This window comes from Nonomuraea sp. B19D2, assembly GCF_040137845.1.
Lineage (GTDB): Bacteria > Actinomycetota > Actinomycetes > Streptosporangiales > Streptosporangiaceae > Nonomuraea.
In genome coordinates this window covers 1-54,928 of record NZ_JBEFAK010000059.1, presented here as the reverse complement: position 1 = coordinate 54,928, position 54,928 = coordinate 1, and the positions used below count along the sequence as shown (strand labels likewise).

Below are 54,928 nucleotides of genomic sequence, written 5' to 3'. Positions count from 1 at the left end.
ACTTGGAAAGTGCCTTCTGATCTGGTGTGGACAGGACTCTCGACAAGCCCCATCCTTCCAGCTCAAAGGCACTTTTCTTATGTGAACGATCAAGCCTCGCGAAATTCACCGTGAAAGGCCGAGGCTAGCTACCCCGTGGCAAGGCTGGACGGAGGGAGGCCGCGGTGATCGCCCCCGACAGTGTCCACGCCGCCGTCTTACAGGCCTGCCAGCCGGCAGCCATAGCTCGACAGCACCTGATCCCATCGACCGCCCCGCCGACAAGCAAGCCAACGGCTCCCAAGAGCACAAGCATCACGGCATTAGCGTCCAAGTCCTGGCCGATCGCGTGGACGGTTGGTATGGATGCACATCAGGTAAACGACGTTGTTGGCCGCATGACCACCAGGCCGAGCACTCGAGTGACGGGGGCAATGTCACAGAGCACACGCTGTAGGAGAGTGGGGTCTCTCCGCCCGTTCAGGCGCCTTGAGCTGGTCAAACAGCCGATGTAGCGCTTGGATCGAGCAAGATCATCCCGCCATATCCCCGGAGAGCAATCACCCCTGACGGCCTCAAGGCGATTCACCTTGCCAGTTCGAGGCGATCGCGGACGCACTCAGCCAAGACGAGGCGTGGGGACGACGGCAGCCTTTAAAATGTTGATCTTACCCCCCTACAACTGAAGACCAAGGAATCCCCTATGTCCTTCACCGAGCACATCGCGCCCATCTTCCGTGCGGCCCTGGAGATCCTTCGGGATGCGGGCCGTCCGATGCAGCCCGCCGAAGTGCGAGAAGCGGTGGCCAAGCGGGTCTCGATCGACCCTGGGCAGGAGGCAGTCAACGCGCACGGCCAGATGCGATGGCATGCCCAGTTGGGGTTCCGTACCGGCGAGGCTGCATCGCTGGGCTGGATGACCAAGCGCAACGGGTGGGCGATCACTCCGGCCGGGGCTCAGGCGCTGGAGGACTTTCCGGAAACGGAGCTCTATCGGGAACTCGGGCGTCAGTACCGTGCCCGCCGCCAGTCCGCCCAGACGCGGACGTATGCCGATCCGCGCTGGAAAGTGGTGCTGGAAGCGCTCGCTCGGCTGGCCCCCGGTTCCTGGACGACCTATGGGGACATCGCCGAAGTGGTCGGCATGTCTGCTCAATCGGTGGGCGGGTTCATGGCCGAGGCGGGCGAGACGGCGGGTGCGCACCGTGTTCTCCAGTCCGGCGGCAAGATCTCGCCAGGGTTCCGTTGGCTCGACCCGGAGCGGACCGATGACCCGCGCGAGGTGCTGGAACAGGAGGGCGTGACATTCGACCAGTTCGGTCGGGCGGCTTCCAGTCAACGGGTGACCGCGGACAAGCTCCGGGCGGTGCTATCCGACGCCGGCGTGCTACTGGCGCCTGAGCCCGAGCGGGAGCTCGAATGGGGAATTTCGGCACCGTTCGAGCAGTTCCAGCAAAACCTTAGCTACGCGCGGCAACTCCTCGATGGTGGCCGGAACCTGGAACGGCTCGGCGTTGGCGCATTCGATGTCACCGACCTCTACCGCGCCGCCTGGACTCAGTCCGTCGCAGCGCTCGACCACTGGATCACGCGGGAGATCATCGAGCGGGGTGTCACGCTCGCGCTGCAGCCGGGCGCGCCTCGACCGGCCAAGTTCGACAAGCTGACCTTGCCGGTCGCGCTGTTTGAGAAGATCCACCATCACGACGCTCCGCTCGCTGAGGTCTTTCGTGCGCACCTTGAGCAGGAGTTCGAGTTCAAGACATTCCAGAACCCAGAGAAGATCCAGGAAGGGTTCGCGCACGTCAGCTCCGTCAAGCTCTGGGTGAAGGCGGCCGAGATCCTCACTGAGCAGGATCCGACGTCACCGGTGACCTCTGACGGCGTGCGGGCCAGAATGCGGGAGATCGCTCGACGTCGCAACAACATTGCCCACACGGCCGACCACGACCCCGATAACCCTGGCCAGAAGCTCGCTATCACGGCGCAAGCGGCCGAGGAGACCATCGACTGGCTTGAATCGATAGCGATCGCGATCCAGCTCGCGCTCGGCGACCCGCTGCCAACAGCGGATTACGATGCCGCCCCTGCGGAGGCGGGCGGTCTGGGGGCTGTGCCGATGTCTGCCGGCGAGGGCCGAGCGGCGACTTCTCGTGCCCGACGCAAGTGGGATGAGGAGAGCCTTCTCCAAGCCATCGAACACTACTGTCCCGATGACGTGGCGCGGACACTTCTGGAGGTGTATCGGCACGCCGAGCGTCACCCGGCATTCCGGGGCTACTACTACGGCGAGGGCGCATACCCCTCCGCCACGGCACGGTTCAGCGTCGGTACGGACGAAGCCGCTGTCTGGAGCATCTACCCCGGGGCAAGCGAGTCTGTGCTCTCGATCAACTTCGAGTGGATGCGTAACCGTGGAGTTGCCCATGAGGTCCTATCAGAGCTGGCAGAGACCTTGTCAGGGCTGCCTGGCTGGGCCGGTGTGCCCAGGCAACTGGTCGCGGCGAACTATGCCAAGCGTCCGTCCCTCACGCCGATCGCGTTGGCCCGGCCCGACGCGGCTGACATCATCACCAGCTCCGTTGGCGCGCTGCTGGCCGCAGGCGGTGAAGAGGCATGACCTTGCAGGTTTCCAGACGACCTCGTCCTCGATCACAGCGGGCGGACATCGCGAAAGCACATCGATGTGCTGGTAAGTAGGCCGACACCTGAAGTATGGTCTCAAGTATGGCGACGAAGAAGGTAACGGTGACGATCCCCGAGGAACTCCTTGACGAGATCCGGGCGGATGCGGCCGAGCGAGGCCTGTCGGCGTACGTCGCCGAGGCGTTGCGCTTCAAGCGCGACCGAGACCGGTTGCTGGAACTAGTGAACTGGCTGGAGGAAGAATACGGCCCGGTCACCGAAGACGAGCGCGCGGCAGCACGCGAGGAGCTGGAAGATCTCGACGCCGAGCACCAGCGCCGCCGCGCCGGCGGAAAGTGCGACGCAGGCGAGGCTGCGTGAGCAAGCGAAGCGGTGACCGTGGGCAGCCGCCGCTACGGATCTTCGTGCTCGACTGCCAAGCCTTGTCCCTGGCCGTGCGCGGCGACAGAAAGATGATCGCCTGGCTCGACTTCGCAGTACGGAGTCAGGCGGAGGTGGTGACGTCTCCGATGACGGTGGTTGAGGCCTACGACGGCAGAATCACCGAGCAACGCTGGGACTGGGTGCTCTCCCGGCTCAACGTTCCCCATATCGGGAAGGACGAGGCCCGCCAGGCCCGCCGGCTCCTGGCCGACGCCAAGCTGCACGGGCACAAGTACGCGATCGACGCGGTCCTCGCCGTCATCGCACGACAGCAGAAGGGACAGGTCACCGTCTTCACCTCGGACGTAGACGACCTGCAAAAGCTCGTCCCGAACAGGATCGTCGTCAAAAAGGTATGACCCTCTACGCTCGTCACCGGGTGTGCGCTCGTCTTTAGGAGAGCGATCACTGAGGGGAGGCTGCACGTAGCCTGACCTGAAACGACACGACGTTAGATGATTACCGCCATCAAGATCATCCCGCAAATGCCCCGCAGCGTGGATCGGTCAACTGTCGCTCCCATCTCCGGTGACCTTGTGCTCGCTCCGTGGCGGCCACCGACGCTTACGGCGGCCCTGTCCAACAACGTTGGGCGTCGATGGTCGCTACGGCTCGCAGGAGTCTGGGGCGGTGGAGTCCCAAGGGGGCGGCAGGCCACTCCTGGGGCTGTGTGAGCAACGGGCGCGGGTCGGCTGTCGACACGTCCAACAGCCACTCAGCCAAGCAGCATTCAGAAGCCCCTGCGCGCAACGGAGAGTGAGATCTCAAGTGCGGACAGGCGATGACAAGGATACTGCCGGAGATTATGTGGCCTTATAGTGGCAGATCGGCCACTTGCGGTCATATCGTGCAAGTTCTTACCAATTCGACCCGATTAAGTAAAATCGAGTCTGCAACGCCTACTTACACCCACCCGCGAAGGCGCTATGCTGCCGCATGGCCGTATACCATGACATGTACCAGTCTGAGTCAGTACATCAACGACTTTTGGGTGGATATGCCGGAAATACTTGACAACATCGACGCGGAGATGCTGACAAAGCTTCGCAACGACCTGCCTCTGGCTACCGCCTTAGACATCTCAGTTGGCTATTTCAGCCTTACTGGTTGGGGTCGTATTGCAGACCTTGTCGAGAATCTTCAGCCCCAAGGGCGACGGCCCGCAGTGCGCTTGCTTATCGGCATGCTTGGGCGCAATCAAAATTCCGGGGCCACGCGTGGGGATGGCATCGATGTGGACCCGGAGGCCAGTGGTGGTACGGCATATCGCGAACGCAAAGACCGAGCCCTTCGGGAGTTTAAGAGGCAACTTGCTCGGGGAATCCCCAGTCAGCGCGATCATCATGCACTGCGAGCGCTCAAGCGTCACATCAAGGATGGGCATCTCGAAGTAAAGCTATTCCTTAGGCACTCGCTACATGCCAAACTCTATCTATGTCATTTGCGACAGCCGGCAACGGTGGAGCGTTCCGCTTATGTCGGGAGCAGCAACCTATCTGATTCAGGGCTGAGGGCGCAGGGCGAACTCAACGTCACCTTCGCGGACAACATGCCAACGAAACGACTAGAAGACTGGTTCGAGGATCGTTGGGACGATGTTCTTGCTGTAAGAGTCGACGAATCACTGCTGGATGTGATTGAGGACTCCTGGGCACGCGAAAGGCCCTATTCGCCGCATCATGTTTACCTGAAAATGGCTTACCATCTTGCGTCGGAGGCCATAGCAGGATCGCGGGAAATCACTCTTCCTGAGGCTGTGCGCGACGTACTATTGGATTTCCAAGCTGACGCCATAAAAATCGCCGATCGTCACCTCAGGCTTCGAGGCGGAGTCCTAATCGGAGACGTCGTAGGATTGGGTAAGACCTTGGTCGGCATCAGTTTGGCCCTGAGTCGCCAAGAACGAGAGGGGGATCGCGTACTCGTTATATGTCCTAAAAACCTCGTCGGCATGTGGGAGACCGCGACGAGGAGTTATGGCCTCCGGGCGAAGGTGCTTTCACTGTCGCGCGTCTTATCGGAACTCGACAATCTGTCTCCGATTGACTTGGTCGTCATCGACGAGAGTCACAATCTTCGAAATCGGGACGGCAAGATTTATGCGAAGGTTCAGGCCTATATTAAGGACAGTGGCGCACGCGCAATTCTGCTCTCAGCGACACCTTACAACAAATCTGTTGCCGATCTGGCTGGCCAGCTTGGCCTTTTCCTTGATGACGACACTGATCTAGGAATTCGTCCGGAAGCCTTTCGAAGGCGGCTAGGCAATGAAGCGATCTTCCTCGCTCGATGCGGTGGTCAACCTACGACACTTAAAGCTTTCCGCCTGTCGGATGAACCTGAAGACTGGCAAGAACTTATGCGCTTGTTCTTGGTTCGCAGAACAAGGTCCTTCATCCGTCAGACATACGCAGCTACGGCAGAAAACGGGCGGCAATTCCTCGAATTTAAGGATGGCCACCGGTTCTTTTTTCCTGAGAGAGTCCCTAGAACTATACATCACCGACTCAGGGGCGAAGACGATCCGGCTGCAGTACTTATGAGCGAGGAAACCGTAGATGCAATAAACCAGCTGAAGCTTCCTCGATACGGGCTGCAAAAGTATGTAGATCCAGATGTGCCAGTGAGCGAGTCGGAACGGGCTGACATTGAAGCACTTTCCCGCGCAGGCGACCAACTTAGAGGCCTTACGCGGTCAGGCCTGTTTAAGCGGCTCGAGAGTAGTGGACATGCCTTTGTGTTGTCGGCTAATCGACACATCGCAAAAAACCTGGCAGTGCTCTACGCTCTACAGAGCGGACTTCCCGTGCCCGTCGCCGGCGCTGGGTCAACAAACATAAGTGATCAGGACATCGAAGACTCTGGGCAGGAAACACTTGATATCAGTGTCCAGAATGATGTGCTAGCTACTGAAGGTGAGAGTGCATATGCGGCTGTGATTGCAGCTGGTGGCCGCCGCTTGCGACTCATCCCCTCAACCGTATTTGTCCCAGAGCTAGCAGAAGATCTCGCAGCTGATGTTGCTATCCTTCGCGAAATCTTGGCGCAAATAGGCCCATGGAACACAGCTAGAGACTCTAAGGTCGCAATTCTTCATGATTTGATCACGCAGCGTCATCCACACGATCGAGTTTTAATCTTCACCGAATTTGCCGATACGGCTGAGTACATAGGCAGGTATCTTGAGGAGCGTGGGATCGAGAAGGCCGCTGTTGTCACGGGGGAAATGCCTGATCCGTCCTCCACTATCCGTCGATTCAGCCCGACTACCGTCCCAGGAATGGTTCCTGTACCACCGGGTCAACAACTACGCATCCTTGTCGCAACAGACGTGATTAGTGAGGGACAAAACCTTCAAGACGCGTCAATAGTTGTGAACTACGACCTTCCGTGGGCCATCATCCGGCTGGTACAGAGAGCTGGACGTGTTGACAGGATCGGCCAGCAAGATAGCGAGATTCTAGTTTACTCCTTCGTGCCGCACGAGGGGATAGAGCAGGTCCTTCGGTTGCATGCCCGTATTTACCGTCGCCTCCGCGAAAATAACGAAGTCATCGGAGGTGACGAAAGGTTCTTCGACCTCCAGGGTGAGAGTGACGGTATATCGGCTCGACGTTCAATCATAGAGCTGCTGGCAGAAGACGCCCGAGCGCTTGATGACGTGGATGATAGCAACGATGTAGACCTAGGATCGTACGCGTATATGGTATGGGAGCGAGCTAAGGAGGCAGACCCATCTCTCGAGTCGCTCATTCCCGCATTACCATCTGTGATCGGAGCGACTAAATCAACGACCCTCGACCCCGGGGCAGACGAGGGTGCCTTAGCATACATAAGAACACGCTCAGGACTAGACGTCCTAGTGAAGGTAGACCTGGACGGTACCCCAACTAGCTTCAATCAGATGGAAATCTTGCGTGCAGCTTATGCACCTCCTGAGGCGCCGTCCATTGCCTTGGATAGACGGCATCACGAACTAGTTGCCGCAGCCACGCAAGCCGCTGAAGATCAAACACGTAGCATCACGACCGCCGGCGTGCTGAGCGGCGTAGCGAAGAGGGTCCACCAACGTCTGCTTCAGCACCTCGAAGGCCGTGCTGGCACTCTTTTCAGTGATGAGCAGACTGAAGAGATAATTAACGTAATGTATACGCGGCCGCTCACCGAGGAGGCCATACGCGTTATCCGGAACCGTCTTCGGGAAAATATTTCCACTGCTGAGCTCGTTGAGCTGGTGAGCGGCCTTCACGAAGATGGGAGGCTCGTGCGTTCGGAAACCCAACAACGTGCCCAAAGCGAGACTCAAATCATTTGCTCGATGGGCCTGTTTTCCGACCCAGTGCCGGAGGAGACGCCATAACTATGAAGACCCTAGATCAGCGCATTCTAGCACGGCTGGACAAGGGAGATTTTCAAGGTCTCTTCCTCGAAGAATTATTATGGGATCCTCCTCATGGTATCGGTGATATTCCGGAAGAGATCGATGGCACGGTCTACGTTCTGCGGGCGGTGAGCGTCAAGCATAACTTCATCGTTTTCGCTTGTGATAACGTCGCTGACGCTGACACGCGCAACCGATTGGCCCGGGTGGCTGCGAGGCGGGCTCTCGAACACCTATTGGTGTTCACAAGTCCTGACGGGCAGCAAGAGTGGCGGGTCGCAGATCCCCAGCCGGGAAACCCTCATAGGTACCTTAAGCAAACCTATCAAGTGGGAAGCGGACATCCGGATCTCGCCCAGCGGCTAGCTGCCTTCCACTTTCCGCTAGATGAGCAACCTCGCATGACTATGCTTACTGTTCGGGCGCGAGTACAGTCCTCGCTCAGAGCGGAACAGGTTTCCCGCAAGTTTTTCGAAAGCTTCAAGGTTCAACACAAAGCACTCGCAGACGTGCTTGAGAATCTACCGGGCGATGGAGATAGAAGTTGGTATGCGTCTATTCTCCTCGACCGGATGATGTTCTTGTATTTCATCCAGAAAAAGGGCTTCCTCGACAGGAACGTGGACTATCTACGGGATCGCTTGGAGAAGGTTCGTGAACAACACGGCCCTGATCAGTTCTACGGCTTCTACCGCAACTTTTTGCTACCGCTTTTTCATGTGGGTCTCGGAGACGAAGACCGCGCCTCTATGAGCAGTTCCACTCGTCGTCTTATAGGTGACGTGCCATATCTTAACGGTGGGATATTTTCTGAACACAGTCTTGAAGGTCAGCATCACATCGACGTTCCGGACGCCGCGTTCGAAAAAATATTTGACTTCTTTGATTCGTGGCGTTGGCATCTGGACGAGAGGCCAGGCGCATCCGGCAACGAGATCAATCCCGAAATTCTGGGCTATATCTTCGAGCGCTACATCAACCAAAAACAAATGGGTGCATACTATACGCGAGAGGATGTCACGTCATTCATCACGCAGAATAGTATAGGCGCAGCTCTGCTCGACTGGTGGAAGGCCCAAGGCCAGAGTGTCTCGCCGTCACCATGGAGCATTGTCGCCTCAGATCCACAGCGCTACATGGCCCCCGAGCTCTTGCACGGGCTGGGGCTCGAACTTCCGCCCCAGGTGGCTGAGGGCATTGACGACCCAAGCAGTCGCGAGAGTTGGGACAGTGTCGCTGATTCGCGCTGGGGCTTGGAGGAAGAAACCTGGCGCGAGGTTGTCCGCCGTAGATCCGTTGTGTCTGGCCGGCTCGAAGCTCTCGCACGCGGGGAAGTCACCGACGGTTATACCGCGGTGCGGATGCAAGTAAATACGGTTCAACTTTTGAGCGATAGTGTATTCAGCCTAGAAGATCCAGCACTAGCCCTAGACTTTTACAAGAAGCTCACACGTCTTAAGGTGCTAGATCCCACATGTGGGTCCGGGGCGTTCTTGTTTGCTGCTTTGACACCGCTCAAGAGGCTCTACGATGAATGCCTCGACCTTTTCTCGCGGCTCACAGCAAATTCCGAAGAAAGCGCATCCTGCCGCAACATGCGAGCCGAGCTTGACTATGTAGCTAGTAGCCCTAATCGTGACTACTTCATCTACAAGCAGATTATCCTGAACAACTTGCACGGCGTCGACATCATGGTCGAAGCTGTCGAAGTGTGCAAGCTACGGCTTTTTCTCAAGTTGGTTGCGCAATTGCACGATCCACGGCGCATAGAGCCGCTGCCTGACATCGACTTCAACATTCGAGCCGGAAATACTTTGGTTGGTTACACCAACTTAAGTGACTTGCGTGCCCAAGTCGGCTCTCGCCTAGACTTCGGCGACATCGATAGCATCGAGTCTGCATTGCATGACTTAGACAATCTTACCGGCGAGTTTCGGGCGCAGCAGGCCGCTGGCACGCATCACAGCCATCGGTCCGACAAACAGAGGATTCAGGCCGAATTAGAGGCGATTCGTGACGTCCTCGATAGAAGTCTGGTGATCGACTATGGCCGTAGCCCGAAAAATATCGATCTGTGGCGATCTGCGCATAACCCCTTCCACTGGTGCGTTGAGTTTCACGAAGTGATGGCAAGTGGAGGCTTCGACGTCATCGTCGGAAATCCACCATACAAGCGGTTGGCTGAGGTCAAGGATTACCAGGTTCGGGGCTACGAAACAATTGTCTGCAAGGATCTATACCCCCTGGTTATGGAGCGCGCAGAAGCACTGTGTGCCAAGCTGGCACGTATTGGCTGGATCGTACCTATCTCGTCGATCTCGACTGGCGAATTTGTTCCCCTCCAACGACTGTTGAGTAAGCATCGTGTACTCACAAGTTGTTACGATGATCGTCCTGACAAGCTATTCAAAGACTTGGAGCATATCAGGCTAGCGATTCATCTGATTGAGGTCGGGGCCGAGAGGAGGGGATTCGCCACAACCCGCTATCAGCGCTGGCGGGCATCCGAGCGCGAGTCCCTATTCCCGAGAACCCTCTACACCGATGCTCCGGTTAGCGGTCGGGTCCTGGGGTGCATCCCCAAGCTTGGGGACTCCATAGAGCACGATATTCTAGGCAAGCTTTGGAGGCGGCCTCAAACAGTAACCTCACTCACTGTAAAAGGCGCCTCCCATCGCGTTTTTTATACACGAAAGATGAGCAATTTCGTCTTTTTTCTGAAACAACCGCCGATTGTGCTAGAAAATGACGGCAATCGTAGAGATCCGAGTGAGTTAAAGTTTCTGGCGTATGGAAACGCCGCGCATGCAACTGTGGCTCAAGCTGTCCTTAATTCGAATCTATTCTTTTGGTTCCTGAGGGTTCATTCGGACTGCAGAAACCTAAACAGGCGGGAGATTGAGGCTTTCCCTTGCAATCTTGATGAGATCCTATCGAGCGAGTGGGGTGACGCGTTTCTAGAGCTTTCGGAAGAATTGGACGCAGACCTTATTCGCCACTCAGAAATGCGCAAGATGGGGAAGTTGACCATCCAATGCTTTCTCCCTGTCCGAAGTAAGTCCATCATAGACCATGTGGACAGATTGCTAGCTAGTCACTATGGCCTTTCGGATGAAGAGTTGGACTGGGTTGTGAATTTCGATCTAAAGTATCGCATAGGCTCTGGCGACGGAGACGTTTAGCTGGTACACGGTTACTTGGTTCTCCTCTCGGTGTAGCTCATGGCTGTGCTAGATGTTGTCGGAGATAATGCTGTAGAGAGTTGTAGCGATACCGTAGCCGCAACAATCCTGGCGTGGCCGACATCTCCTAGTCGGCATTTTGGGTCGTTCGGTTGAGGTGAGATCCCGGCTGATGCAGGCTTCGCGGGCTATGATTGCGATTGACGAGACTTCGGCTTGAGGAGAGGTGGCGAGGATGTTTGTGACGGTGCAGATCCCGATCATTGATGTCCGGCCACTGCTGGCTCAGCAAACGTGTCGTGACGTACTGCCGTCTTGGCCTCGTCCGGATCGTGTCTTCGCAGGAAGCTCCCCTAAGCACCACAGATCGAACTATGTGCGTGGCTTAGGGGCAGTGCGACCTCGTCTGAAGGGTGGCGTCGCGCCTTGGCTTAGTGAATCGTTCTATGTAGACGTGCAAGGCCTGGTTCGAGTTGGTCGTCAAGTGAATCGGGGGGATCGCTCTGAGTCGGTTTCCGCTCAACCGGTTTACCGGAATTTCTACACGGATGGCGTGACGGGGCGGCTTGAAGTATGCTTCCGATTTCTGGGATGGAATTATCGAAATAATTCGAAGCGAAATGAAGATCGAGTTAAGATGCTTGCGATTCAAGCGCCCGTACGGCTTCGAGCCCTTGGGGATAAAGCGGGTCCGCTTATAGAGGTGGGTGAACGGTTTGCGAAGCATCTCCTTTCGAGCACAACTATATCCCCTGGTGCTTCCGTGCAAGAGTGGTGGGTTCAACCAGGTACGCCGGCTGTGATTACTGAGATTCCTCCCCCGTGGAGCCTAAACTTTCAACTTCGTCAGCGCTGGCTGGTGTACTCTGGTATGCGTATTTCCTCGTGGGATCTGGCGCAAGGAGACGAATCGGACGACGCTGCTCGACGTCTACGAGTTCATGTTTCACGCCTGCATGCTGACTTGGTTGCGATCGAAACAGTGCTTGGGCTCTGCGAGAACCGGCGTCTCGATGTCGCTTTTCGTCCCGTCGAAAGCCACATCTTGCGTCTCTTGGATTTGCTCCTGCGTCCGAGTAGGCATGGTTTCGCGAGCATAAGTCTGCTGGCACGCGTACTGGGGCATGCGCGAGATGTCTACGATGATATTATTGGTACGACAACGTCCATCGCCGGGTCAATCGATAACCCTAAGATTGTGGAGCGCGTGGACCGTTTGTCGGAGATGATAAAAGATGCATCCCAGCCGAGTAGCCGTGGTATTTTGGTGCGAATCGAGGAGCTCATCATGGCGAGGAACGAGAACACTATCTCCGGCGGTAACTTCCACGGTCCAGTAAATCAGGGTGAGGGAGGTGCACATATGCAGGTAGGGGGCGTAGCCCCCGCTCAACTGCGTGAACTCATCGAGCAGATGACCGCTGCAGCGGGCGAACTCGCGAAAGATCTCCCCGACGAACAGGCCGTGGCAGTTGAAGACGCCGCGGCGGGAGTAAGTAGGGAGCTCGAACAAGAGGCGTCAGAGCGTAACGAAAGAGGCGTACGCGCGAGACTGAAGACGTTGTTCGAGATTGCATCGGAAGCTGGCACGGCAGGCGCCTCTCTCGCAGGTGCCGTGTCTGCGATCCAGGCAATCCTAGGGATGTAACAAAGGAAAGGCCCGGAACGCTCGCGATCCGGGCGGGCCATGACGGCTGAAAGAGCGCTTATACATGGACTTGAGCCGAACTCCTTGGCGGCGCTTGCCCCAAGGCGACCCTCTTGAGTCTAGCTCCTCAGCTTGGTCACTGCGAGCGGATCGGGGACGTTAGGTGGCGTACGCGGACACCGGGAACTCCTGGTGAGCGGACATGCCGACCCTGGTACACGGCCACATGGCTCCACGCGGCGGCCACGAAGATCGTGGGCAGGCGATCTCACCACGCAGAGTTCTGCCCGGGATGATCCTTTTGTAGTTCTCCCAGACCGGCCCACCGTCTAGCGCCCACCTTGAGGCTCACCAGACGGTGCTTCGATGCCGTGGGGCCGACGAAGGAGGCCCTGCGGCGCCGATCGCCCCCAACCACGCCCCTGCGCCAGCCACAGCATGGCGATCGTGAGGCAGATCCTTCCTCAACCTGATCCCGGAAGGATACTTCGAGTTGGCCACCCATCGGGGGTCCTGGTGACCATCCACCGGGAGAAAATTACGCCCGTCTACCTGGAAAGAGCCGTGTCCGTCCACAGGTGGGGGCTCATAAGCCGTTCAATCGTAGGCATCGCAGCCGGGCTTACATGGGCGACACCGCCTGGCTAGACTGACGGACGTATCTCGGCAAGATACGCGCGTCGGGCGGTGCTGGGCGCGACCGGCCGAAGAGCCGCAGCGCGGCCAGCGACCGCCCGACGCTTGGCAGGCCGCCGCAGGCGGACTGCCCTTGAAAAGACGTGGAGAAAAGTCTCATCCGGTTGGACCATTGCGCCTCTGAACTGCGGCTTTGCTGTGGCTGCCATCCCGGTTGATGCTTCACGCTGTTGGCTGTACCCAGGTCAGCCGATGTGCGGGCCGTCGCCTTGGAGGTAGTGGCTGATCCTCAGCCGCATGGAGCGGTGCATGCTGTACTTGTCGAGCTCGTGCCGCGGTACCGAGCGCACTTCCCGGGATTCCGCACTCGGAGTCGGCTGACCGCTGACGGGTCGGGCCGTGAGGACAAGGGAGAACTCCTGCCGGACCTCGTCGTTGCTGGTGTAATGGATGACGTGGCGGGGGTCGCTGTAGGTGCCAACCAGCCCCGTTATCTCGCAAATGATCCCGGTCTCTTCAAGGGTCTCGCGGATGGCTGCCTGCGGGATGGACTCGCCGAGGTCGATGGCTCCGCCGGGTAGAGCCCAGTTGCCGTTGTCGGAGCGGCGGATCAGTAGTACCTCGTCGGCGTCGTTGGTCACCACGACGTTCACGGACGGGGCGAGACTGTTGGCCGCGGGCGCGTTCGGGTTGTTGTGGTAGTCGATCCGTTGGCTCACGGGCCGGAGCCTACTCCGCCGAGGGCTCGTTGGTCTCTTTGCTTCTGCGTACCTCGCCGTCGGCATTCACGAAGCTGCCCAGGTTCGGGACGGTGTAGACCTTGCCGGCAGCTCTGAGGCGTTCCATGGCCTTACGTATGGTGGGGCGGGCGACTCCGAACTCTTCCATGAGCTTGACCTCGGAAATCTTGAACTTGGGTCCCCACTCACCGGAGTCGATCCGCACAACGAGGACTTCGAGGATCTGCTCCCAGCGGGAACGGTCCTCGTCGAACTCCCAGGTGCGTGTGTGCTCGACATATCTGGCCACTGTATGAGAGTAGGAGGGCGTTTCACGGCCCTTCACACCAGATCATGAAGCTCCATGGAGCTGCATGGTCTAGACAGGCATTTACAGGCTTGCTAGCTTGGAGGTATGGCGTTGGTGAGCGTTGGTCCAGAGCCCCTCCGGGTGGGGCTCCGCTTGTGCGGTTCAACTGGGCGCCTCACGAGAGCGCACATTGTGACCAGAGCTGGCCGCTGGCTCACCAACGCCTATCCAAGCCCCCTCGCCCTTGTCGGCGTCGCCGAACAGGCATGGGTGCTCGTGCGCGACGGAGGACGGTGAGCCTGTGGCTGAGTTCGACGGCTTTCACAGCATGCACCCTGCGTCGCCACGCCCTGATGCGGCTCCGGTCAGATGGTCACCTAGCCACCGACGCGTGGATCGCGTTCGAGTCCGGGCCTACACCTGCGAATGCTCGCCCATCGTGTTCGAACAGTGTGTTGCCGCTGGGCTGGGATTCGTACGGCGGTATGACCGATCCGTCTCCCCGGTGACCGTCGTCGAAAGCCCGTGGGTGAAGGTCCCTGACGCTGAAGTGCTCTGGTGGCAGATCATGAACGGCCAAGCGAGGTGAGGACACGCCGAACTGACAGCCCGCACACGTAGCGTCACGTTATGCAATTGCTGCGTGACGACGTGTTTCCGCAGGTCGAAGGCCGACCTGCGGTTTCGCGTGCCTGCCGACTGGCAGTTTTTCTGCCAGTGACGCAGGTCGCCCGCCTTATCGTCGAAGCAAGCGACGACGAGAAGGAGGGGCGGCGACGTGGCAACAGAGTACGTGACGCAAGGTCAGCGGATCGCGCGGGCTCGTCACCGCAAGGGCTGGGACCAAGCAACCCTCGCCGAGAAGATCGGCCGTTCTGTCTCCTGGCTGTCGAAGGTGGAGAACGGTCGGATGCCGCTCGATCGGATGAGCGTCGTCGGGCAGCTCGCCGAGGTCCTCGGGGTTGAGGTCGCCGAGCTGACCGGCCAGCCGTACCGGCACGAGACAGTGGAGCTCGACTCTGGGCATGCCGCTGTTCCCGGGCTCCGGCTCGCACTTCAGCAGGCATCCTTGCCCAGTGGGGTAGTGCGGCTGGCCCCCGGGGAACCACGGACGCTTCAGGAACTGGAGGCGAATGTTCGTCTTGCAGAGCAGCTTCGACAGGACGCCAAGTTCACCGCGCTGGGCGAGGTGTTGCCCAGCATCATCACCGATCTGATCGCGATCACCAGCGACTCGTCGGCCGATCGGGATCGAGCCGAAGCGCTGATGCTGCGGGCCTGCCATATGGCGCGGGTGTCCTCCAACCTGCTCGGACATCACGACCTGGGCTGGACCGCCGTACAGCGGGAACTCGTCGCAGGGCAACGGGTCGGCTCGCCCGACCTGATCGCGGCGGCGAGCTGGGATCTGTGTGGGGTGTGGCTGCACGAAGCACAGCTCGACCCGGCCAAGGACGCGGCCCTGTCGGCGCTCGATCAGATCGAACCGCATGTGGGGGCGGACGACGCGATCAAGGCGATGTGGGGTGCGCTGCACCTGCGGGCCGCCGTGGCCTACTCCCGGCTGTGGGACCAGAGAGAGGCTGAGAGCCATCTTGAAGAGGCTCGCCGCGTCGCCGAGGTCCTGCCGCGGGATGGCAACGTCTTCCAGACGCAGTTCAACCGGGTGAACACCACCATCCACGCCGTCGAGGTCAGCATGGAGCTGGGCCGGCCGCGCGAGGTCATCACCCGGGCCGAGTATGTCGAGATCGCTCAGATCGCCTCGTCGGAACGCCAGGCTCACTACTGGACCTGCACCGCGGCGGGCTATCACATGAACAGAAGGGACAACGAAGCGGCAGACGCTCTGCTCCGTGCGGACCGGATCGCTCCACAGCACGTCCGGAACCGTCCGTTGGTCCGCAACATCGTGCGCGACCTGCGAGACAGCGGCAAGCTGCATCGTCAGCGCGAGATCCTCAACCTCGCAAAGGTGATGCGGCTGCTCTAAGCACGACAACGGAGGGCTATCCGCGCAATGGCTCCCCATCCGTCAGGTAACCCGGGGGCGCTTCGGCGTCCTGCCTACACAATGGGGTGGTACGTGGGTCTCAGTGAGATCGAACGACAGGTCCTGCTACGCGAGCTGGCGGAGATCACGGTCGACTTGGCCGAACTCCAACGACGCGCGATAAGGATCACTTCTCGGCTTGATCAGGACGAGTCCGAGCGTCTAGCTCGTCCAGCCTGACCGTCAGCTTCTGCATATGCTGACGGATCTCGCGTAGCTGCTCGGAGATGATGCGGAACTCTTCGCTGTGCTCGCCGGGGGTCGGGGCGGCGGTTTCGTCGTCGGGTGTACGGCTGACGAAGCTGCCCGACCCCTGGCGGGTCTCGATGAGTCCCTCGTCGCGGAGGACGGCTAGAGCGTTGCCGATGGTCATCATGGCAACGCCGTACTGTTCCGCCAGCTCGCGGGCCACGGGGAGACGCTCCCCGACCGCATATCGGCCCGATGAGATGTCGCGCCGGATGTCCTCGGCAATCCTCAGGTACGGCCGGCGCCGGTCAGTGGATGCCATGACTCCACAGTAGCGGCTCTAGATGCCTAGGTCTCTGGGCAACCTGTAAGCAATTTCGAAGCAACTTAGCTATCTGGGTTTACAGCGCTAGATACCTAGGTATCTTTATATCTAGGAACATAACCTCGAAGGAGACCAGCTCTCATGCGCACCATCCCCATCCCTGTCGACACCACCAAGCTCGTGATCACCTGCGTCAAGGCGCCCAAGCCGCGCCTGCTCAACAAGGACACCGGCGAGATCAAGACCGACAAGAACGGCAACACCGTCTACGAGGTCACCGTGTCGGTGGAAGACGAGTTCGGCCGGATCGAGCTCGTCAAGATCGGCACCTCGGGAGAGCCCCCGATCAGTGCCGGTCAGCAGGTCAACCCCACGGGCCTGGTCGGTTACGTGTGGGAGATCGCTGGCCGGTGGGGCATCTCCTACCGCGCCGCGGCGCTCCTACCGGTTGACGCGGAGCCGCTCCGTGTCTGACACAACCCTGCTGCTGCTCGGAGTCCTGGCCGCTTCGGCGGCCGGGCTCTGGGCCTGGCACCGCTGGCACTACCCGTCGTTCTGGCTCGTGGTCGCCTTCCCGCTGACCGCGATCAGCGTACGGGCCACCTGGCGCAAGGTCGCCCTCGGCTGCAACCTCACCAAGAAACGGCACCGCTTCTGGTTCACCACCGTCCCCGGCCTGGTCGCCTCGACCGGCGTCGTCCGCGTCAAGCGCAAGTGGCAGCGCATCGCCGTGGACACCAAGCCGTTCATGTGGCTGCCCAAGCCCACCCGCTACGGCTGGCGGGTCACCCTGCACACACTTGAGGGCCAGATCCCCGCCGACTACGCCAACGTCGCCGAACGGCTCGCCCACTCCTGGGGCGTCCACGCCGTCAGGGTCTCGTCCCCTCGTCCCGGACGAGTCGTCCTGTCCGCCACCGTCCGCGATCCACTCGTCCGGGTCGAGACCCTGCCCACCTCACCCGAACTGCTCAAGGTCAACGTGGGCCGCCTGGAAACCGGCGGCCCGTGGATCATCGACTTCAAGACCGTCCCGCACTGGCTCAACGCCGGAGCAACCCAGTCCGGCAAATCCAACCTCGCCAACGCCCTGGTCCAAGGGCTCGCCCCGCAACCGGTCGCCCTGGTCGGCTTCGACCTCAAGGGCGGCGTGGAGTTCACCCCGTACAGCCCCCGGCTGTCGGCGCTGGGCACCACGCGCTCCGAATGCGTCGCCCTGCTCGATGACCTCGTTGCCCTGATGACCAGCCGCATGGCCCTGTGCCGTGAGGCCGGTGCCCGCAACATCTGGCAACTGCCGGACGACCAGCGGCCCGTGCCCGTCGTCGTCCTGGTCGACGAACTGGCCGAGCTGTATCTGATGGCCGACAAGAGCGAGAAAGACGAGATCGCCAAGACCTCGACAGCGCTCCTGCGGGTCGCCCAGCTCGGCCGGGCCTTCGGCATCTACCTGTTCTGCTGCGGCCAGCGCATCGGCTCCGACCTCGGACCCGGCGTAACCGCCCTCCGGGCTCAGTGCTCCGGCCGGATCTGCCACCGAGTGAACGATCCGGAGACCGCCACCATGACCCTTGGCGACCTCGACCCCGCCGCGCTCGCCTCGGCCCGCGCCATCCCCTCCGAGACACCAGGCGTCGCGATCGTCGCGTCGCAGGACGGCCAGTGGTACCGCGCCCGCTCCTTCTACGTCAGCGAACAAGCCGCCGAACACGCCGCTACCGCCTACGCCGCCCAAACCCCGGCCTGGCCGGATGTCATCTCCGGCCACGTCGCGCAGATGAGCGACGCCGACCTCGCCGAGTTCCTCGACTCCATCCCGGACCCGCGAAAGGCCTGAACCGATGCGACGCCTCGCCCACTGGCTGCTCGACACCGGCCCCGTCCTCGTCCTGTCGCTCATCGCCGGAGCTGGGTCCTTCACCCACATCCGCGAAACCGCCAGCGAACACGGACAGTCCGGCTGGATGGCCTGGGCCGTGGCCGTCTGCATCGACCTCACCTGCGTCATGGCCGCCCGCGAACGCCAACGCGACAAGAAGACCGGCCGCCAGCGGCACGGCCTGATCTCCTGGCCCGTCCTCGTCCTGACCGGCGGCATCGTCCTGTCCCTGGCCGCCAACCTGCAACAAGCCGACCCAACCGTGTGGGGCTGGATCACCGCGGCGACCCCGGCAGCCGCCTTCCTCGTCGCGGTCTCGATGCTCGAACGCCGGACGTCCGGCCCTCGTCCCATCCCGTCCCCGGACGTCTCCGAGACGTCCTCAGCAGACGTCTCACCGTCCCGTCCCCGTCCTGACGAACCCGCAGTCGTCCCTGCCCCCGATCGTCCTGCTCTCGTCCCAGCCCGGGACGGCCAGGACGAACAACCAGGACCGTCCCCGGCACTGGTCGACTACGCCCGCCGCGTAGCCGACGAACACCACGCCAGACACGGCAAGCCCATCAGCCGCGACATTCTCCGCGCCCGCCTGGGCGTGTCCAACCAACTCGCCTCCGACCTGCTCCGCACCCTGCGGACCACCTCGGAAGCCACCTGAAAGGCCAAACCATGAACAACGAACGAGACGCCCTCATCGCCGGACTCATCGCCCTGGCCGGCTTCCTCAAGGCCAAACCGGAAGTGCCGGTCTCGGTGGCGCCCGTCATCATCCGCGCCTTCCCCGCCAACGGCCCCGATCATCAGATGCGCGCCGAGGTCGACAAGGTCGCCGCCCTGCTGGGCACCGAGATCGACCCCGACCACCTGCCCTACGACCACTACATGACCGCCATCGACTTCGGACCGGTCCGCTACGAGTACATCGCCATCCTCGCCGCCGCCCGCGCCCGTCACGCCGCCGAAGACAGCTACCGCGACTGCATCCAGATCGACAACACCTAGGAGGTAACCAGCATGCGCATCCGCCTCGAAGGCAACCGCGCCGAGATCACCCTCGGCATGATCCACCTTCGTCAGCTCTTCACCGTCACCTCTATGTCGCGAGCCTTCCCCGACCGGAACCGGCCGCGGCGCTACCGCCTCTACCTCACGATCACCCCGCGCAAGAGCTCCTGATCATGACGCCCGAAGAGCCCTGGGCCGACTGTCTCGACGTATCGCTCATCCACTGCCGCTGCTGCACCTGCAACGGCACTGGCCTCGACGCAGACCGCGACACCTGCCGCGACTGCGACGGCACCGGCATCGACAACCACGGCGCCTAGCCGAGATCCCCTCACCTGGCCACACAACCGCCAAGTTCCGCGCCAGGTGAGGGGCCATCCCACCGCAGATCACATCCGGATAGGACGGATCCCATCTTGCACCACCCACACGCCATAGCCGGGATCATCTCCCGACTCCACGACCCGAACTACGACCGCTGGGCCTGCCAGATCAAGCGGACCGGCGGCTGCCGCCAGCCCATCCACCTGCGCGGCAAGGTCGAACACTACGACCAGGCCACCGGCCAACTCCTGCACCGCTACACCACCCGCAACGAACCAGACGGCGTCTTGCGCGTGCCCTGCAAGACCCGTCGCGCCTCCCGCTGCCCGGCCTGCGCCGAGGTCTACCGCGCCGACACGTACCAGCTCATCCGCGCCGGACTGGTCGGAGGCAAGGGTGTGCCCGAGACGGTCAGCGCGCACCCGTGCCTGTTCGTCACCCTCACCGCCCCGTCGTTCGGGGCCGTCCACGTCCGGCGCGAGAAGAACGGCAAGGTTCTGCCCTGCCACGCTCGCCGCGACGCCCAGACCTGCCCACACGGGCACGTGATGTCCTGCACCGACCGGCACAGCACCGACGATCCACGGCTCGGCGAGCCGCTGTGCCCGGACTGCTACGACTACGAGGGCTCCGTCCTGTTCAACGCCATCAGCACCGAACTATGGCGCCGCTTCACCCTCGCCCTGCGCCGCCGCTTCGCCAAACTCTCCGGCCTGACTGTCAAGGCGCTTCGGGAGCAGGCCAGCATCAGCTTCGCCAAGGTCGCCGAATACCAGCGCCGAGGCGTCGTCCACTTCCACGCCGTCATCCGCCTCGACGGGCCCGACGGCCCCAACTCGCTGCCGCCGGCCTGGGCAACCGCGGATGCACTGGCCCAAGCCGTCCAACATGCGGTGGCCGTCGTGACAGCGGAGGTGAAGCCCTTGGGCCGTACCTTCCGCTGGGGCACCCAGCTCGACGTTCGTCGCATCACCATGGACGGTGAGCTCACCGAACAGGCCGTCGCCGCGTATATCGCGAAGTACGCCACCAAGGCTGCCGAATGCGTCGGCACCCTCGACCGGCGCATCCAACTCCTCGAAAACGTTGAGGCCCTACCGGTCCGCGAGCACGCCCGCCAGCTGATCGCCGCCTGCATGCGCCTGGGCAGCCACCCCGGCCTGGCTGACCTCCGGCTTACCCACTGGGCCCACATGCTCGGCTTCCCCGGACACTTTTCCACCAAGAGCCGCCACTACTCCACCACTCTCGGCGCCCTCCGCGCCGCCCGCGAAGAACACATGCGCGCCGAAGAAGTAACCACCGGACGGCTTCCGCTCTTCGACGAGGACACGGTCCTCGTCATAGCCCACTGGCAGTACGTCGGGCGGGGGCTCTCCGCAGGCGAACAGGTCCTCGCGGCGGCGATCACCGGAGCCCACCGCTCAAGCGCGGACGGTGATCCTCGATGAGCAGAAGCGACGAGTTGCTGACCGTTCCGCAGGTGCTCGCCGAGTTGGGCGGGGTCTCCCGGCGCACCTTCTACCGCTGGCGCGAGCTCGGGCGTGCGCCGGTCTGCGTTCAGTTGCCCAACCTCGAACTCCGCGTCTGGCGGAGCGACCTCATGACCTGGTTGGAATCGCGACGGGAGACGGTGTGAACACCACGTACGACGTGAAGCTCGGCGCGATCCAGCACCGTACGGACCGCGACACGCCTTTGTTCATCGCCCGCTGGCGCGTCGCAGGCAAGCCGAAGTCCAAGAGCTTCCGGACCAAGGGCCTGGCCAACGCCTTCATGTCCGACCTGCGACAGGCGGCGAAGGCGGGGGAGGAGTTCGACCTCGCCACCGGGTTGCCGGTGTCGATGCTGGCGCGTGCGTCCTGCGGCCCGACGTTCTTCGAGTTCGCTCAGGCGTACGTGCTCCGCCGTTGGAGCACCTCGGCGCCCCGCACCCGGGAGACGGACGCCTACGCGCTCCTGTCGCTGGTCCCTGCCTTGGTGGCCGACGTGCCGCGGCGTCCCACGGCCGAGGAACTGCGGGAAGTCCTGAGGACCTACGCGTTCATTCCGGAGAAGAGGCGCCCCGCCCTGACCGCGGCCCAAACCGCGGCATTGGGCTGGCTGGAGCGGGCGTCTCTTCCGCTGTCCGAGCTGAAGGAGTCGCATGTCCTCCGTACGGGGCTCGCCGCCATCTCGGTCACCTTCGCGGGAACGCCAGCCGGAGCGAACACGGTACGGCGCAAGCGCGCCATCCTCCATCACCTGCTGGAGCACGCGGTGGAGGAAAAGGTGTTCGGCAGTAATCCGCTGGACGAGATCAAATGGACGGCTCCGAAGGCCGTCACGGTCGTCGATCCGCGCACCGTGGTCAACCCGGTCCAAGCCCGGCAACTGCTCGACGCCGTGCCCAAGGTGGGCCGCAAGCGCGGTCCTCGCCTCAAGGCGCTGTTCGCCTGCATCTATTACGCGGCGTTGCGCCCGGAAGAGGCGGCGGACCTGCGGCTGACCAACTGCACGCTGCCTGAGAAAGGCTGGGGCCTGATCGTCCTGGAGAAGGCGCGACCGCAGGCAACGAAGCGCTGGACCGACTCCGGCCAGACTCACGAGTCGCGCAGTCTGAAGCACCGCGCGGACAAGGAGACCCGTGAGATCCCGATCCCGCCCGTCCTGGTGGCCATGCTCCGCGAACACATCGCCGAGTTCGGCACCGCCAAGGACGGGAGAATCTTCAGCACGAGAACCGGTGGCACCTACTCCAGTTCGGCGCACTCGTACGTCTGGCAGGAAGCCCGCAAGCTCGCGCTCACTCCGGCTCAGGTCGCCTCGTCGCTGGCCGGACGGCCGTACGACCTCCGTCATGCGGCGGTGTCGCTCTGGCTGAACGCCGGCGTCCCGGCTCCGGAAGTCGCCAAGAGGGCTGGACACAGTGTTGACGTCCTGCTGAGGGTCTATGCCAAGTGCATGGACGGCCAGCAGGAGCAGATCAACGGCAAGATCCACGATGCCCTGGACACATAGCCCGCATTCATCCGCTTCCGGCCCCGCTCGTCCCGGGGCCGGTTCGTCTTGCACCGCTGACTTTGCCGAGTCATTCCCGCTGGATGTGGGTGCCCTGCGGCACGCTGGCAGGCACGGGCGGCCAATAGGGAGGATCATGCACGAAGACCAGAACCACCCCACCCCCTCGGCCGAAGCACTCCGCCCGCTGCGGCGCCCGCCGTACGGCATGCCGCTCAGGGACCGGCTTCGGCCTGGCGCCGACCCCGACTCCTTCGGCTGGCGAAGGTACTCGACCCCCACCCCACCAGAGCGATCACCGCTGCGAGATCGGCGTCGGCTGGCTCGGCCGGCGTTTGTCGCCGGTCTCCTGGGCTGCGTAGCCTTTGGTATCTGGTTGAGTTCCTGGGGAACGGACAGCGCCGCGTCACGATCGAGCGCCGCTTCGACGCCCGCACCGGTCCCGAGCATCGCCGGGAGCTCGGTCGCGTCCATTCCGTCGCCGACGCCTTCGCCACGAGCGCTGCCCTCGACGACGCCCAGGCCAACCCCCAACGCGTCGAAGAGCAAGGTGAAATCGCCAAGGCCCCATCGTCGATCAGCGCTCCCGGCTGTGCCGCGTCAGCGTCATCGAAATGAGCCGCTGGCTCCGCCAACGCAGACCGCGGTTCCCGCGGACCGTGCGAGGAAGAGCGGAAACAACGACCCACGAGCCAGAGACAGGAAGCCAGCGGCGCCGTGGATCGGCGCGAAGTGTGACGAACGGTTCCCGCCTTCTCGTCCCGAGTTTCGAATTCGTAACTGGGCTTGTCACTCCATCCTCGGATAGCGCTCAACAGCAAGGGGGAGCGCAACGGGCCTTACTGCGATGTCCGCCCCGAAATCCGGTAATTTCTACCACAGTGCGTGTAATTCCGGTTGCTTATAGAGATGTGTGAGGCATTTACCGGGATTGGCTATTGTGCTTGACTCCTCCCTTGTAGCCACACCCTCTGGGAGGGTCCATGGGGGAGTTCGTCGGGATCGACCCCAACCGGGCGGAACAGCTCATGCGCGAGATGGAGGGCGGCAAGGACGTCCTGGGCCGCACGCGGCATGGGTTGGAGGCGGCCATCGCCGAGGCGGGCCCGGCATGGACCGGCCCCGCGGGGGTGGCGGCCATGCACCGATCCTGGGCGTTCTTCGACGAGACGCAGCGTGATCTCAAATGGCGGATGGACACGCTCAAGCAGATGGTTCCGAGTTCCGGAAATGGCCTGCTGAGCGTGTTCCTGCCTTTCGACAGCGAAGCCGAGGCCGCCCGTCAGGGGAAAGGCGACGCGAAACCCATCGCGGATGCGCTCAAGCAGCATGAGATCGAGAGCTCCATAGAGACCTGGCGGAAGGTCACGGCAGCTACGGCGGCCACGAAGGAGAAGCTGAACGACCCCGCGTACGCCGCCGCCTTGCTGAACGCCCTTGGGCCGGACAAGTTCCGCGCGCTGTTCATGCACTGGATGAAGGACAAAGGTCCGGCCATGGACAAAGGGCTTCCGCCCGCCGTGCTCCAACAGGGCCGGGAGAGTCTGGGACCACTGGCCGAGGCATACGCCAACGCAGAACGCGCCGGGCGGCTGGGGGAGGAGTGGCGCGGCAAGTTCATGGAATCTACTCAGCCGGGCGTGCTGACCGCGATGATCGCGATGGCCAAGCCGTCGAGCAGACTCCTCAACCAGGTGGCGCTGCGCGTGCTGGGCCGTCCACTGGGGGCAGACCTCCCGACGAGCCCCAACTGGAACCTGAACGCTCTGGTGGAGGCGTACAACGCAGACCCGCAGGCGCTGCAAACGCTGCTGGCTGACAACAAGGACGCCGCAGGCTGGCTCCTGCATCCCCAGCGCGCCCGGATGAGCGGCGTCGCCGGCCTCGAAGCGAAGCTCGCGGGCGCGCTGGACAAGGCGTTGAACCCAAACGCTGGAACAGCCAGTGTTCGCGATCGAGCATGGTTCAACATCATCCGGGGGATGGGCGCCGAAAACAGCCCGTGGATCGGCGGTTCGTGGGGCACGATCAAGGATTCCCCGATCAGCGAGACCTTGGCCAAGAACGTGGCCCCCTATCTCGACCAGCTTGCCCGTGGACAATCCAAGCGCGACTCCCCCGAGCTGAAGTCGGCCTTCCCCACATCGCCATGGGACACCCTCGCCCCCGATGACGCTTCCCGGTTCATGGGCGGCTTGATGCAGGACAAGGACGCGGCGAACATCCTGATGAAGGCGTCACAGGACTACACGCTGGGCTTGGACATCGGCAGATTCCGGCCCTTCGGAGATGAGGCCACCCAGGATCAGTACACCTCCCGCGCGGCACTCGCTGGAGGCGCGGCGAATCTGATGCTGAGCGGCTCAACGCACGCCGAGTGGACCGACGACGAATACGCCGACTGGCTCGCAGGCGTCGCGCTGCTGCCCGTGTCGTGGCTTTCCAACAGGTATTGGCCCATCCAGGACGCCAATGTGGCCACCGCCCGAGATGTCGGGCTGGATGAGGCCAAGGACGGACTCAAGGGCATGATCACGGATTACTTCGATAAGAAGACCCCGGCCACGGCGGAGTCCGTTGCGGAGAGCATCGTGCAACGACAGACACAGTGGGTGAATGAATCGCTGAACGAGCACGGTCAGAAGCCGTTGACCAACGCCCAGCGAAATGAAGTGCGGATGGCGTTCCGAGGACGGATCTACGACGCACTAGTCAAAGCACTGAAGCAGCGAGGAGGGTAGCAGTGACCATCCCCAGCCAGGGCCAACTGCTTCGGCAAGCCGCCGATAAGGAGCAGCTTGCCGCCACCTTCATGCGATACGCCGAGGAACTGGACGAAGTCTTCTCCGCCACGCTAGCGCAGCCCCAGACTGTCGACGCGTTCTGGAAGGGGCCGGCTGCGGGTCGATTCATCACGGAGACCATGCGACTTGCCCGCGAGATTCGCTTGCTGCGGGAAAGCTGTACGTCCACAGCTGATCGCCTACGAAAGCAAGCCGAGCTCACACGGGCCGAGGCGGCCCAGATGCCAACCTGAGTTCGAGGTCATCCCTCACGTTCGTAGCAGCTGGTCTTCCCGACGATCAGGATGTTAGGTTTCTGCCCGTTACGGACGGTTATGAAGAACGTGATTCCTGTGGTCGGGTGCTGTAGTACGGCCGCACCTAGATTCTCGTCATGAAGATCTAGATCATCTATAGTTGTGTTGTAGCCGCGCAGCCGTAGCCAACTCCCCATCAGCCCTGCCACGTTGCCTGGTGATTGCTTATATGGCGGGCCTGTGAGGTTGCCCTGAGCGCGGAAGAAGCGCTGGACTTGACCTTTCAGGCATCCTGCTTCGCTGTCTTGATCTGCTCGTTCGGTCGCGGTGGCGGAGCCTATGGCGGCAATGTCCTGAGAGGCCAGTAGTTTGTCGCCGTCCGCGACGAGCAGTCTCGCGGCTTCATCCAAGTTGGGCTTGTCGGCGTTCCCCGTGCAACCAGTCACAACCGCGAGAGAGACGAGCACCGCGGCAACGACGGACAGTTGGCGAGCATCTGGGCGCACGCCCCGGACACTACCTAACCTCTTCTCCCACGTACACCTCGTATGCTTGCTGGGCACTGAATACGTTCATGGAGCAGGAGCGCTGAAGGCGGTCGATGGGTCACTCGGACGGTGTAGGACTTACGCCAGCAGCACGGGCCCCTGTTGTCACGAGTGATCTGGGCAAGTTCGGCGCGATGCTGACGCGCGTTATGCCTATCTCCTACCTATAACACTTATACTGTTAGCGGTCATCAGTGTCGGCTCGGTGGTCTACTACACGAATACTCCCAGGCCGCATGAGGTGACACGATATTCGGCACTCACAGGCAGCCTTCGCCAATCTGGTGCGCGCTGCTGGCCGACGTGCCGCCCAAGAACTCCTGGCGACTGGCCAACCACATCGGGCACGCCACCGCCTACCGGTTCGAGTACTTGGAGTCTAGGAGCCTAGACTCCACACCCGAATCGTCTTGTCGAGGCCGCCGGAGACCACGACAGGGGTGCCGTCACTGCGCCTGCCTGTCGCTAGGGCGGAGACGGCGCCGTCGTGTCCAGTGAAGGGAGCACCCACAGGATCTCCGGTGTCCAGATCCCACACCGACACCTTGCCGTCATCGTCCGCGGAGGCGATGATGGGAGAGCCATTGGCGCGCCGACCGACCGCCACCTTCACGTGACCCTTGGTCTGGAGGGGGATGGATGCGCCGATGGGCATGCCCGTGTCCAGGTTCCAGATCCGGAGCGCGCTATCGGCCCTGTCCTCCGCGTCGGTATCACCGTTGATGTCGCCGGAAACCATGACCGGAGTGCCGTCGCTGCGCTTGCCGGTCGCCAACCCCTCTACCAAGCAGCTCCCGCCGCATCGGATAAGGGTCTTGCTGATGGGTTTGCCCGAGTTGAGATTCCAGATGCGCGCTCTACCGTCAGTGGCACCTGTGATGAATACAGGGGTGCCGTCGCTGCGCCTGTCGGTTACCAGTTGGCTGACGGTTAGGGGATAGCCGACGGGTGACTTGCCGATGAGTTTCCCTGTGTCCAGGTTCCAGATCTCCACAGCCCTGGTCAGGCCGTCACCTGTGGAGACGACAACGGGGGTGCCGTCACTGCGCTTGCCCGTCGCCAGTGCATAGATCAGCCCTTTTCGACCCTTGAGAGGCTTGCCAAGCTGCTTGCCGGTGTTCATGTTCCAGATCCGGATGTCATCGGCGGCACCGGAGACGATAACCGGGGTACCGTCGCTGCGTTTCCCTAGATCCACATCGTAGATCTCACCCCTATGGCCCTTGAGGGGTTTGCCGATGGCCTTGCCGGTCTCCAGGTCCCAGATCCGCACGGTCCTGTCATAGCCGGCAGAGACGATAACGTGGGTCCCGTCACTGCGCTTTCCGACTGCGACCGCCGTCACCCAGCGTGTGTGGCCCCTGAGGGGTACGCCCATGGGCGTACCAAGGGGAGGGACACCCGTCGACGAAGAAGGCACAGCAGCCGCATTGGCCGGTTTGCCAGACGCCAGGCCGACACCGGACATCGCCCTTCCTGCTGACGCATCCAGCGATCCAATGATCAGCAACGCCCCCGCCGTGATCACCAGTGCTTTCGCTCTGATCAGAGCGGTACGGCTTCCCATACCTACCTCATATCTCGACAGCCACCACGGGCCAATCTAGATCACTGACTGCGACACACTAGCCTCCCCATGCACGTTCGGGAAGAGCCTCACCCTGTCACAATCTATAACTTCACGGACTTTCACGGACGCCCGCGCTGGCGTGCGATCGCGGTTATGGAGGTGGTGTCGCGGTACTGGCTGGCCGCCACCGTATCGCCCGGTGCCGACACTTCGGGGCGAACACCTCCGCTGCCCCCACATAGCAACGGGGGCACCGACGAGGACTGACCAGCGAACGCTCCACACCTTTCGGCTCCGAGCCGGACCCGGCCGAGCACTTCCTGATCCCATGGTCAGGACGCATGGTCGACTTCGACCTGCTGGTATGGCAGCGTGATCGACAACCATCGGGTGGTACGCACCCGTTCATCCGGTAAGTCGCACTCCGTGCCTGTCTGATGGCGAAAATTGCCCTTGTGGCGCCGATCTTGGGTAGTTACGCTTTGCCCGTTTGGTCAGAGCTCCAGAGCCGCACGAGTCAGGATGGCCTGCCGGGTGGGGTGGGGCGACGTCTGGCACCTTCGGGTGTCCCTCGTTGTGGTTCGGAGTGTGACGGCGTATGCGCCGCTATTTGGCATGGGCTCGTTCTGGGCGGACGTCTGCCGTGGTGGCGGCGATTCTCGGGATTCTCGTGCCTGGGCTGCTCGGCTTGCAGTCGTTACCGGCGATTGCTGATGCGGTTGGATCGGTTGCGGCCGTTGGTTTCCATGGCTCGCCGGAGACGCCGAAGCAGGCTTTCGGGTCCACTAAGACCTTGCCCACGCTAACCTCGAGCGAGGCCACGCGGACGTCTGCCGCTGCGGGCACACCGAAGCAGGACGTTGAGGCGCCGAAGAACGCGTTGCCGCGGGAAGAGCGTGATGGTGTCACGCGGGTGGCGAGGGCGGCCAGTAAGCCTGTGAGCAGTGCATCAGCGTTCATGGCGCAGTTGGCGGCTGAGCCGCCGTGTGGGAGCGTCCCGGCATGGAGAGCCGGCTATGAGGTCGCTGCGTATGAGCGTGTGGCTTACCAGCAGACCATCTGGGAAGCCATGTTGGGTATACCGGGCTATCTCAACCAAAAGCCGCCACCAGAGTTTTACCCCGGCACTTACTGGAAGAAGATCGGGCCCTGCCCGCTACCGCCGGCCCCAACGATCACCTCGATGTCTCCGGACAACGGCCTGCAGGTGATGACGACCTCGCCGACGTTGAGCGCTACGGCCACCACGTGGGCGGGCGGCACGATCAGCTTCGATTTTGAGTTGTGTGATACCCCGTCGTTGTACGGCTGCCGCACGTACAACGACTGCTGCCGGACGTCGTCTGGCAGCGTCACTGTGCCCGATGGTGTGCTCGCCTGGGGGCGCCAGTACTGGTGGCGGTTGATCGCGAGGGATGCTTCCACCATTGGCGGCCAGAGCTCGTACTCGTCGGCACGGACGTTCGTTGTGGGTGTGCGTCAGCCGGCGATCACGTCACAATTGTCGACGTCCGGTGGGAGCGGCCAGGAGTTTCATCAGCTGGCTGGCAATTACACCACCAGGTTCACCGACGCTCAGGTGAGCACGGTCGGGCCGCCGTTGTCGGTGGTGCGCTCGTACAACAGCATGGATGCGCGACGCACGGGCATCTTCGGGGCTGGTTGGTCGACCCGGTGGGACATGCGGATCGTGCCGGAGCAGATCCGGGGCCGGGAGTCGCTGCTGGTGACCTACCCGGACGGGCGGCAGGTGCGTTTCGCGAAGAAGGGGGATGGCAGCTATCAGCCTCCCCCCGGCCTGAACGCGACCCTCGCTGAAGCCTCGAAGTCGCCAACCTGCCCGGCGGGGACGACGTGTACGGGGTGGGCGTTGATGGACAAGACGTCGACGTCGTACGTGTTCGACGAGAGCGGACGCCTGACGAAGATTGTCGATGGGCGGGGGCGTGCGCAGACGCTCGTATACGGACAGGACGGCAAGCTCTCCCAAGTCACCGCGCCGGGGGGCCGGTCGCTGACGTTTTCCTGGACCGGCGCCCACGTGACGTCGGTGTCCACGGCGCCTGTCGACGGCAAGCCGCTGACTTGGACCTACTCCTACAACGGTGACGTTTTGGAGAAGGTGTGCAATCCCGACGAGGGCTGCACACAGTACGACCACGCCTCCGGATCGTTGTATCGGACCACGGTGCTGGACTCCGATCCCATGGGGTATTGGCGGCTGGGCGAGAGCAGCGGGACCGAAGCGAAAGACCTCGGCTGGAACAACGACAGCATCTACAACGGCGGCACGTTCGGTAAGCCCGGTGCGCTGGCCGGAACGTCTGACACCGCCGTCGAACTCGACGCCGATGACTCCGTCTCCCTGCCGAGTGATCTGCTCGCGCGTGTGGGCAAGTGGGCGTCGTTTGAGACCTGGTTCAAGACGACCGGCACGGGACCGCTCCTGCAGCTGCAATACAAGTGGTACGCCGACAAACACTCGATGCTGCAGGTAGCGGCCGACGGCAAACTGTCGGCGTCCTACCTGCCCACCACCACCCCCCTCACCTCCGCCGTCGCGGTCAACGACGGCGCCTGGCACCATGTCGTGCTGACCGTCGCAGGCGACACGCAAACGCTGTACCTGGACGGCCAGGCCGCAGGGACGCTCACCGCGACGATCAATAATCCCGAGGACTGGCCGTACGCGTGGGTCGGTGGGCTGGCTGCAAGCGTCGACGAGGTCGCCGTCTACGACCGCCCACTGTCGGCCGCCGAAACCGCCACCCACTTCGCCGCCCGCGCCGCCGCGCCGAACAAGCTGACCAAGGTGACGCTGCCCTCCGGCCGCGTGTGGGCCGCCAACGCCTATGACGCGGCCAGCGACCGCCTCACGACCCACACCGACCAGCACGGCGGCACCTGGAAGATCGGCGAGCCCGTCTACGACCGCACCACCGGCCTGAGCACGGTCACCGTCACCGACCCACAGAACGGCACCCCTCTTCAGTATGTGTACGACGCCTGGCGCGGCTACCGGATCACCTCCTTCACCGATCAGCTAGGCAAGGAGACGACCTACAGCTACGACACCGGCGGCTTCCTGCAATCCATCACAGACCCAAACCTCAACACCGTCACCACCTACAACGACGCCCGCGGCAACGTGATCGAGCGCAGAACCCGCCGCACGACCAACAGCGAGATCGTCCGCAGCGAGTACTACCTGAACTCTGCCAATCCGTTCGACCCGCGCAACGACCGCCTGCTCAAAATCCGCGACGCCCGTTCAGCCAGCGCCACCGACAACACCTACGCCACCACCTTCGAGTACAACTCCTACGGCGAGCAGACCAAGCAGACCACCCCAGCCACTTCCGACTTCCCGAACGGCCGCTCCAGCACGGTTGCCTACACCGACGGCACCGAAGCGGCAGTCGGCGGGGGGACCACACCGGTCGGGTTGATCGTTTCGCGGACGGATCCCAAGGGCAACACGTGGACTTACCGCTACACCGCGGCGGGTGACCTGGCTGAGCAGCGCAACCCGGAAGGGCTCCTGGTCAAGCTGAGTTACGACGCGTTGGGCCGGCTTCGGGAGAGGTCGGAGGTGTCTCAGGCTTACCCGGATGGGGCCAAGACCGCGATCACCTACGACGATGTGGGGCGGTTGGCGACGCAGACGGAGCCGGGCGTGAAGAACGAGGTGTCCGGCGTCACCCACACCAAGCGCACGACGTACGGCTATGACCCGGACGGCAACAAGCTCAGCGAGACCATCAGCGACCTGACCGGTGGAGATGCCGAGCGCGCCACCGTCTACACCTACGACACTCACGGCCAGGTCGAGACCGTCACCGATCCCGAGGGTGGTGTGGTCCGCCAGAGCTGGAACACCATCGGCAGCCTGGCAACGGTGACCGACGCCAGTGGCGCAGTCACCGAATACAGCTACAGCCCACGCGGCCAGCTGACCTCGAAGACGCTGAAGGGCTGGACCGGCAGCCCGGTCAACCCGCAGCCGGCCAAGGACGTGGTGCTGGAGTCTTTCGGCTACGACGCCGGAGGCCGCCTGGCCGCGCAGTCCGACGCCATGGGCCGCAAGACCACCTTCACCTACTTCAACGACAACCTGCTCGCCCAGAAGATCGCCGACGACGTCAAGCTGAACGGCTCCACCACCGCACGGGATGTGGTCGTGGAGGACCACGCCTACGACGCCGCCGGCAACCAGACCAAGCTGGTCACGGGCGGCGGCAAGGTGACGACCGACTACGTCTACGACGCGGCTACTCGCCTGACCTCGCGAACCCTCGACCCCGGCGACCTGAACCGCAAGACGGTCTTCACCTATGACGCCAACGGCAACACGATCAAGGCCACCCGTACCGGCATCGGATCCACCCGTACCGAGATCACCGAGTTCACCTATAACAAAACGAACCTCCCCACCAAGACGACCGTCGAGAACGGCGACGTGGACCTCGTCTCCACCGTCACCTACGACGACCGCGGTCTGGCCGTCGCCTCTACCGACCCGCGCGGCAACGCCGACGGCGCCAACAAAGCCGACTACACCACCGAGATGCGCTATGACGCGCTAGGACGTCTGATTGAGGCCACAGGCCCGCAGGTCAAGGTGGAAAAGGCCGGTACAGCTGCCGAGGCACACCCCACGGCCCACTTCGGCTACGACACCCTCGGTGCCAAGACCCACGAGACGGACGCCGAGGGCCGTACCGTGACCTCCGTGTTCGACAAGGCTGGCCGCCTGACCAACCGACGCGCGCCCAACTACACCCCACCCGGCGGTACCGCACTCACCCCGTCCGCCTCCTACGCCTACGACGCTGCCGGGCAGCTGATCTCCTCTACCGATCCGCGCGGCTACACGACCACGTTCGACTACGACAAGCTCGGCCGCCAGGTCCGCGTCACCGACCCCGCCCCGGACGGGCAGACGGCAGGCACGTGGGTGAGCGAGTACGACCTGGCCGGAGAGACACTGGCCACCGTCGACCCGACCGGCGCCCGCAACGAGGCCACCTACGACGATCTCGGCCGCCAGATCACCGCCACGCAGATCGAACGCAAGCCCACCAGCGCCGCCTACACCAACGCCATGGAGTACGACGACGCCGGCCGTCTGCTCAAGCAGACCGCTCCGGGCAGCAAGGAAACGTCGTACACCGTGAATGCCGCGGGCGAGGTCAAAAGCGTGACGGACCCGCTGACCAACAAGACCAGCATGGACTACGACCTGGTCGGCCGCCTGATCAAGACCACCGACCCGAACCGCAACGCCACCACCGCCGAATATGACCTGGCCGGTCGCAAGACCGCGGTCAAGGACCTGGACGCAACCGGCTCGGTGTTACGCGCCTTCGGCTACGGCTACGACGCGGCAGGCAACCAGATCAGCACCACCTCCCCCGAGGGCCACGTCACCAAGCAGACCTTCGACGCGCTGGACCGGACCACCTCGCTCATCGAGCCGGTCTCGGCCAGTGAGCAAATCACTACGAGCTTCGGCTACGACGCCACCGGCGCCCGCACGCGCCTCACCGACGGCCGCGGCAACGCCACCTGGACCAGCCACAACAGCCTCGGCCTGGTCGAAACGGTGACCGAGCCGTCCACCACCGCTCACCCGAACCCGGCGGACCGTACCTGGACCCACATCTACGACAAGGCAGGCAACCAGGTCGCCACCGTCCAGCCCGGCGGGGTACGCATCGACCGTACCTTCGACCACCTGAACCGGCTCACCAAGGAAACCGGCGCAGGCGGCGGCGCCACCAGCGCCGAGCGCACGTTCGGCTACGACCTGGCCAGCCGTCCAACGACTGCCGGCGATCTGACGGTCGACTTCAACGACCGCGGCCTGCCGTTGAAGGTCTCCCGCGGGTCGACGCAGGAGACCGCCTACGGATATGACGAACTCGGCAACCCCACCCAGCGCATCGATCCCGCTGGCACCTCCACTTTTACCTGGGACAAGGCCAACCGCCTCGAAACCGCCACTGACCCGGTCACCGGCCGCACCCTGACCTACGGCTACGATCCGGCCAGCCGGCTGAAGACCATCACCGCCAGCAGTGGCACGGCCAGTACCCAGGCCATCGACTACGACAACATGGATCGAATCACGGGTCAGACGCTGAAGAACGGCGCCGGCGCTGAGCTGGCCAAGATCACCTATGGGTGGGACAAGGACGACAACCTCACCACCAAGACCACCGCGGGCCTGGCCGGGGCGGGCACCAACACTTACGGCTACGACCGTGCAGGAAGGCTCACCTCCTGGACGGCCCCCGGCGGTGCCACCACCGCGTATGAGTGGGACGCGGCCGGCAACCGCACCAAGGCCGGGAACGCGACGTTCACCTATGACGAGCGCAATCGTCTGGACTCCGGCGACGGCACTGACTACACCTACACTCCGCGCGGCACCCTGGCCACCAGCACCAAGGGCGGCGCCACCACCAACTACACGTTCGATGCCTTCGACCGGCTCATCGCCGATGGCGACAGCCTTTACAGCTACGACGCCCTCGACCGCATAACGAGCCGGATCCGCAGCACCGCCAAGCAGATCTTCGCCTACGCCGGGCTCGGCAACGACCTGGCGGCCATCACCGACAGCGGCGGCGCCGTCCAGGCCAAGTACGCCCGCGATGCTGGCGGCGGCCTGCTCGGTCTCAAGGAAGGCACTGGCGCGGCAGTGGCGGCGCTGAGCGACCTGCACGGCGACCTGGTAGCCACCTTCACCACCGCACTTCAGACCTCGACCGCCTACGACCCGTTCGGCACCGTCACCACCCAGACCAGCGCCAAGACGAACCTCGGCTACCAGGGCGAATACACCGACCCAGACACCGGCAAGGTCAACATGCACGCCCGCTGGTACCAGCCCGGCACCGGCACCTTCACCAGCCGTGACACCGCCAGTCTGCCCCCCAACCCGTCGGTGCAGGCCAACCACTACACCTACGCCAACGCCTCACCCCTGACCGGCACCGACCCCACTGGCCACTACACCGTCATCAACAGTGGCGCAACAAGCGGCGTATGGAGTTCCACCAACACTTCTGGCGTCACTTCCTTGCCAGTCGGCGGTGTGTATGCCGAGTACGACAGCACTGGTAGTGGACTGTGCATCGGAAGCTGCGGCTCCAGGGGAGATATGGGAGGCGGGGCCACAGCCTGTGATATTCGCTCCTGCGGGGGCGCTGAGATTCTTGACCCTAGCATCATCGTCGAATGGAATCCCGAGTTCTCTGAGGAAGAAGCCCGCCGGGTGAACGTCGTTGCGGAAGGGAAGGGCGCTGGCAGGGACGCCCCGAAAGGTTTTTGGAAAAATAACTCAAAAAAGGATGGACAGGCTCGGCAGAATTTTAGTGAATTCTATGACCCCATGAATCCATTCATTGTGAAAAAGTTTCTTTGGAAGGCGGCCAAGATTGCCGCTAGTGCCGACAACTGCATCTGCATGCTGGCAACAGCGGACGATCCCAAAGATAGACTCTATGGGGTTATCACCAGAGCGGAAAAGGATTGGTGCCAGGCAAATAATCCTGCTAAATGTGCGATGGCATGGATTTATGTTGATCAGCTCACCAGGTATCTCATCAAGAAATATCGCGGCACCAAGGAGACCCCGCAACGAAACGCCATTCGCCACTTTATGGGCCAAGTGATCATGACGTGGGCGTTCGGCGCTGACTTTGCAAAAGGGCTGGGAGATGCTCACGAAAGGGGTGCGGGAACTCCATGTCGTGAGCTCAAGGGTAGGGTCCCCCCATGTGATTCGGCCGCAGATCAGATGAACAACTACACTGCTCGCAACTGGGCAATTCTGAATCAGTTGGGATGGGAGAAGGACTGGGATCGCGCCCAGGCGGCGGTCGCAGACCATGGCGATCTGAATGAGGATGGCTTGCTTAGTGCTCTGTGGAAGGTTGGGTATGGCATGTGGAAGAGGCATGACCTCTTGGGCGCGAAACGCGACAAGATATACTACTGTCCAAAGTCGTATGTTTGCTGAGAAGATATATGCCGTAATATGCGCTTATTTCCTCGCGGTGGCATGGGGAGCAAGAAATCGTCACTGTTCGTTCTATAGGCTTGACACTCCCGATACGATGAGAAGGAGTCTAGCCTGGGGGTGTCATCGTGAAGAAGGGCTTAGTATTGCTGTTGGTTGGCATGGTGGCAATTAGCTCTGGATGCCAAGGCAATGATGAAGCCGGATCTTCATTGAAAGAGTGCTACAAGAAAGATAGTCGTGAGAGCGAGCAGCTCGCCAGAGAGATAGGACCCCTGTTGGCGCCAGATGAGCGGTCAACGCTCTATGAAGGTAGTGCCTGCGATTCCGCGCCAGAGGGAGGTGCATACGTATCCTACATTCTAGACTCTGACGTCTCCCCAAAAATATTTCTGAAGAAGTTCTATTCCGCTGGATGGGTCGATTGGCCACAGGCTTTAGAGACTTGCCCAGACTCCTGTATCGCAGGGGTGAGCAAGAAAATCAAGGGCCGACGCATTGAGGTGACAGTAGAGGAATCAGACAAAGGCTCCCGTACACTCGACGCCTCATTCATTGATTAAGGATATTACTCGTACAGCGTCTCAATGAGGCGATCTTGAGAAAGTAATTCGAGCTATCGAAGGTTTCTTGGATATCATTCTCGACATCTCCCACGCACCGGTTCCTACGTTTGCCCGGTTGCTGCAGGATGAACGCCTACGGCTCGGCACCTAGTGGGAGTTTAGTCCTGTCTGATCCCGGGTTCAGGTGCCGCGCCACGTGGGGGTGGATTCGCCGGCGAGACGGCGGGCCATGAGGTCGATCATGGCGATGTGGATCTCCCCAAGCAGGCCCGACTCACGCTGGTCTCGTTTGCGCTCGGACTGGCCTTGGTCGTAGCCTCCGTCATTACCGAGGGCAACTGGGGAGCGGGCTATCAATACGCTTCAGCAGCTACCTTTGTCCTCGCCTGGGAAGCTATCCGTTTCGGGGTCTGGAAGAGTCCAGATGAGGAAAAGCGGTGGGCACGTGCTGCATTGATTGACACTGGCAAGGTAATGGGTGTGCTCTTGAGCGTCGCCGCAGGCGCCCTCGTTACGCAGCTCAATGAGGCTGTCGAACAAAGCGCCCGAACAGCGTCTAGCTTGGGGCGATCGGACCGAATCATTGCTGAATGCTCGCCTGCGCTGCATTCCGAGCTCGAATGCAGACCTACCGCCGGGATCATCCGTCACGCATCCCGCAGTCTCCTCGATCATGCGAGCTCCGCAGCCGGAGCGCCGGCCGATTCGCACGAGTAAAGCGGCATAGCTCAACGCCTATCTCGACATGTGCCTATCGCGGATGATGGCGATTGCGTCTACAGTATCGGCCACCACGTGGTCAGCTTGGTGTTCGTGCCCCGGCCAGGTTCCCCGATCGATCCAGATCGTACGAAGTCCGGCCGTCTGCGCTCCTTGGATGTCGGCGATGAGGTTGTCGCCGACCATCCATCCGCCCTCGGCGAGGTTGGTTCCGCAGCGTTGAGCCGCGATCTCGAAAAGGCCGCTCTCACGCTTCCGGATGCCCTCGACCCCCGAAACGGCGTAGCCGTCGACCGCATCGGCCAGACCGGTACTACGGAGCTTGCCAAGTTGGTTGTCCGCCATGCCGTTGGTGACGATCCCTACCCGCCATCCGGCGCCCCGCAGGTCGGCTAAGCCCGCTAGAACACCCGGGTAGCACTGCACGAGGTGAGGCATGCGTCGGCGGTAGTCGGCCCATAGCTCCTCGACCGGCTCGGTCAGAGCGAAGCGTTCGCGGACCTTACTGAAGAACACCTCGCGATGTGGGCGCGCATCCCGATCTTGGGAGATAAGCCACGCGAGCCCCTCGGGCGCCAAGTGCAGTCGCTCCGCGAACTCTTCGGCCCACCGGCGGAACGCGGCATCGAGGTCAATGAGCGTTCGGTCAAGGTCAAAGAGGGCAAGGCGCTGCACGTCGTCGATCTTAGAGACGAGTGGCTCGATAGCGACAGCCTGGCCCTGAACTGAAGCGCCGACCTCGGGGAATGCCTTCAAGATCATCCCCCACATGTCCCCAGAACGCTGTCCTACGGCTGCGTTCGACAACTCTTGGTGGCCTACCGAGGGTCTGGAGAGCAAAAGACCTGCGGCAGCGAAACCGCAGGTCAGAGGCCAAAACGCCTGGTGGAGATGAGTGCCCCCGGCAGGATTCGAACCTGCGGCACCCGCTTTAGGAGAGCGGTGCTCTATCCCCTGAGCTACGGAGGCGGACTCTCGTAAGCCTAGCGAAAGTCTGGCACTGCGTGGGACGTAGGGCCGGGGTCAGTTTGGTCGGGTTGGTTATGGGTGCTCTGAGCTGCGGTAAAGGCATGACAAGTGATCAGAATCTGGCGCATCCCGCGTGGATAGCGTCTGCCTGTGACCACGAGGCAATGCAAGCAAGCGCGGCGGCGGCCCGTCGTGCTGTTCGGGGCGTTGTTGGCGCCGGCGATCCTGGCCGGGGGGTTGTTGGCGGGGGAGATGCGGGGGTTTGAGCAGGGTAGCGAGGGGCGTGTGGTGATGCGGGAGGAGGGGGGGAGGGTCGGGTTCGGGCCGGTGTTGATGCGGGCGCCGGCGCATCCGGATCGGGTGTATGGAGGTGGCGTGCCGGGGCCTGTGCGGGTGGTGTCGCCGTCGCGGGTGGCGGCTGCTCCTCCTGCTGTCGCGACGGAAGAGCCCAGGTATGAGGAGCCTGTTACGCCGGCTCCTGCGCGGACGGAGGTTGGCGGGTGTCCGGGGGAGTGGGCGGACACCTGGTTGTGGGACATGTGTCTCGAGAGGGAGCGGCAGGCGGCGGGGATGGAGATTGAGATGCCCGATCTCTGAGGTGGCGTGCGGTGGTGGCGCTTCCGAGCGGTGAATGTGGGAGCTGTGCGGACAGAGTGGGTTTTTTGTCTCATAACAGCTCTCCCGAGTTCGGCTCGGGCACTCGGGGGGCTGTAGTAACGTGCGTGCCTGACCAGGGTAACGAGTTTGCAAACGGAGGAGTCGAACGTGCCAGCCCCTCGATCAGCGGGTCTGATCGCGGTAGTCATGGCGGTGGCTTCTCTTTTCGTGCCTTCCGGGCAGGGGCGCGCGCAGGCACAGGTCGTACGGGTGCAGGAGAAGCCGGATCCCGGCAGCCTCACCGCGCTGCGGAAAGAGGCCGAGCGGTCGGCCAAGGAGCTTGAGGATGCCACCAAGGCCCTGGAGAAGCGGCGGGCGGACATCGCCGCCTCCGACAAACAGCTGAAGGAGAAGCTGGCGGCGCTGCAGGAGCTGGAGCGGCGGGTGGCGGTGATGCGGCAGCCTGTGTCGCAGATGGCCGAGTTGCTGTACGAGCAGCCGCTCCTGGCGGACGGGATCGTGCCGTTCCTGTCCGGGAACGCGGACGAGAACACGCTGCGGGCGCTCAGCGACGTGACGCAGATCGTTTCCGCACGCCAGCAGGTCGTCGAGCAGACCAGTGCGCTCTACAAGGAGGCGGAGCGGCTGGCCGGCGAGGCGCAGGAGCTCCGGGCCGGGAACCTGCTGGCCGAGGCGCAGCTGGCGGCCGAGGTGGACACGCTTCGGGCGCGGTCGGACAAGATCGTGAAGTCTCTGACGGCGGCGCTCGTGAAAATGGGGATCAAGGTTGACAAGGTCGGGCGGGCGGCGCTGGGGTGCAATCCGCTGCGGGCCGCGACGGCCGGTGACTATCCCAATGGTCTGATTCCCAAGAGCATGCTCTGCCCGTTGCAGCAGAAGGGGTTCAGCCTGCGCGCCGATGCCACCATCGCCTTCGTGAGCCTGAACGAGGCCTATCGGCGACGGTTCGGGAAGAACGTATGCGTCACCGACGCCTATCGGAGCCTGGCTGAGCAGCAGTCGGTCTACTACCGGCGGCCGGGGTTCGCCGCCGTGCCCGGGCGGAGCAACCATGGGCTCGGGCTAGCTGTGGACCTGTGTGGTGGGGTGGAGAGGTCCGGGTCCGCGGAGTTCGTCTGGATGGAGAAGAACTCCAAGAAGTATGGGTGGTTCCATCCCTCCTGGGCCTACACCGGCCCGTTCGAGCCGTGGCACTGGGAGTATGACCCGAAGAGCAGCTCTCTGCTCTAGGCCTATGCCACCTGCGCGGTGCAGAAGGCGCAGCGGGACGCGGCCTTCGGGATCGCCGACAGGCACTCGGGGCAGTCGCGGGTCTTCGACTCGACCTTGGCCGCGGCGCGGTCTCTGACATGTGTGTACGGCCTCACCACCAGGAAGTAGACCACCGCGGCGACCATCAGGAATGAGATGACCGCGTTGACGAAGTGGCCGTACATGAAGTTGGAGCGGCCCACCGTGACCTTGAGCGAGGAGAAGTCGGGCAGACCCCCGAACGCCGAGATCAGCGGCGTGAGGAGGTCGGCCACGAACGACTGCACGATCGAGGTGAAGGCCGCGCCGATGACGACCGCCACGGCCAGGTCGATGACGTTTCCCTGCATGAGGAACTTCTTGAATCCGTTCATGAAGGGATCGTAATCGATCGATTACGTTGAGTTAGGTTTGATCGTGATCGAGAGGTGGCCGGTGGTCTGGGCTGCCGCCAGGTCTGCTGCTTGGGTCGGGGTGGTCGCGAGCACCACTAAGGCGCCGTGGGTCTCGCTCGCGGTCTGGGGTGGGGGTGGGATGGTGATGACGCGCACGTCTTCGGCGGCGAGGCGGGCCGGCTGGGCTTCCTCCCGCGTGGCCAGGACGGTGATCGTGGCGCCGGGGGAGAGGAGTTTCGCGGCGGCCGCGTCGGCTATGCGCACGGGCGTGGCGACCATGCCGGGCGGGAGGCGGAACGACTGGAGGAGGCGGACGTCGGTCAGCGGCTCGCCCTTGCGCATGGGGCTCGCCAGGATCCGGCCCGCCGCGGCTGCGCGTACGGCGCCGGTGGGTGGGTGGTTGAGCGCGGCGGGGGTCAGGTCGCCCGGGCTGAGGGGGCCGGGGGACAGGTCGCGGGTCGCCACCAGGACCGTCGGCGCAGGCGTGGGGCGGGTGGCGACAAAAGCGGACATGACGGCGAGCGCGGCCAGCGCCGCCGCGATGAGGCGGCGACGGCGGCCGTAGCGGGTCAGCCAGGACTGGATCACGGCAGCTCGAAGGGGAGCTTGATCCCGTCGAGGGTCGTGCCGCAGGGGCACGTGCGCTCCTCGGGAAGGGCTTGTACGGTCTCCGCCACCAGGGTGCGCATGCGCGTGACGTTTTGCGCGAAGAACTCGAGGACCTCGTCGTGTGTGACGCCCTGGCCGGCCTCCACCCCGGCGTCGTGGTCGGTCACCAGGGAGAGCGACGTGTAGCAGAGGGCCAGCTCGCGGGCCAGGACCGCCTCGGGGAAGCCGGTCATGCCGACGATCGACCAGCCGTTGCCGGCGAACCACTGTGACTCGGCGCGGGTCGAGAAGCGTGGGCCTTCGATGACCACCAGGGTGCCGCCGTCGACGGTCTCCCAGCCGGTGGAGCGGGCGATCTGCGCCGCGGTGGCGCGGCCTGACGGGCAGTAGGGGTCGGCGAAGGAGACGTGGACTGCGCCGTCTATGTCGTAATAAGTCTGGACGCGTCCTGAGGTGCGATCCACGAGCTGGTCAGGGATGACCATGGCGCCCGGGCCGTACTCCGCTCTGAGCGAGCCTACGGCGCTGGGCGCGAGCACCTGGCGGACGCCGAGTGAGCGCAGTGCCCAGAGGTTGGCACGATAGGGGATGCGGTGCGGCGGGAAACGATGATCTCGCCCGTGTCTGGGGATGAACGCGACCGAACGCGAGCCGATGCGTCCGACCGTGACGACATCGCTCGGGGGGCCGTAAGGCGTGGCGAGCTCGATCTCCTCCGCGTCGTCGAGCAGGGAGTAGAAGCCCGATCCGCCGATGACGCCGATGTCTGTGCGAGTGACCATGGCCGAGAGAGTAGCCGGATCGGCCGCGGGCCAGGGCGGCCCGAATCCCGTTCTGTGGATAACGCGCTTGTGGCCGCGCTGGGCGGCCACTCATCGAGATCAGCTCGAGGCTGCGGCGGGGGCGGCAGCAGGGGTGGACGAGCTCGTGTCGGCGGACTTGCTCTCCGAGGTCTTCGACGACGAGGACGACGAGGAGGAAGCAGTGGTGGAAGTCGAGGTCGAGGACGAGCGGTTGTCGGTCCGGTAGAAGCCCGAGCCCTTGAACACGATGCCGACGGCGGAGAAGACCTTCCGCAGGTTTCCCTCGCAGGCGGGGCAAACCGTCAGGGCATCGTCGGTGAACTTCTGAACGACCTCGAGCTGCTCGCCGCAGTCGTTGCAGGCGTACTGGTATGTCGGCACGCGCTCCTCCTTCAGGTCTGGCACTCGAGGGATGCGACTGCTAATGGTAACCGATTAGGTCAAACGCCTATTCCAGTCCCCGCTCGCCGTACCAACCGGCCAGCTTGCCGCTGCGGCTGACGGCGCGCAGCCGGCGCTCCACCTGGTCGCGGCAGGAGGCCGTGGTGACCAGCAGGAGCTGGTCGTCCGCCCTGATCCTGGTGTTGCCCGCGGGCACGAAGGACTTGCCGTCGCGGACGATCAGGGTGACCTGCGCGCCCGCGGGCAGTCGGAGCTCGAAGACCTCCACACCGTGCAGCTTCGAGCCGCCGGGCACCTTGACCTGCAGCAGGTCCGCCTTGAGCTCCTCCAGCGGCGCCGCCTCCACCTCGAGCTCGTGCGCCTCCCCAGGTGCGGCCACTCCGAGGAGCCGGGCCGCGTACGGCAGCGTCGGCCCCTGGAGCAGGGTGAACACGATGACGATCACGAAGACCTCGTTGAAGATCTCCTTGGAGCCTTCGACACCGGACGCCCACGGAATGGTCGCGAGCACGATCGGGATCGCGCCGCGCAGCCCCGCCCACGACAGGAACGCCTGCTCACGCCAGCTCACGCCGCCCATCCGCAGCGCCCACGCCATCAGCGAGCTCACCATGACGGACAGCGGCCGCGCCAGGAGCACGAGTACGGTGCCGGCGATCAGGCCGGGCACGATGGCCGACGGCATCTCGCCGGGGCTGGCCAGCAGACCGAGCATGACGAACAGCCCGATCTGCGCCAGCCACGCCGCACCCTCCGCGAACCCCCTGGTCGCCGCCCGGTGCGGCAGCCGCGAATTGCCAAGGATCAACGCCGTCAGGTAGACGGCCAGGAATCCCGAACCATGCAGCAGCACGGCGCCGCCGTACGAGACGAAAGTGAGGGACAGCACGGCGAGGGGATAGAGACCGGAGGCGGGGAGCGCGACGCGGCGCAGCGCATATGCGCCCGCCGGGCCGACGGCCAGGCCGACCGCGGCGCCGATGACCAGCTCGACCGAGGTCTCCAATAGGAACGTTCCCACGGTCGCGGACGAATGCGCCGCGCCGCTCAGCAGCACGACCGCGATCACCGTGGGCGCGTCGTTGAACCCGGACTCCGCCTCCAGCACGCCCGCCAGCCGCGGGGGCAGCGGCAGCCTGCGCAGCACGGAGAAGACGGCGGCGGCGTCCGTGGAGGCCAGCACCGCGCCGAGGATCAGCGCCGTCGTCCCGTCCATGCCGAGAAGTCCCTGTACGACCAGCGCCACCACCACAATGCTGACCGCCACGCCCGCGGTCGCCATCACCAGGGCAAGGGGGACGGAACGCCGCACATGGGACCAGTTCGTGGTGAGGCCGCCTTCGGCCAGGATCACTGCCAGCGCCGTGAGGCCGATCTGCTGGGCGAGCTGGGGGTTGTCGAAGGGGATCCCGAACCCGGCCTCGCCCAGGACCAGGCCGAATCCGAGGAACACCAGCAGACTGGGCAGGCCGGTGCGGTGCGCGAGGCGTACGGAGGCGATGGCCGCGATGACGATCGCGGCACCAAGGAGAAGCCAGACATCCAGCGTCATCTGGCCCCCTCTCGTACCTGCGTTCACATAAGACTAGTGAGTCCCTGTGGTGTCACGGCAAAACGGACGTGGCGGTCGTGCGGCTCCGCGGGGAGGCCGTCGATCAGCTCTCCGTCGTGGAGCAGCGCGACCGTCGGGACGTTGGGTCCCACCCTGGTCAAGGCACGATCGTACGAGCCGCCGCCGCGCCCCAGTCGGACGCCTGTCTTCCTGTCCACCGCCAGCGCGGGCACGATCACGAGTGCGGCGGTGCGGATGGCGTCGACGCCGCGGCGGGTGTCGACCGGCTCCATGATCCCGAAGCGGCCCGGGGCCAGCGAGTCGGGCCCGTCGTACACCGCCCAATCCAGGTCATAGTCCTCGCGCAGGACGGGGAGGATAACGGTGGCCCCATGTTTCCACAGAGCGAACACGAGCCCGTGCGTCTCCGGCTCCGACCCCGTTGACCAGTAGCAGGCCACGAGACCGGCCATCTGGACCCACGGCTGGTCGAGCAGTGTTTCGCGGACCTTGATGGCGTTTGAACGCAGTTGTTCGGGGGAGAGGGAGGCACGCGCGGAGCTCAGCTCGCGGCGCAGGTTCAGCTTGTCCACAGGTACCTCCACTAGGGTCTACTCATGGCTGACTTCGACCCTGTGACGAAAGCCGTCGTGCCCGCCGCGGGTCTGGGCACCCGGTTCCTCCCGGCGACCAAGGCGACACCGAAGGAGATGTTGCCCATCGTCGACAAGCCCGCGATCCAGTATGTCGTCGAGGAGGCCGCCTCGGCGGGGCTCCTCGATGTGCTCATGGTCACCGGCAAGAATAAACGGTCCATAGAGGATCACTTCGACCGCGCATTCGAGCTGGAGGAGGCCCTCGAGGCCAAGGGCGACGAGCACCGGCTGTCCCAGGTACGCGAGCCGGCCTCGCTGGCGACTCTCCACTACGTACGGCAGGGCGAGCCGAAGGGGCTCGGCCACGCGGTGCTCTGCGCCAAGCAGCACGTCGGCGACCACCCGTTCGCCTGTCTGCTCGGTGACGACCTGATCGACCGCCGCGACCTGCTGCTCAAGCGCATGATCGAGGTGCGCGACACGTTCGGGGGGAGCGTGATCGCGCTGATGGAGGTGCCCAAGGAGCAGGTCTCCCTGTACGGCGTCGCGACCATCGAGGCCACCGCCGAGGACGACGTCGTACGCGTGACCGACCTGGTGGAGAAGCCGCCGGCCGACGAGGCGCCGTCCAACTGGGCGATCATCGGGCGTTACGTGATCGATCCGGCGGTGTTCGAGGTGCTGGAGAACACGCCGCCGGGGCGCGGCGGCGAGATCCAGCTCACCGACGCGCTGCGGACGCTCGCCGCGCGTGGCACTTCGGAGGGCGGGCCGGTGCACGGTGTGCTGTTCAGAGGGCGCAGGTACGACACCGGCGACAAGCTCGACTATCTGCGGACGGTGGTGAAGTTCGCGGCGGATCGGGAGGATCTGGCGCCGGAGTTCGTGCCGTGGCTGCGGGAGTTTCTCGATGAAATCGGTTGACGAGCATCTGGCCGAGATCCTGGCCACCGTTCGTCCGCTGGCGCCGATCGAGCTCGAGCTGGAGCAGGCGCTGGGGGCGACGCTGGCCGAGGAGGTCTCGTCGCCGGTGCCGCTGCCGCCGTTCGACAACTCGGCCATGGACGGATATGCCGTCCGTGCCGCCGATGTATCGGATGTCCCGGTTACGCTGCCGGTGATCGACGACGTGGCGGCCGGATCCATGGAGCTGCGGGCCGTGGGGCCGGGGCATGCCGTGCGGATCATGACCGGCGCTCCCATGCCTGCCGGAGCCGACGCCGTGGTGCCGGTGGAGTGGACGGATGGCGGGACGGTCTCCGTACGGATCACGCGTCCGGCAACCGTCGGCAACGCGATCCGGCGGGCGGGGGAGGACGTGAAGGCCGGTGAAACCGTGCTCAAGCAGGGCACGGTGATCGGGCCTGCCCAGCTCGGGATCATCGCGGGAGTGGGGCGGCGGCGGGTCTGGGCGCGGCCCAGGCCCCGGGTCGTCGTCATCTCGACGGGCGCGGAGCTGGTCGAGCCGGGCGGCCCGCTGGCGCCCGGGCAGATCTGGGACTCCAATAGCTTCACGCTGACCGCGGCCGTACGCGAGGCGGGGGGCGAGGGGTTCCGGGCGGGGTCTGTCGGGGACGATCCGGTGGTGCTGCTCGATCGGCTCGACACGCATCTGGTGCGGGCCGATGCGATCATCACCAGCGGAGGCGTGTCCATGGGGGCGTACGAGCCGGTCAAGGAGGCTCTGTCGCCGCTGGGGACGGTTCGGTTCGAGAAGGTGGCGATGCAGCCGGGGATGCCGCAGGGGTTCGGTGTGCTGGGGGAGGATCAGGTGCCGATCTTCGCGCTTCCCGGCAACCCGGTGTCGTCTTTCGTGTCTTTCATGCTGTTCGTACGTCCGGCGCTCGACAAGATGCGCGGGCTTCCCTCGGGTATGCCGGAGGCGGTGACCGCTCGCGTCACCGGGCCGTTGCGGTCGCCGGCGGGGCGCCGGTCGTTCCTGCGCGGTGTGCTGGCCTCCGACGGCACGGTGTCGCCGGTGCACGGGCAGGGCTCGCACCAGCTCGCCGCCCTGGCCTCGGCGAACGCGCTGATCGTGGTGGCCGAGGACGTGACCGAGGTGCCGGAGGGCTCTTCGGTGGAGGTGATCCCGCTGTGAGTGAGCGAAGCGAGCGGACCAATGAACACAGTGTGAGTGAGCAGGGTGGGCTGACCCATGTAGACGAGACCGGGGCCGCCCGCATGGTGGACGTTTCCGCCAAGGACGTGTCGGCCCGGACCGCCACGGCCACCGGGCGGGTGCTGCTGTCCGGCGAGGTCGTGTCGCTGCTGCGCTCTGGCGAGGTGCCCAAGGGGGACGCGCTGGGGGTGGCGCGGATCGCGGGGATCATGGGGGCGAAGCGCACGCCCGACCTGATCCCGCTCTGCCATCCGATCGCGCTGCACGGGGTCAAGGTCACGCTGGACGTCGAGGACTGGGGCGTGGCGATCACCTGCCGGGTGAAGACGGCCGACCGCACCGGGGTGGAGATGGAGGCGTTGACGGCGGTCTCGGTGGCGGCGCTGGCGCTGTTCGACATGGTCAAGGCGGTGGATCCGGGCGCGGTGATCACTGATGTGCGGGTGGAGGAGAAGCTGGGCGGCAAGACCGGCCGCTGGAGCAGGGAAGCGACGTGATGCGGGCGCTCGTGATCACCGTGTCGAACCGGGCGTCGGCCGGGATTTATGCCGATAAATCCGGTCCGCTCCTGGCTGACCTGCTGCGTAGTGATGCGGGCTGTGAGGTCGTGGACGGCCCTCTGGTGGTACCCGACGGCGAGGCGGTCGAAGGCGCCCTTCGTGGCGGGGTGGCGGACGGGTACGACGTCATCGTGACCACGGGGGGGACCGGGCTGACGCCCATGGACCTGACGCCGGAAATGACGGCCCGGGTGATTTCTCGGGAAATTCCCGGTATAGCGGAGGCCATTCGGCTGGCGAACCGGGAGAAGGTCCCCGCCTCCGTGCTGTCCAGAGGTCTGGCGGGTCAGGCGGGCAGCACGTTGATCGTGAATTTGCCCGGATCGTCCGGTGGCGTACGCGATGGCGTCGCCGTACTCGCGCCGATTCTCCAGCACGCGGTCGATCAGATCCGGGGCGGCGATCACCCGCGCTGACCTCGATTTCGTGATCCGTGGCGCCATCGTGCCCGATGGGGGGATGATGAGAGGTGTGGATCGACTTCGTGGCTGGCCGGCGACACTGAACGACGGTCCGGTGGGCCTCCGGCCGCTGCGGCTGAGCGATGTGCGCGTGTGGCGCGAGACGCGGCTGCGCAATGCCGACTGGCTACGTCCCTGGGAGCCGAGCAATCCCGAGACGCCGCTGTTCAGGACCGGCCTCGGACCCTACATCTCCATGGTCGGCACCCTCCGCCGTGAGGCCAGGCAGGGCCTGGCGATGCCGTGGGTGATCACGTACGGGGGGCGCTTCGCGGGGCAGCTGACCGTGGGCGCGATCGTGTGGGGGTCGGCCCGTTCCGCCCAGGTCGGCTACTGGATCGACGGCGCGCTGGCCGGGCAGGGCATCACCCCGACCGCCCTCGCCATGGCCGTTGACCACTGCTTTTTCACCACCGGGCTGCATCGGCTGGAAGCGAACATCCGTCCCGAGAACCAGGCCAGCCGTAGGGTGGTTGAGAAGCTCGGATTCCGGGAAGAAGGCATTCGGCGGCGCCAACTCCACATCGACGGGGCCTGGCGCGACCACATCTGCTACGCGTTGACCGTCGAGGACGTTCCTGGCGGGCTGCTCGTGCAGTGGCGTCGCGCGCGTGAGTCGGCAGCTCACGGAGGGTCTCCCGTCGAAGAGGTTTGACGATCTCGCGACACACCGCACCGAATGCTCGTCAATTAGTGACACGCGGTCTTACGGTGCGTGACGTGAGCACATTGAAGGCGCGACGAGCACACTCGCGTCTTTGTGCTGCCCGGAGGTGGTCGTGAGCAGCGTCCTCCTCTATCTGGCCATCGTCGTGATGTGGCTCTGCGTCCTGATCCCTATGTGGCTGCGCAGAGACAAGACCAACCTCGCTGAGCTGGCCGAACTCGAAGAGCACTACACCGGCGAGCACCAGCTTCCCGACCTCGACAACCTGGACCCTTCGGACGCGGACGAGGAGGACGGGGCCGAGGTGGAGAAGGTCGACGTGCGCCAGTTCCGCCTCCGGCGCCGCGCCATCATCGTGGCCCGCCGGCGTCGGCTCCTGTTCTTCACGGCCCTGCTGGTCCTGGCCTCGATCGTGACGGCCGCGGTCAAGATGATCCCGTGGTGGGGCGTGGCGCCGTCTGTCGTCATCACGTTTGCGTACATGGCCTTTCTTCGCATCGCCGTACAAGTGGACCGGGAACGGCGCGAACGCGCCCGCCGGCTGCGCCAGGAGCGCCTGCGTCGAACCCGGGAACAGCGGCGGGCCGCGGAGGAGGCCGCCCAGGCCGAGGTCATCGATCTCGCGGCGCTGCACGCGGACGTTCTGTTCGATCAGTACGCCGAGCCGCCCAAGCGGGCGGTGGGCGACTGAAAGGGTGGCGCGAGGACCCTCAGGAGTTTGCTAACCTAGTCGAGTCCTTGGGGATGTAGCGCAGTCCGGTAGCGCACTTCGTTCGCATCGAAGGGGTCAGGGGTTCGAATCCCCTCATCTCCACCAGGAAGTTGCAGGTGAGAAGGGTCTTTGGAGCAATCCAGAGGCCCTTTTCTCATGTCTGGAAGTCGATGGGAGCCAATCGGGGAGCCATCTCGGTCGCATTCTCTACCCGTGTCGGCTGTCGCCGAAGATGGTGTTCATCGTTTGGGCACCTTTGGTGATCACTGGTCTGAGCTGGTGCCGGTAGACCGCTTCTGTGACGCTGGTGCCCGCGTGCCCGACGAGATCGGCGATGGTCTCGATGGGTACGCCCTGGTCACTCATGATGGAGACGAACGAGTGACGTAGTTCTCGGGGACTCCAGGCGGTTCCGCGCCCCGCTTCCTTGGTGATCTTGCGGAATGCCCGCCGCACGTTCGAGGCGTTCAACGGGGTGCCGACGCTCGTGCAGAACACCAGTTGGTGATCTTGCCAAGCCTCGCCGGCCTTGAGCTTGAGGGCGGCTTGGCGGGTGTGGTGTTGCCGGAGAGCCCGTGCCGCCAGCTTAGGCAGCTCCAGCGTGCGCAGATGCACCCATCCGATCCGCCTCACGCCATGTAGTGCAACAACTCCACACTGTAAGCGGGGAAGTTCTGGCAGTGACTACCAGAATCAAGATCAACACCTGCACGCGGTTGCTTGCCGGGCTGGCTCGCCGACGCCCTCGGCGCCGAACGCGCTTTGCCGATGGCTGGCCGGACACACGCAGCCCTCGGGAGCCATCACCACACAGGGCGCCGGTCTGCCACCGGCACAAAGGGGGGCCATCGTTAATGTTGGACGCTCATCGGACACTTTGGGAGTTGAGTATGCGTGCTCTGCAGATCGACCACTTTGGAGATCTTGATGTGCTGGCGCTGGTCGACGTACCGGAACCGCAACCGGCCGATGGCGAGGTGCTGGTGCGGGTCATCGGCTCGGCCATCAATCCGGTTGATGACAAGACGCGGGAAGGGGCCATCGGTGAGGGCACGCCACCGTTGCCGATGACGCTGGGCTGGGAACTGGCGGGGATCGTCGTCAACCCAGGCATGAGCGGGCTGTCCGTCGGCGAGCGGGTGTTCGGCATGTCGCATCAGTTGGCGACCGGGCGCGGCTCATGGGCCGACCTCATCGCCATCCCGGCTGCCTCCATCGCCCAGGCACCCACGTCGGTCAGCCTGGTCGAGACGGCGACTCTGCCCCTGCCGGGACTGACCGCGTTGCAGACCCTGGACTGGCTGCAGGTCGGCCAGGGAGACAAGCTGCTGGTGGCAGGTGCGGCAGGAGCCGTCGGCGGACTCGCAGTGCAACTCGCGCGTGCTCGCGGAGCGCAGGTGGACGCGCTGGTGTCCAGACAAGCGCAGATCAAGGTGGTACAGGAACTGGGAGCCGACCACACCACCACCGACCGGACCACCCTGCCGGCGGGCGGCTACGACGCCATCTTCGACACCTTCGGCGCCTTTGTCACCGACGCCGTGGCCGATGGCGGCAGGTACGCCTCGATCGCCACTCAAGCCGGGCCCGTACCCGACCTGTCGCATCGTCGGGTACGCACCACGGTCAACCAGGTACGCGAAGACGGCCGCGGACTCGCCGAACTCGCCGCAGCCGTGGACGGCGGGCGACTGAAGATCCGGGTCGACGCGCAATACGCCGTGCAGAACATGAAAGCCGCGCACGAGCATTTCCAGCGGGGGAGCCTGAACGGGAAGATCGCGCTGATCTTTTGAACGGACCGTCCGGGAAACGATCAGCTCAAGGCGGGAAGCGATCTCCTCCACCTACGTCACGCCGCAGGTGGAGACCATTCGTAAACACCCCACCAGGGGCCGTTCTTGAGACGGCCGGACTGAGGTTGACGGGATCCCGTCTGATCTTGCGATCGGGCGGGATCTTGTCGTTTCAGGAGTTTCAGAATTGGGTTCGTCCTGGTTTGGGAGCCGCGGAGCAGGTGTCCGGGAAGGCCCGGGTGGTGGCCTGTTCCGGCCCGTGTGTGGCGTGCGGTCGATGTGCTCTGCTGGGATCTCGGGAATGTCGGCGGCGCCGTGGGCGAGCCACCCAGGCGGGCTGAGGTAGGCCATGTCGTGGCGGAACTAGGACTTCGGGGTCGGATTCAGTCAGCACGACGGAAGGCCGCGCGGTAGTCCCTTGGGCGTCGTCCGGTGTGTTTGGCGAAGAGGGCAGCGAACGTGCTGGGATCCCTGTACCCGACTGCGGCGGAGATGCCGGCGACGGTTCGGTTCGTGGTCTCAAGGAGGTGGCGGGCGCGACGGACACGCGATGACTGCAGGTACTCCAGCGGGCTCTGGCCGGTCTCGTGCGCGAAGCGCCGCAGCAGCGTCCGAGTGCTGACCTTGAACGTGTCCGACAACGCGGCGAGGTCGTATCGCGCGGCAAGGTTCTGGTCGAGCCGTCGCATGACCTTGTGGGAGAACTCGTTTCCGGGCTGCGGAAGAAGTCGCGCGTCCACGTATGGAGTCTGGGACGATCGCGCATCGTCGAGGAGCGCCACCCGCGCGGTTGTCCGTGCCACGCCGGCACCGCTGTGTTGGCGGATCAGATCCAGCGCGAAGTCGTACATGGCGCTGAAGGCCGCCGTCGTCGTCACCCCCGTGTCGGTGACGACCAGACACTCGGGTCGGACGTCAGCGTCCGGACAGCGTCGAGCCAGTTCGTCCGCGAGGAGCCAGGCTGTCGTAGCCCGGCGTCGGTTGAGGAGTCCAGCCTCGGCGAGCAGAAACGCACCGACGCAGATCGAGACGACGGCAGTGCCCCCAGCCGCGTGTGAGCGGATCGCCGCAATTTCAGCGGCGAGGGGTGCGAGCTTCGCGTCCACATCCAGGCTCGGCAGGAGCTCGAACCCTGGCACGACAAGGACATCTACCTCGCGCAGCGGAGAGACGTCCAATGCCGCACCACCCGATGCGGCGACCCGACGACGAGGCGAAACAATCGACACCTCGTATCCGGAGCCGTCCGGTCCGGCAACGTGCGTGGCCATCGTCAGGAGATCGGGTACGCCGAACACCTCGGACGCGAAGCAGCCTGGATAAGCCAGGACGCCAACCCGCAGCGTGCTCACGCTCGCCTCCTCACCACCGGCCTACGGCGAGATTACCCCCATACATGGCGATCTGGCCTCTCACCGTGTGCGGGGGCATTGGTCCACGCTGTCACCATGAGCGCTGCCAGCGGACGACTTGACGACATGATCACGGACTTCTCCCGCCGACTCGTGGACGTGGAGGGCGTGGAGAAGACGGTGTACACCGCGGGTTCCGGGCCAGCCGTCGTGTTGATGCCGGAGATGCCCGGCATCAGTCCTGACGTCCTTCGACTGGCGCGGTGGCTGCGGGATGCGGGCTTCACCGTCTATGTCCCCTCACTCTTCGGGATCGACGGTGCCTACCCCACGGTCGAGGGTGGTACGGAGGTCGTCCGCCGCGCGTGTGTCAGTGCCGAGTTCCGTGCGTTCGCCGGGGGCGGGACCAGCCCCGTCACGGCATGGCTACGTGGGCTCGCGCGCCAAGCCCATGCCGAATGCGGCGGTCCGGGAGTCGGCGCGATCGGACTGTGCTTCACCGGCAACTTCGCTCTCACCATGGCGCTTGAGCCAGCTGTCATCGCGCCGGTGGTCAACCACCCGTCGCTGCCGCTGGACGACCCTGCCGGACTCGAGATCAGCGACGAGGACGCGCACGGGGTCCGAGACCGCATCGCGCGCGACGGGCTGAAGGTTCTCGCCTACCGCTTCGACGACGACCGCTGGTGCACCGGCCAGCGCTTCGCCGCCTACCAGGCACTCCTCGGCGACGCCTTCGACGGTCGTGTTCTTTCGGGCAGTTCCGCGAACACCAGCCCGCCACCGTTCTTCGCCGACGTGGTCGGGACCCCCCACAGCGTTGTCACCGCCCACCTCGTCGATGAGGAAGGACATCCCACGCTGAAGGCCAGGGACGAGATCGTCGCCTTCCTGACCGACCGCTTGCGCCCGTTCGGACATTCCGAGACGGCGTCCGGGGTGCCAAGGTGATCGCTCACTGCTTGAGTGAGGCCGGGGCATATGCGCGGGGCATGTGCGCTCTTGGGCGTGACCAGGTCGCAGCGCCGCCACATCCTCCGGACGGCCGTGTTGCGGTTGGGGGCGGGACACAGCCAGGCGTCTTTCAGGGGGTGCAGGGCTCGACGGCGTGATGCGGGAAACGATAGTTTGGGCACCTTTGGTGATCACTGGTCTGAGCTGGTGCCGGTAGACCGCTTCTGTGACGCTGGTGCCCGCGTGCCCGACGAGATCGGCGATGGTCTCGATGGGCACGCCCTGATCACTCATGATGGACACGAACGAGTGACGTAGTTCGCGGGGACTCCAGGTGGTTCCGAGCCCCGCTTCCTTGGTGATCTTGCGGAACGCTCGCCGCACGTTCGGGGCGTCCAGTGGGGTCCCGACGCTCGTGCAGAACACCAGGTTGTGATCTTGCCATCCCTGGCCTGCCTTGAGCTTCTGTGCGGCTTGGCTGACGTGGTGCTGCCGGAGAGCCTCAGCCGCCAGCTTGGGCAACTCCAGCGTGCGGCGTGACTTGCGGGTCTTGGTGTGGACAACCCGGATATCCGGGCAGAAGCAGTCGTCATTTGGCTCGACAACCTCCAAGCGATCACCTATCGCGTTGCGCTCGGAAGGCGCGAGCCGCTTGAGCCGCGCACGCATCCCCTCCACCTGGCCGCGGACATCCTGCTGACCCGGCGCCTGCACCACGTCACGCGCCCGCAGCGGCTCGTTGGAGCTGGCCAGCAACACCACCGCGTCCTTACGCAATCCCCGCAGGGCCGGACGCTCCTGGGGGACCTCCGCGTGCCCGGCAGTTCCCGGGGCAATGCAGCCGCATCCGGACCGCCTTCGGTGGCCTTGCCGAGCTTCGCGTCGGCCGGCTCGTCGTCCGCCTCCAGCGCGATCAGTTCCTCGCGCGCGATGGACAGTCGTTCCAGGCGCCGCTGCGCCACGGCCAGCCGCTCCTGCAACTCCTCCATCCGCTTGGACAGCTCAGCGCATTGCTGCCGCGCGGCCTCCTCGACCCGACCCAGCTTCGTCAGTAGCGACGGCACCATCGCCTCCCTCGCGGCAGTCACCGGACCATCATTCTCACTCAACGCATAGCTGCAACTCCACGCTGTAGGCGTGAGGGGCCACGGTGATTCCGGACAGCCGTCTTATGGGCGTAGCCTATGCGGCTGTTTGGGTTGAAAGGGACTCGTTGAGAACTTCCAGGGGTGGCCGGTAGCCGAGCGCCGACCTGCGCGAGCACTACCGCCAACTCCGTCTCAGCCGGCCATGGCTCGATGCGGCCATGTGCTGGACCGTAGTGGTCCCAGGCAGGCCGATGTAGATCGGCGACTCGGAAGCAATAAGGTCAACAACCATGCTGAACGATTGGCGAGCCGACAGGATCGGTAGTGCCCGGCAAGGCCGAAATCCCACGGTGATGAAACGGCTCGACGCGAGCTTCGCGGTGATCGGCGACACCCAGTTCCTGCCGGGCTACTCCGTCCTGCTGGCAGACGACCCCAACGTGCAGCGGCTATCGGACCTGCCCCGCGCCAAGCGATTGGCCTTCCTGACCAGCATGGATCACCTCGGCGAGGCGGTTGAACAGGCCTGCCGCAGCCTGGACCCGGCGTTTCGGCGCGTGAACCTGGAAATCCTTGGAAACACCGACGCCTTCCTCCACGCGCATGTCTGGCCGCGCTACGAATGGGAGCCCGCCCACCTCGTCGGTTACCCGGTATGGCTGTACCCGCACGACCGCTGGAGCGACCAGCAATTCGCTCTTGGCCCACAACACGATGTCATGCATGAGCAATGCTTGAGATCTGTGGATCATCGGGAAAGGGGTGTACCTTCCCGATGATCATGTGATTCCACCAAGCATGACCGACGCGCCAACGTCGGTCGGGAAGGCACACCCGTGCTCACCGTAGTCC

The 54,928-nt window shown here is 63.9% G+C and carries 43 protein-coding genes, 2 tRNA genes and 2 pseudogenes; 31 read left to right on the top strand and 16 right to left on the bottom strand.

What is annotated here, in order from left to right:
• The first annotated feature begins 682 nt into the window (after window positions 1-682).
• The 6 genes from ABN273_RS52150 (at window position 683) to ABN273_RS60020 (ending at window position 12,259) form a co-directional block, all read left to right on the top strand.
• Entirely contained in the window at window positions 683-2,599 is a 1,917-nt protein-coding gene (locus ABN273_RS52150; RefSeq protein WP_349457172.1) for an MGMT family protein, read from the top strand.
• Window positions 2,600-2,706: 107 nt separating this feature from the next.
• Window positions 2,707-2,985, top strand: a complete 279-nt coding sequence (locus ABN273_RS52145; RefSeq protein WP_349457171.1) for a CopG family transcriptional regulator — start codon at window positions 2,707-2,709, stop codon at window positions 2,983-2,985.
• The gene (locus tag ABN273_RS52140) at window positions 2,982-3,407 is read left to right on the top strand and encodes a hypothetical protein (protein WP_349457170.1); all 426 of its coding nucleotides are present in this window, start codon (window positions 2,982-2,984) and stop codon (window positions 3,405-3,407) included. The genes ABN273_RS52145 and ABN273_RS52140 overlap by 4 nt, the downstream gene beginning before the upstream one ends.
• A gap of 638 nt (window positions 3,408-4,045) precedes the next feature.
• A complete protein-coding gene (locus ABN273_RS52135; protein WP_349457175.1) occupies window positions 4,046-7,408 on the top strand; it encodes a helicase-related protein in 3,363 nt (1,120 codons plus the stop codon).
• 2 nt (window positions 7,409-7,410) lie between these two features.
• On the top strand, window positions 7,411-10,611 hold the full coding sequence (locus tag ABN273_RS52130) for an Eco57I restriction-modification methylase domain-containing protein (protein WP_349457169.1): 3,201 nt from the start codon (window positions 7,411-7,413) through the stop codon (window positions 10,609-10,611).
• A gap of 235 nt (window positions 10,612-10,846) precedes the next feature.
• Window positions 10,847-12,259 carry a hypothetical protein gene (locus ABN273_RS60020; protein WP_502911294.1) on the top strand — a complete coding sequence of 471 codons (1,413 nt, stop codon included), beginning with the start codon at window positions 10,847-10,849 and terminating at the stop codon, window positions 12,257-12,259.
• An 881-nt stretch (window positions 12,260-13,140) separates the two neighbouring features.
• Here ABN273_RS60020 and ABN273_RS52120 read toward each other — a convergent pair.
• Both ABN273_RS52120 and ABN273_RS52115 read right to left on the bottom strand, forming a co-directional pair.
• A complete protein-coding gene (locus ABN273_RS52120; RefSeq protein ID WP_349457167.1) occupies window positions 13,141-13,614 on the bottom strand; it encodes an NUDIX domain-containing protein in 474 nt (157 codons plus the stop codon).
• Window positions 13,615-13,624: 10 nt separating this feature from the next.
• On the bottom strand, window positions 13,625-13,924 hold the full coding sequence (locus tag ABN273_RS52115; protein WP_349457166.1) for a winged helix-turn-helix domain-containing protein: 300 nt from the start codon (window positions 13,922-13,924) through the stop codon (window positions 13,625-13,627).
• Between the two features lie 778 nt (window positions 13,925-14,702).
• Here ABN273_RS52115 and ABN273_RS52110 point away from each other — a divergent pair.
• A complete protein-coding gene (locus ABN273_RS52110; RefSeq protein ID WP_349457165.1) occupies window positions 14,703-15,917 on the top strand; it encodes a helix-turn-helix domain-containing protein in 1,215 nt (404 codons plus the stop codon).
• 187 nt (window positions 15,918-16,104) lie between these two features.
• Here ABN273_RS52110 and ABN273_RS52105 read toward each other — a convergent pair whose 3' ends face one another.
• Window positions 16,105-16,488: a GntR family transcriptional regulator gene (locus ABN273_RS52105; RefSeq protein WP_349457164.1), complete on the bottom strand. Its 384-nt coding sequence runs from the start codon at window positions 16,486-16,488 to the stop codon at window positions 16,105-16,107.
• A 144-nt stretch (window positions 16,489-16,632) separates the two neighbouring features.
• Between ABN273_RS52105 and ABN273_RS52100 the strand changes: the two genes are divergently transcribed.
• The 11 genes from ABN273_RS52100 to ABN273_RS52050 all read left to right on the top strand — a co-directional run bounded on the left by ABN273_RS52100 (window position 16,633) and on the right by ABN273_RS52050 (window position 25,736).
• The gene (locus ABN273_RS52100) at window positions 16,633-16,965 is read left to right on the top strand and encodes an SCO3933 family regulatory protein (protein ID WP_349457163.1); all 333 of its coding nucleotides are present in this window, start codon (window positions 16,633-16,635) and stop codon (window positions 16,963-16,965) included.
• Window positions 16,958-18,328, top strand: a complete 1,371-nt coding sequence (locus tag ABN273_RS52095; RefSeq protein WP_349457162.1) for an FtsK/SpoIIIE domain-containing protein — start codon at window positions 16,958-16,960, stop codon at window positions 18,326-18,328. Before ABN273_RS52100 ends, ABN273_RS52095 begins: the two co-directional genes overlap by 8 nt.
• A gap of 4 nt (window positions 18,329-18,332) precedes the next feature.
• A complete protein-coding gene (locus ABN273_RS52090) occupies window positions 18,333-19,028 on the top strand; it encodes a DUF2637 domain-containing protein (protein ID WP_349457161.1) in 696 nt (231 codons plus the stop codon).
• A gap of 11 nt (window positions 19,029-19,039) precedes the next feature.
• Window positions 19,040-19,372: a hypothetical protein gene (locus ABN273_RS52085; protein WP_349457160.1), complete on the top strand. Its 333-nt coding sequence runs from the start codon at window positions 19,040-19,042 to the stop codon at window positions 19,370-19,372.
• A 12-nt stretch (window positions 19,373-19,384) separates the two neighbouring features.
• The gene (locus tag ABN273_RS52080; protein ID WP_349457159.1) at window positions 19,385-19,546 is read left to right on the top strand and encodes a hypothetical protein; all 162 of its coding nucleotides are present in this window, start codon (window positions 19,385-19,387) and stop codon (window positions 19,544-19,546) included.
• 2 nt (window positions 19,547-19,548) lie between these two features.
• Window positions 19,549-19,695 (top strand): hypothetical protein, encoded by a 147-nt coding sequence (locus ABN273_RS52075; protein ID WP_349457158.1) that lies wholly within the window; start codon window positions 19,549-19,551, stop codon window positions 19,693-19,695.
• A 96-nt stretch (window positions 19,696-19,791) separates the two neighbouring features.
• Entirely contained in the window at window positions 19,792-21,150 is a 1,359-nt protein-coding gene (locus ABN273_RS52070; protein WP_349457157.1) for a replication initiator, read from the top strand.
• On the top strand, window positions 21,147-21,338 hold the full coding sequence (locus ABN273_RS52065) for a helix-turn-helix transcriptional regulator (RefSeq protein ID WP_349457156.1): 192 nt from the start codon (window positions 21,147-21,149) through the stop codon (window positions 21,336-21,338). Before ABN273_RS52070 ends, ABN273_RS52065 begins: the two co-directional genes overlap by 4 nt.
• Complete coding sequence (locus ABN273_RS52060) at window positions 21,335-22,699, top strand: tyrosine-type recombinase/integrase (RefSeq protein ID WP_349457154.1); 1,365 nt, start codon at window positions 21,335-21,337, stop codon at window positions 22,697-22,699. The genes ABN273_RS52065 and ABN273_RS52060 overlap by 4 nt, the downstream gene beginning before the upstream one ends.
• Window positions 22,700-23,682: 983 nt before the next feature.
• Window positions 23,683-25,440, top strand: coding sequence for a hypothetical protein (locus ABN273_RS52055; RefSeq protein ID WP_349457153.1), 1,758 nt, complete (start codon window positions 23,683-23,685; stop codon window positions 25,438-25,440).
• A 2-nt stretch (window positions 25,441-25,442) separates the two neighbouring features.
• Window positions 25,443-25,736 carry a hypothetical protein gene (locus tag ABN273_RS52050; protein WP_349457152.1) on the top strand — a complete coding sequence of 98 codons (294 nt, stop codon included), beginning with the start codon at window positions 25,443-25,445 and terminating at the stop codon, window positions 25,734-25,736.
• A gap of 8 nt (window positions 25,737-25,744) precedes the next feature.
• Here ABN273_RS52050 and ABN273_RS52045 read toward each other — a convergent pair whose 3' ends face one another.
• On the bottom strand, window positions 25,745-26,245 hold the full coding sequence (locus ABN273_RS52045; RefSeq protein WP_349457151.1) for a hypothetical protein: 501 nt from the start codon (window positions 26,243-26,245) through the stop codon (window positions 25,745-25,747).
• Window positions 26,246-26,550: 305 nt separating this feature from the next.
• On the opposite strand from ABN273_RS52045, the pseudogene ABN273_RS60015 reads away from it, so the two are divergent.
• Window positions 26,551-26,674: pseudogene (locus ABN273_RS60015) on the top strand (IS701 family transposase); the annotation flags it as partial.
• Here ABN273_RS60015 and ABN273_RS52040 read toward each other — a convergent pair.
• Window positions 26,667-27,665, bottom strand: coding sequence for a WD40 repeat domain-containing protein (locus ABN273_RS52040; protein WP_502911295.1), 999 nt, complete (start codon window positions 27,663-27,665; stop codon window positions 26,667-26,669). The pseudogene ABN273_RS60015 and the gene ABN273_RS52040 sit on opposite strands and share 8 nt — an antisense overlap.
• A gap of 835 nt (window positions 27,666-28,500) precedes the next feature.
• Between ABN273_RS52040 and ABN273_RS52035 the strand changes: the two genes are divergently transcribed.
• Window positions 28,501-35,886, top strand: coding sequence for an RHS repeat-associated core domain-containing protein (locus tag ABN273_RS52035; RefSeq protein WP_349457149.1), 7,386 nt, complete (start codon window positions 28,501-28,503; stop codon window positions 35,884-35,886).
• A gap of 1,301 nt (window positions 35,887-37,187) precedes the next feature.
• Here the strand turns inward: ABN273_RS52035 and ABN273_RS52030 are convergent.
• Both ABN273_RS52030 and ABN273_RS52025 read right to left on the bottom strand, forming a co-directional pair.
• Entirely contained in the window at window positions 37,188-37,934 is a 747-nt protein-coding gene (locus ABN273_RS52030) for an HAD family hydrolase (protein ID WP_349457148.1), read from the bottom strand.
• A 134-nt stretch (window positions 37,935-38,068) separates the two neighbouring features.
• Window positions 38,069-38,141 (bottom strand) — tRNA-Arg (locus ABN273_RS52025).
• Window positions 38,142-38,966: 825 nt separating this feature from the next.
• Here ABN273_RS52025 and ABN273_RS52020 point away from each other — a divergent pair.
• A complete protein-coding gene (locus ABN273_RS52020) occupies window positions 38,967-39,989 on the top strand; it encodes a D-alanyl-D-alanine carboxypeptidase family protein (RefSeq protein WP_349457147.1) in 1,023 nt (340 codons plus the stop codon).
• Between the two features lie 2 nt (window positions 39,990-39,991).
• Here ABN273_RS52020 and mscL read toward each other — a convergent pair whose 3' ends face one another.
• The 6 genes from mscL to ABN273_RS51990 form a co-directional block, all read right to left on the bottom strand.
• Window positions 39,992-40,384, bottom strand: a complete 393-nt coding sequence (mscL, locus tag ABN273_RS52015) for a large conductance mechanosensitive channel protein MscL (protein ID WP_349457145.1) — start codon at window positions 40,382-40,384, stop codon at window positions 39,992-39,994.
• A 21-nt stretch (window positions 40,385-40,405) separates the two neighbouring features.
• A complete protein-coding gene (locus ABN273_RS52010; RefSeq protein ID WP_349457144.1) occupies window positions 40,406-40,993 on the bottom strand; it encodes an RcpC/CpaB family pilus assembly protein in 588 nt (195 codons plus the stop codon).
• Window positions 40,990-41,796, bottom strand: coding sequence for an S-methyl-5'-thioadenosine phosphorylase (locus tag ABN273_RS52005; RefSeq protein WP_349457143.1), 807 nt, complete (start codon window positions 41,794-41,796; stop codon window positions 40,990-40,992). Before ABN273_RS52005 ends, ABN273_RS52010 begins: the two co-directional genes overlap by 4 nt.
• Before the next feature lie 99 nt (window positions 41,797-41,895).
• The gene (locus tag ABN273_RS52000; RefSeq protein ID WP_349457142.1) at window positions 41,896-42,198 is read right to left on the bottom strand and encodes an FmdB family zinc ribbon protein; all 303 of its coding nucleotides are present in this window, start codon (window positions 42,196-42,198) and stop codon (window positions 41,896-41,898) included.
• Between the two features lie 67 nt (window positions 42,199-42,265).
• Window positions 42,266-43,771, bottom strand: coding sequence for a potassium/proton antiporter (locus ABN273_RS51995; RefSeq protein WP_349457141.1), 1,506 nt, complete (start codon window positions 43,769-43,771; stop codon window positions 42,266-42,268).
• Between the two features lie 23 nt (window positions 43,772-43,794).
• Window positions 43,795-44,364, bottom strand: coding sequence for a 5-formyltetrahydrofolate cyclo-ligase (locus tag ABN273_RS51990; RefSeq protein ID WP_349457140.1), 570 nt, complete (start codon window positions 44,362-44,364; stop codon window positions 43,795-43,797).
• 24 nt (window positions 44,365-44,388) lie between these two features.
• Between ABN273_RS51990 and galU the strand changes: the two genes are divergently transcribed.
• The 7 genes from galU (at window position 44,389) to ABN273_RS51955 (ending at window position 48,991) form a co-directional block, all read left to right on the top strand.
• Complete coding sequence (galU, locus tag ABN273_RS51985) at window positions 44,389-45,291, top strand: UTP--glucose-1-phosphate uridylyltransferase GalU (protein WP_349457139.1); 903 nt, start codon at window positions 44,389-44,391, stop codon at window positions 45,289-45,291.
• On the top strand, window positions 45,278-46,465 hold the full coding sequence (glp, locus tag ABN273_RS51980) for a molybdotransferase-like divisome protein Glp (protein ID WP_349457138.1): 1,188 nt from the start codon (window positions 45,278-45,280) through the stop codon (window positions 46,463-46,465). Before galU ends, glp begins: the two co-directional genes overlap by 14 nt.
• A 32-nt stretch (window positions 46,466-46,497) precedes the next feature.
• The gene (moaC, locus tag ABN273_RS51975; protein WP_349457136.1) at window positions 46,498-46,983 is read left to right on the top strand and encodes a cyclic pyranopterin monophosphate synthase MoaC; all 486 of its coding nucleotides are present in this window, start codon (window positions 46,498-46,500) and stop codon (window positions 46,981-46,983) included.
• A complete protein-coding gene (locus tag ABN273_RS51970) occupies window positions 46,983-47,462 on the top strand; it encodes a MogA/MoaB family molybdenum cofactor biosynthesis protein (RefSeq protein WP_349457174.1) in 480 nt (159 codons plus the stop codon). The genes moaC and ABN273_RS51970 overlap by 1 nt, the downstream gene beginning before the upstream one ends.
• A gap of 46 nt (window positions 47,463-47,508) precedes the next feature.
• A complete protein-coding gene (locus ABN273_RS51965) occupies window positions 47,509-48,162 on the top strand; it encodes a GNAT family N-acetyltransferase (RefSeq protein WP_349457173.1) in 654 nt (217 codons plus the stop codon).
• Window positions 48,163-48,286: 124 nt separating this feature from the next.
• Window positions 48,287-48,865 (top strand): divisome protein SepX/GlpR, encoded by a 579-nt coding sequence (gene sepX, locus ABN273_RS51960; RefSeq protein WP_349457135.1) that lies wholly within the window; start codon window positions 48,287-48,289, stop codon window positions 48,863-48,865.
• 49 nt (window positions 48,866-48,914) lie between these two features.
• A tRNA-Ala gene (locus ABN273_RS51955) sits at window positions 48,915-48,991 on the top strand.
• A gap of 102 nt (window positions 48,992-49,093) precedes the next feature.
• Here the strand turns inward: ABN273_RS51955 and ABN273_RS51950 are convergent.
• The gene (locus tag ABN273_RS51950) at window positions 49,094-49,501 is read right to left on the bottom strand and encodes a site-specific integrase (protein ID WP_349457134.1); all 408 of its coding nucleotides are present in this window, start codon (window positions 49,499-49,501) and stop codon (window positions 49,094-49,096) included.
• A 275-nt stretch (window positions 49,502-49,776) separates the two neighbouring features.
• Between ABN273_RS51950 and ABN273_RS51945 the strand changes: the two genes are divergently transcribed.
• On the top strand, window positions 49,777-50,682 hold the full coding sequence (locus ABN273_RS51945; protein WP_349457133.1) for an NADP-dependent oxidoreductase: 906 nt from the start codon (window positions 49,777-49,779) through the stop codon (window positions 50,680-50,682).
• A gap of 383 nt (window positions 50,683-51,065) precedes the next feature.
• Here ABN273_RS51945 and ABN273_RS51940 read toward each other — a convergent pair whose 3' ends face one another.
• Window positions 51,066-52,034, bottom strand: a complete 969-nt coding sequence (locus tag ABN273_RS51940; protein WP_349457132.1) for a GlxA family transcriptional regulator — start codon at window positions 52,032-52,034, stop codon at window positions 51,066-51,068.
• 96 nt (window positions 52,035-52,130) lie between these two features.
• Here ABN273_RS51940 and ABN273_RS51935 point away from each other — a divergent pair, with 96 nt between their 5' ends.
• Window positions 52,131-52,985 (top strand): dienelactone hydrolase family protein, encoded by an 855-nt coding sequence (locus ABN273_RS51935; protein ID WP_349457131.1) that lies wholly within the window; start codon window positions 52,131-52,133, stop codon window positions 52,983-52,985.
• Between the two features lie 219 nt (window positions 52,986-53,204).
• On the opposite strand, the pseudogene ABN273_RS51930 reads toward ABN273_RS51935, so the two are convergent.
• Window positions 53,205-53,657: pseudogene (locus ABN273_RS51930) on the bottom strand (tyrosine-type recombinase/integrase); the annotation flags it as partial.
• A 709-nt stretch (window positions 53,658-54,366) separates the two neighbouring features.
• Here ABN273_RS51930 and ABN273_RS51925 point away from each other — a divergent pair.
• The gene (locus ABN273_RS51925; protein WP_349457130.1) at window positions 54,367-54,855 is read left to right on the top strand and encodes an HIT family protein; all 489 of its coding nucleotides are present in this window, start codon (window positions 54,367-54,369) and stop codon (window positions 54,853-54,855) included.
• Window positions 54,856-54,928: the final 73 nt, after the last annotated feature.

Bases quoted from the DNA above. Each gene is read 5' to 3' on its own strand.
- ABN273_RS52150 (WP_349457172.1), top strand. From the start codon at position 683: ATGTCCTTCACCGAGCACATCGCGCCCATCTTCCGTGCGGCCCTGGAG.
- ABN273_RS52145 (WP_349457171.1), top strand. From the start codon at position 2,707: ATGGCGACGAAGAAGGTAACGGTGACGATCCCCGAGGAACTCCTTGAC.
- ABN273_RS52135 (WP_349457175.1), top strand. From the start codon at position 4,046: ATGCCGGAAATACTTGACAACATCGACGCGGAGATGCTGACAAAGCTT.
- ABN273_RS52130 (WP_349457169.1), top strand. From the start codon at position 7,411: ATGAAGACCCTAGATCAGCGCATTCTAGCACGGCTGGACAAGGGAGAT.
- ABN273_RS60020 (WP_502911294.1), top strand. From the start codon at position 10,847: ATGTTTGTGACGGTGCAGATCCCGATCATTGATGTCCGGCCACTGCTG.
- ABN273_RS52105 (WP_349457164.1), bottom strand. From the start codon at position 16,488: ATGGCATCCACTGACCGGCGCCGGCCGTACCTGAGGATTGCCGAGGAC.
- ABN273_RS52100 (WP_349457163.1), top strand. From the start codon at position 16,633: ATGCGCACCATCCCCATCCCTGTCGACACCACCAAGCTCGTGATCACC.
- ABN273_RS52090 (WP_349457161.1), top strand. From the start codon at position 18,333: ATGCGACGCCTCGCCCACTGGCTGCTCGACACCGGCCCCGTCCTCGTC.
- ABN273_RS52085 (WP_349457160.1), top strand. From the start codon at position 19,040: ATGAACAACGAACGAGACGCCCTCATCGCCGGACTCATCGCCCTGGCC.
- ABN273_RS52080 (WP_349457159.1), top strand. From the start codon at position 19,385: ATGCGCATCCGCCTCGAAGGCAACCGCGCCGAGATCACCCTCGGCATG.
- ABN273_RS52075 (WP_349457158.1), top strand. From the start codon at position 19,549: ATGACGCCCGAAGAGCCCTGGGCCGACTGTCTCGACGTATCGCTCATC.
- ABN273_RS52065 (WP_349457156.1), top strand. From the start codon at position 21,147: ATGAGCAGAAGCGACGAGTTGCTGACCGTTCCGCAGGTGCTCGCCGAG.
- ABN273_RS52055 (WP_349457153.1), top strand. From the start codon at position 23,683: ATGGGGGAGTTCGTCGGGATCGACCCCAACCGGGCGGAACAGCTCATG.
- ABN273_RS52040 (WP_502911295.1), bottom strand. From the start codon at position 27,665: ATGGGCGTACCCCTCAGGGGCCACACACGCTGGGTGACGGCGGTCGCA.
- ABN273_RS52030 (WP_349457148.1), bottom strand. From the start codon at position 37,934: ATGATCTTGAAGGCATTCCCCGAGGTCGGCGCTTCAGTTCAGGGCCAG.
- mscL (WP_349457145.1), bottom strand. From the start codon at position 40,384: ATGAACGGATTCAAGAAGTTCCTCATGCAGGGAAACGTCATCGACCTG.
- ABN273_RS52005 (WP_349457143.1), bottom strand. From the start codon at position 41,796: ATGGTCACTCGCACAGACATCGGCGTCATCGGCGGATCGGGCTTCTAC.
- ABN273_RS51995 (WP_349457141.1), bottom strand. From the start codon at position 43,771: ATGACGCTGGATGTCTGGCTTCTCCTTGGTGCCGCGATCGTCATCGCG.
- galU (WP_349457139.1), top strand. From the start codon at position 44,389: ATGGCTGACTTCGACCCTGTGACGAAAGCCGTCGTGCCCGCCGCGGGT.
- glp (WP_349457138.1), top strand. From the start codon at position 45,278: ATGAAATCGGTTGACGAGCATCTGGCCGAGATCCTGGCCACCGTTCGT.
- ABN273_RS51970 (WP_349457174.1), top strand. From the start codon at position 46,983: ATGCGGGCGCTCGTGATCACCGTGTCGAACCGGGCGTCGGCCGGGATT.
- ABN273_RS51965 (WP_349457173.1), top strand. From the start codon at position 47,509: ATGAGAGGTGTGGATCGACTTCGTGGCTGGCCGGCGACACTGAACGAC.
- ABN273_RS51945 (WP_349457133.1), top strand. From the start codon at position 49,777: ATGCGTGCTCTGCAGATCGACCACTTTGGAGATCTTGATGTGCTGGCG.
- ABN273_RS51935 (WP_349457131.1), top strand. From the start codon at position 52,131: ATGAGCGCTGCCAGCGGACGACTTGACGACATGATCACGGACTTCTCC.
- ABN273_RS51925 (WP_349457130.1), top strand. From the start codon at position 54,367: ATGCTGAACGATTGGCGAGCCGACAGGATCGGTAGTGCCCGGCAAGGC.